The 57,671-nt window shown below is 68.0% G+C and carries 50 protein-coding genes and 6 pseudogenes (2 of these 56 cut by a window edge); 30 read left to right on the top strand and 26 right to left on the bottom strand.

Annotated features, from left to right (window positions below):
* A protein-coding gene (locus tag AB0D34_RS07650; protein WP_362658031.1) for an aminoglycoside phosphotransferase family protein crosses the window boundary here: on the bottom strand, positions 1 to 860 show its 5' portion. Its footprint begins 31 nt before the window's first position; 860 of the gene's 891 nt are visible here — the first part of the coding sequence; its start codon is at positions 858 to 860; the stop codon falls past the left edge of the window.
* Positions 861 to 1,808: 948 nt separating this feature from the next.
* On the opposite strand from AB0D34_RS07650, the gene AB0D34_RS07655 reads away from it, so the two are divergent.
* Positions 1,809 to 2,738 carry an aminoglycoside phosphotransferase family protein gene (locus tag AB0D34_RS07655; RefSeq protein WP_362659035.1) on the top strand — a complete coding sequence of 310 codons (930 nt, stop codon included), beginning with the start codon at positions 1,809 to 1,811 and terminating at the stop codon, positions 2,736 to 2,738.
* A 176-nt stretch (positions 2,739 to 2,914) separates the two neighbouring features.
* Positions 2,915 to 3,886, top strand: coding sequence for an EcsC family protein (locus tag AB0D34_RS07660; protein ID WP_362658033.1), 972 nt, complete (start codon positions 2,915 to 2,917; stop codon positions 3,884 to 3,886).
* 141 nt (positions 3,887 to 4,027) lie between these two features.
* Here the strand turns inward: AB0D34_RS07660 and AB0D34_RS07665 are convergent, their stop codons facing one another.
* Both AB0D34_RS07665 and AB0D34_RS07670 read right to left on the bottom strand, forming a co-directional pair.
* The gene (locus AB0D34_RS07665) at positions 4,028 to 5,143 is read right to left on the bottom strand and encodes a hypothetical protein (RefSeq protein ID WP_362658036.1); all 1,116 of its coding nucleotides are present in this window, start codon (positions 5,141 to 5,143) and stop codon (positions 4,028 to 4,030) included.
* 92 nt (positions 5,144 to 5,235) lie between these two features.
* Positions 5,236 to 5,451, bottom strand: a complete 216-nt coding sequence (locus AB0D34_RS07670) for a TauD/TfdA family dioxygenase (RefSeq protein ID WP_362658038.1) — start codon at positions 5,449 to 5,451, stop codon at positions 5,236 to 5,238.
* On the opposite strand from AB0D34_RS07670, the gene AB0D34_RS07675 reads away from it, so the two are divergent.
* Positions 5,380 to 6,513 carry a peptide deformylase gene (locus tag AB0D34_RS07675; protein WP_362658041.1) on the top strand — a complete coding sequence of 378 codons (1,134 nt, stop codon included), beginning with the start codon at positions 5,380 to 5,382 and terminating at the stop codon, positions 6,511 to 6,513. The genes AB0D34_RS07670 and AB0D34_RS07675 overlap by 72 nt on opposite strands.
* 342 nt (positions 6,514 to 6,855) lie before the next feature.
* On the opposite strand, the gene AB0D34_RS07680 is transcribed toward AB0D34_RS07675, so the two are convergent.
* From AB0D34_RS07680 to AB0D34_RS07695, 4 genes are all read right to left on the bottom strand, one after another.
* On the bottom strand, positions 6,856 to 7,455 hold the full coding sequence (locus AB0D34_RS07680) for an AAA family ATPase (protein ID WP_362658044.1): 600 nt from the start codon (positions 7,453 to 7,455) through the stop codon (positions 6,856 to 6,858).
* A gap of 155 nt (positions 7,456 to 7,610) precedes the next feature.
* Positions 7,611 to 8,321 (bottom strand): hypothetical protein, encoded by a 711-nt coding sequence (locus AB0D34_RS07685; protein WP_362658047.1) that lies wholly within the window; start codon positions 8,319 to 8,321, stop codon positions 7,611 to 7,613.
* Positions 8,318 to 8,833 carry an ATP-binding protein gene (locus tag AB0D34_RS07690; RefSeq protein ID WP_362658050.1) on the bottom strand — a complete coding sequence of 172 codons (516 nt, stop codon included), beginning with the start codon at positions 8,831 to 8,833 and terminating at the stop codon, positions 8,318 to 8,320. The genes AB0D34_RS07685 and AB0D34_RS07690 overlap by 4 nt, the downstream gene beginning before the upstream one ends.
* A complete protein-coding gene (locus tag AB0D34_RS07695) occupies positions 8,833 to 9,414 on the bottom strand; it encodes a hypothetical protein (RefSeq protein WP_362658053.1) in 582 nt (193 codons plus the stop codon). The genes AB0D34_RS07690 and AB0D34_RS07695 overlap by 1 nt, the downstream gene beginning before the upstream one ends.
* A 235-nt stretch (positions 9,415 to 9,649) precedes the next feature.
* Between AB0D34_RS07695 and AB0D34_RS07700 the strand changes: the two genes are divergently transcribed.
* From AB0D34_RS07700 to AB0D34_RS07715, 4 genes and pseudogenes are all read left to right on the top strand, one after another.
* Positions 9,650 to 10,969, top strand: coding sequence for a hypothetical protein (locus AB0D34_RS07700; protein WP_362658056.1), 1,320 nt, complete (start codon positions 9,650 to 9,652; stop codon positions 10,967 to 10,969).
* A 21-nt stretch (positions 10,970 to 10,990) separates the two neighbouring features.
* On the top strand, positions 10,991 to 11,536 hold the full coding sequence (locus AB0D34_RS07705; RefSeq protein ID WP_362658059.1) for a GNAT family N-acetyltransferase: 546 nt from the start codon (positions 10,991 to 10,993) through the stop codon (positions 11,534 to 11,536).
* Positions 11,537 to 11,549: 13 nt separating this feature from the next.
* The gene (locus tag AB0D34_RS07710) at positions 11,550 to 12,035 is read left to right on the top strand and encodes a gamma-glutamylcyclotransferase family protein (RefSeq protein WP_362658063.1); all 486 of its coding nucleotides are present in this window, start codon (positions 11,550 to 11,552) and stop codon (positions 12,033 to 12,035) included.
* 387 nt (positions 12,036 to 12,422) lie between these two features.
* Positions 12,423 to 12,835: pseudogene (locus AB0D34_RS07715) on the top strand (IS630 family transposase); the annotation flags it as partial.
* A 165-nt stretch (positions 12,836 to 13,000) separates the two neighbouring features.
* Here AB0D34_RS07715 and AB0D34_RS07720 read toward each other — a convergent pair.
* A pseudogene (locus AB0D34_RS07720) lies at positions 13,001 to 13,666 on the bottom strand (NUDIX hydrolase); the annotation flags it as partial.
* 114 nt (positions 13,667 to 13,780) lie between these two features.
* Here AB0D34_RS07720 and AB0D34_RS07725 point away from each other — a divergent pair.
* The 18 genes and pseudogenes from AB0D34_RS07725 (at position 13,781) to AB0D34_RS07810 (ending at position 35,774) form a co-directional block, all read left to right on the top strand.
* Positions 13,781 to 15,019 carry a tyrosine-type recombinase/integrase gene (locus AB0D34_RS07725; RefSeq protein ID WP_362658066.1) on the top strand — a complete coding sequence of 413 codons (1,239 nt, stop codon included), beginning with the start codon at positions 13,781 to 13,783 and terminating at the stop codon, positions 15,017 to 15,019.
* Between the two features lie 837 nt (positions 15,020 to 15,856).
* Entirely contained in the window at positions 15,857 to 16,477 is a 621-nt protein-coding gene (locus tag AB0D34_RS07730) for a site-specific integrase (protein ID WP_362658069.1), read from the top strand.
* 68 nt (positions 16,478 to 16,545) lie between these two features.
* The gene (locus tag AB0D34_RS07735; RefSeq protein WP_362658072.1) at positions 16,546 to 16,755 is read left to right on the top strand and encodes a hypothetical protein; all 210 of its coding nucleotides are present in this window, start codon (positions 16,546 to 16,548) and stop codon (positions 16,753 to 16,755) included.
* A gap of 18 nt (positions 16,756 to 16,773) precedes the next feature.
* Complete coding sequence (locus AB0D34_RS07740) at positions 16,774 to 17,646, top strand: tyrosine-type recombinase/integrase (RefSeq protein ID WP_362658075.1); 873 nt, start codon at positions 16,774 to 16,776, stop codon at positions 17,644 to 17,646.
* 17 nt (positions 17,647 to 17,663) lie between these two features.
* The gene (locus tag AB0D34_RS07745) at positions 17,664 to 18,008 is read left to right on the top strand and encodes a helix-turn-helix transcriptional regulator (protein ID WP_362658078.1); all 345 of its coding nucleotides are present in this window, start codon (positions 17,664 to 17,666) and stop codon (positions 18,006 to 18,008) included.
* The gene (locus tag AB0D34_RS07750) at positions 18,005 to 20,422 is read left to right on the top strand and encodes a site-specific integrase (protein WP_362658081.1); all 2,418 of its coding nucleotides are present in this window, start codon (positions 18,005 to 18,007) and stop codon (positions 20,420 to 20,422) included. Before AB0D34_RS07745 ends, AB0D34_RS07750 begins: the two co-directional genes overlap by 4 nt.
* A 38-nt stretch (positions 20,423 to 20,460) precedes the next feature.
* Complete coding sequence (locus AB0D34_RS07755; RefSeq protein WP_362658084.1) at positions 20,461 to 21,102, top strand: hypothetical protein; 642 nt, start codon at positions 20,461 to 20,463, stop codon at positions 21,100 to 21,102.
* Positions 21,099 to 21,677, top strand: coding sequence for a hypothetical protein (locus AB0D34_RS07760; RefSeq protein ID WP_362658087.1), 579 nt, complete (start codon positions 21,099 to 21,101; stop codon positions 21,675 to 21,677). Before AB0D34_RS07755 ends, AB0D34_RS07760 begins: the two co-directional genes overlap by 4 nt.
* A 374-nt stretch (positions 21,678 to 22,051) precedes the next feature.
* Positions 22,052 to 23,230, top strand: coding sequence for a site-specific integrase (locus AB0D34_RS07765; RefSeq protein ID WP_362658090.1), 1,179 nt, complete (start codon positions 22,052 to 22,054; stop codon positions 23,228 to 23,230).
* Complete coding sequence (locus AB0D34_RS07770; protein WP_362658093.1) at positions 23,227 to 25,740, top strand: site-specific integrase; 2,514 nt, start codon at positions 23,227 to 23,229, stop codon at positions 25,738 to 25,740. Before AB0D34_RS07765 ends, AB0D34_RS07770 begins: the two co-directional genes overlap by 4 nt.
* Entirely contained in the window at positions 25,727 to 26,176 is a 450-nt protein-coding gene (locus AB0D34_RS07775; protein WP_362658096.1) for a hypothetical protein, read from the top strand. The genes AB0D34_RS07770 and AB0D34_RS07775 overlap by 14 nt, the downstream gene beginning before the upstream one ends.
* A gap of 442 nt (positions 26,177 to 26,618) precedes the next feature.
* Entirely contained in the window at positions 26,619 to 27,146 is a 528-nt protein-coding gene (locus AB0D34_RS07780) for an NUDIX hydrolase (protein ID WP_362658099.1), read from the top strand.
* Between the two features lie 10 nt (positions 27,147 to 27,156).
* Positions 27,157 to 27,483 carry a hypothetical protein gene (locus AB0D34_RS07785; RefSeq protein WP_362658102.1) on the top strand — a complete coding sequence of 109 codons (327 nt, stop codon included), beginning with the start codon at positions 27,157 to 27,159 and terminating at the stop codon, positions 27,481 to 27,483.
* Positions 27,484 to 27,612: 129 nt separating this feature from the next.
* Positions 27,613 to 28,245: pseudogene (locus tag AB0D34_RS07790) on the top strand (ScbR family autoregulator-binding transcription factor); the annotation flags it as partial.
* 909 nt (positions 28,246 to 29,154) lie between these two features.
* The gene (locus AB0D34_RS07795; protein ID WP_362659038.1) at positions 29,155 to 29,859 is read left to right on the top strand and encodes a CHAT domain-containing protein; all 705 of its coding nucleotides are present in this window, start codon (positions 29,155 to 29,157) and stop codon (positions 29,857 to 29,859) included.
* Between the two features lie 1,474 nt (positions 29,860 to 31,333).
* Positions 31,334 to 32,575, top strand: a pseudogene (locus AB0D34_RS07800) (hypothetical protein); the annotation flags it as partial.
* Positions 32,576 to 33,856: 1,281 nt separating this feature from the next.
* On the top strand, positions 33,857 to 34,465 hold the full coding sequence (locus tag AB0D34_RS07805; protein ID WP_362659041.1) for a CHAT domain-containing protein: 609 nt from the start codon (positions 33,857 to 33,859) through the stop codon (positions 34,463 to 34,465).
* 100 nt (positions 34,466 to 34,565) lie between these two features.
* Positions 34,566 to 35,774, top strand: a complete 1,209-nt coding sequence (locus tag AB0D34_RS07810; protein WP_362658104.1) for a hypothetical protein — start codon at positions 34,566 to 34,568, stop codon at positions 35,772 to 35,774.
* A 35-nt stretch (positions 35,775 to 35,809) separates the two neighbouring features.
* Here the strand turns inward: AB0D34_RS07810 and AB0D34_RS07815 are convergent, their stop codons facing one another.
* The 7 genes from AB0D34_RS07815 to AB0D34_RS07845 form a co-directional block, all read right to left on the bottom strand.
* On the bottom strand, positions 35,810 to 36,061 hold the full coding sequence (locus AB0D34_RS07815) for a hypothetical protein (protein ID WP_362658107.1): 252 nt from the start codon (positions 36,059 to 36,061) through the stop codon (positions 35,810 to 35,812).
* A 338-nt stretch (positions 36,062 to 36,399) separates the two neighbouring features.
* A complete protein-coding gene (locus AB0D34_RS07820) occupies positions 36,400 to 37,278 on the bottom strand; it encodes a glycosyltransferase (protein WP_362658110.1) in 879 nt (292 codons plus the stop codon).
* A 124-nt stretch (positions 37,279 to 37,402) separates the two neighbouring features.
* The gene (locus AB0D34_RS07825) at positions 37,403 to 38,563 is read right to left on the bottom strand and encodes a DegT/DnrJ/EryC1/StrS aminotransferase family protein (RefSeq protein ID WP_362658113.1); all 1,161 of its coding nucleotides are present in this window, start codon (positions 38,561 to 38,563) and stop codon (positions 37,403 to 37,405) included.
* Complete coding sequence (locus AB0D34_RS07830) at positions 38,560 to 39,618, bottom strand: NAD(P)-dependent oxidoreductase (RefSeq protein WP_362658116.1); 1,059 nt, start codon at positions 39,616 to 39,618, stop codon at positions 38,560 to 38,562. Before AB0D34_RS07830 ends, AB0D34_RS07825 begins: the two co-directional genes overlap by 4 nt.
* A gap of 17 nt (positions 39,619 to 39,635) precedes the next feature.
* Positions 39,636 to 40,964: a hypothetical protein gene (locus AB0D34_RS07835; protein ID WP_362658119.1), complete on the bottom strand. Its 1,329-nt coding sequence runs from the start codon at positions 40,962 to 40,964 to the stop codon at positions 39,636 to 39,638.
* Positions 40,965 to 40,974: 10 nt separating this feature from the next.
* Complete coding sequence (locus AB0D34_RS07840; protein ID WP_362658122.1) at positions 40,975 to 41,706, bottom strand: hypothetical protein; 732 nt, start codon at positions 41,704 to 41,706, stop codon at positions 40,975 to 40,977.
* Between the two features lie 12 nt (positions 41,707 to 41,718).
* Positions 41,719 to 42,741, bottom strand: a complete 1,023-nt coding sequence (locus tag AB0D34_RS07845; protein WP_362658125.1) for an NAD-dependent epimerase/dehydratase family protein — start codon at positions 42,739 to 42,741, stop codon at positions 41,719 to 41,721.
* Positions 42,742 to 42,963: 222 nt separating this feature from the next.
* Here AB0D34_RS07845 and AB0D34_RS07850 point away from each other — a divergent pair, with 222 nt between their 5' ends.
* Positions 42,964 to 44,298, top strand: a complete 1,335-nt coding sequence (locus AB0D34_RS07850) for a tetratricopeptide repeat protein (protein WP_362658128.1) — start codon at positions 42,964 to 42,966, stop codon at positions 44,296 to 44,298.
* 196 nt (positions 44,299 to 44,494) lie between these two features.
* On the opposite strand, the gene AB0D34_RS07855 is transcribed toward AB0D34_RS07850, so the two are convergent.
* On the bottom strand, positions 44,495 to 45,238 hold the full coding sequence (locus tag AB0D34_RS07855; protein ID WP_362658131.1) for a hypothetical protein: 744 nt from the start codon (positions 45,236 to 45,238) through the stop codon (positions 44,495 to 44,497).
* A 417-nt stretch (positions 45,239 to 45,655) separates the two neighbouring features.
* Here AB0D34_RS07855 and AB0D34_RS07860 point away from each other — a divergent pair, with 417 nt between their 5' ends.
* Both AB0D34_RS07860 and AB0D34_RS07865 read left to right on the top strand, forming a co-directional pair.
* Positions 45,656 to 46,063, top strand: coding sequence for a hypothetical protein (locus AB0D34_RS07860; RefSeq protein WP_362658134.1), 408 nt, complete (start codon positions 45,656 to 45,658; stop codon positions 46,061 to 46,063).
* Between the two features lie 3 nt (positions 46,064 to 46,066).
* Positions 46,067 to 46,864 carry a hypothetical protein gene (locus AB0D34_RS07865; RefSeq protein WP_362658136.1) on the top strand — a complete coding sequence of 266 codons (798 nt, stop codon included), beginning with the start codon at positions 46,067 to 46,069 and terminating at the stop codon, positions 46,862 to 46,864.
* A 187-nt stretch (positions 46,865 to 47,051) separates the two neighbouring features.
* Here AB0D34_RS07865 and AB0D34_RS07870 read toward each other — a convergent pair.
* Positions 47,052 to 47,788, bottom strand: a pseudogene (locus tag AB0D34_RS07870) (ISAs1 family transposase); the annotation flags it as partial.
* A gap of 156 nt (positions 47,789 to 47,944) precedes the next feature.
* On the opposite strand from AB0D34_RS07870, the gene AB0D34_RS07875 reads away from it, so the two are divergent.
* A complete protein-coding gene (locus AB0D34_RS07875; RefSeq protein ID WP_362658139.1) occupies positions 47,945 to 48,427 on the top strand; it encodes a hypothetical protein in 483 nt (160 codons plus the stop codon).
* Positions 48,428 to 48,546: 119 nt separating this feature from the next.
* Positions 48,547 to 48,870 (top strand): hypothetical protein, encoded by a 324-nt coding sequence (locus tag AB0D34_RS07880; RefSeq protein WP_362658141.1) that lies wholly within the window; start codon positions 48,547 to 48,549, stop codon positions 48,868 to 48,870.
* 8 nt (positions 48,871 to 48,878) lie between these two features.
* On the opposite strand, the gene AB0D34_RS07885 is transcribed toward AB0D34_RS07880, so the two are convergent.
* The 9 genes and pseudogenes from AB0D34_RS07885 to AB0D34_RS07925 form a co-directional block, all read right to left on the bottom strand.
* Entirely contained in the window at positions 48,879 to 49,877 is a 999-nt protein-coding gene (locus AB0D34_RS07885) for a transposase (protein WP_362658144.1), read from the bottom strand.
* A 44-nt stretch (positions 49,878 to 49,921) separates the two neighbouring features.
* Positions 49,922 to 50,476, bottom strand: a pseudogene (locus tag AB0D34_RS07890) (transposase family protein); the annotation flags it as partial.
* A gap of 1,093 nt (positions 50,477 to 51,569) precedes the next feature.
* Positions 51,570 to 51,806 (bottom strand): hypothetical protein, encoded by a 237-nt coding sequence (locus AB0D34_RS07895; RefSeq protein WP_362658147.1) that lies wholly within the window; start codon positions 51,804 to 51,806, stop codon positions 51,570 to 51,572.
* Positions 51,807 to 51,833: 27 nt separating this feature from the next.
* Positions 51,834 to 53,360: a hypothetical protein gene (locus tag AB0D34_RS07900; RefSeq protein ID WP_362658150.1), complete on the bottom strand. Its 1,527-nt coding sequence runs from the start codon at positions 53,358 to 53,360 to the stop codon at positions 51,834 to 51,836.
* A 68-nt stretch (positions 53,361 to 53,428) separates the two neighbouring features.
* Complete coding sequence (locus AB0D34_RS07905; RefSeq protein WP_362658153.1) at positions 53,429 to 54,202, bottom strand: SAM-dependent methyltransferase; 774 nt, start codon at positions 54,200 to 54,202, stop codon at positions 53,429 to 53,431.
* A 374-nt stretch (positions 54,203 to 54,576) separates the two neighbouring features.
* The gene (locus AB0D34_RS07910) at positions 54,577 to 54,834 is read right to left on the bottom strand and encodes a hypothetical protein (RefSeq protein ID WP_362658155.1); all 258 of its coding nucleotides are present in this window, start codon (positions 54,832 to 54,834) and stop codon (positions 54,577 to 54,579) included.
* Positions 54,835 to 54,999: 165 nt separating this feature from the next.
* Positions 55,000 to 55,494: an NUDIX hydrolase gene (locus tag AB0D34_RS07915; RefSeq protein ID WP_362658158.1), complete on the bottom strand. Its 495-nt coding sequence runs from the start codon at positions 55,492 to 55,494 to the stop codon at positions 55,000 to 55,002.
* Between the two features lie 325 nt (positions 55,495 to 55,819).
* Positions 55,820 to 56,557 (bottom strand): hypothetical protein, encoded by a 738-nt coding sequence (locus tag AB0D34_RS07920; protein WP_362658161.1) that lies wholly within the window; start codon positions 56,555 to 56,557, stop codon positions 55,820 to 55,822.
* Between the two features lie 173 nt (positions 56,558 to 56,730).
* Positions 56,731 to 57,671, bottom strand: the 3' portion of a protein-coding gene (locus AB0D34_RS07925) for an acyl-CoA dehydrogenase family protein (RefSeq protein WP_362658164.1). The gene runs 304 nt beyond the window's last position; only the last 941 of its 1,245 coding nucleotides appear in the window; its start codon lies off the right edge, out of view; the stop codon is at positions 56,731 to 56,733.

Below are 57,671 nucleotides of genomic sequence, written 5' to 3' on the forward strand. Positions count from 1 at the left end.
AGGGTGCGCCGGCCGCGCGCGGTGACATGCGGGTCGTCGAGCTTCGGACCCCAGACCAGGCAGCTCACCGCGTCGAGCGCCGCCAGGCACTTCAGCGCGTGCTGCTCCTCGGGCGTGAGATCACGGCCGTAGCCCTGGAGGCACGCGGCCCGCAGGTCGGGCCGATCCACCCAGGTGGCGCAGGCCATCAGGACAAAGTCCTGCACCGCGGCCGCGAACCGGGCCCTCTCGAAGTCGAGCCACCCGGCCTGTCCCCGATGCCTGGACCACATGAGGTTGCGCTCCCATGCGTCACCGTGGATGAACGCGAGCGGCAGCGGCCGAAGATCACGCAGCTGCCCGGCCAGGTCACGCACCAGCTTCTGCTCCGCCGGAGTCACCCGTTCCCCGGCCTGCCGCAGGTGGTTCTCGGCGCCATCCGCCGCAGCCTGCAGCGCCTGCTCGGCCTCGGCACGCCGGGGACCGGACAGGTCGCCGGCCGCGTGGAGCCGGGCCAGCAGGACGCCGCCCTGCCGATGGGCGCGGACTTCCTCGGCGGGCGTCAGCACCAGCTGCTTGAGAGGCCGTCCCGGGATCGCGGTCAGGAGCAGGGCCAAGTGGTCCGCGCTCGAGGCGCGCAGCTGCGGCGCGTGGCCGACGCCAAGGGCCGGGGCCGCGTGGCGCAGTGCGAGGGTCTCGCGCTCGTACATCAACGGCTGCGGCGAGATCTTCAGGTAGAAGTGGACGTCTCCGGGCAGGGAGAGCTGCCAGACCCGGGAGTTCTCCCGCGGGTGGGAGGCGTCCTGGACGGACGGCCGGGCACCGAGGGCCCGGGTGGCCCACGCAAGCAGGGCGGGGGCGAGAGTGCTCGGGTGGGTCATGCCCCCCACCTCGATGACGGTCGTGATGCCGAGGCGAACAGGGCGCGACGCGCATCAACCGGCCGCCGGAACGCGGTGGCCTGGGCGGGGGGATTCTCGAACACAGGGCGAAGGGCGGTAAGCACGCGGACGGGATTCACGGATTCTCCTCGGTCGGGAAACGGGTAGAGCACCCGGACAACGCCCCTGATCACAGAGCTGATACGGGCAGCCTCGGGCGATGGGGCGAGCGAGAGTTCGACGCCGGGCGGAAGGAGCAAGTGCTGTCGGCCTAGGCGCGTGGCGCCCGCCTGTTCGATTCACCCTCCCGGGGACGACGGCGCGCCCGTAGCCCGAGCGGCGGATTGCATGACGGCGTCGAGGGCACCGGTCTCCTTCGGCGGGGCGTGGATGTGCTCTGCGCACGCACCCTCGTCCACACCACTGACAATCGGCGGGGGACGACGCCGTGATCCGGTCATTCCGAACCTGCCGCGCAGCGAAGGCCGAGCACCCTTAAGCGGGCCGATGACCTGGGGCGGATCCGGGAGAAAGGATTCTTGAAGTACCGTGACGCAGCCCGAAATTGAGGGCCTGCCAAAGTGGCTTGATCTGACGTCTGGCCAGGTCGCCGACCGGCGCGGCGACGCTGTGAGCGGCCACGATGACGGCTAGCATCAGCGCCTTCGACGCGGTCGTCGCACGCTCGCGGGGTGTTCGTGCCATCGGTGCCCGCTCGATCAGATCCGCCGCTACGTTCAACGGGCTTCCGCCTGCGAAGCCGCGCGCATCAGGCCTGCGCAGAGGTCACGAGGAGAGACATGACCATTCCCGCCCCGTACCTCCCGGACACCGTGACGGCATGTCCGCGCTGGCAGCGCCCCGGTCCGCGGCAGGCGCCGGCGGACGGCCTTGAATGAGGACACCGGGCGCACGGCGCACTGCGTCCCTCATCCCGTGGGCCCGCCGGTGATACGCACGCCAGACGAGTTCGCGCGGGTCACCATCGCACGCGAAGGCGACGAAGGCGCGGCGTGGCTTGACGAACTTCCCTTGATCGTTAAGGAGTTGGCGGTCCGCTGGGACTGCGCCCCGGACGGCGAGGTGATGTACGGAGGCGTCGGGATCGTTGTCCCCGTGCTGCGCAAGGCGACCGAGCCCGCCGTGCTGAAGATGTCCTTCCCGCACGCCGAGAACCGGTTCGAGCCGGACGCGCTCGCGGCCTGGGGCGGGCGCGGCGCGGTCCTGCTGCACGAGCGAGACGACGGACGGTTCGCGATGCTGCTGGAGCGGGCACACTCATCGACGCTGGCCCAGGCTGCATCCGGTGATGATGTGGCGACGATCGCCGGGCGTGTCAGCCGCCGCCTCGCTGTCCCCGCGCCCCCAGGCCTTCCCCGCCTTCAAGAGCAGGCGGGCGCGTGGGAAGAGCAACTGCAATGGGACGCCCGGGAGTTCCCTCACGCGCTGCCGTCCCACCTGGTACATGCCGCGATCGCGACGGTGCGCGAGCTCGCTCAACTCCAGCCGGACACCCTCATCCACGGCGACCTGAATGCGCGGAACATCCTGGCAGCCGCCCGCGAGCCCTGGCTAGCGGCAGACCCGAAGGGCTGGGTCGGCGACAGGGCCTACGACTGCGGCATGCTGATCAAATCCCGATCAGTGGTCCTTGCTGAGCAGGGAGATCTGACCAGGTCGGTCCTCCGCACCCTCGACGTCTTCACGGACAGTGCCGAGCTCGACCGAGACCGCGCGCGGCGCTGGGCGCAGCTCAGCGCTGTGAAAGCCGCATACGGTGGCCGTCGGCGCGGCTTCCGCCGCGCCCGGCAAGGAACAGAACTGGCACGCCTCATCGCGCTGGTCGACGAGTTGGCGCTCATCCTCACCGAATTCTGACGGCGCCTACAAGCAACCCGCAGGTGACCGGTGCAGTCGGCTTCGGACATCGCCCTCCGCACCGCGGCCTCACTCACGTATCGGCTGGTAGGGCATCGTGGCCCCAGCGATCACACCCGAAATGGAGAACCTCAATGAGTCCCTACACCGGCCCACTCGTCGACGGTGCAACCCCGATGACCGCGTACGAGCGGCAGGTATGGGACACGCTCAACGAGCACTGGCAGCGCCGCAACAACCGCCGTGGTCTGCCGAACTGGGCGAGCGCCGCGCTCGGCCGCACCGGTGAGGCCGCGGGAAACGCTGCGAGACGCCTTGCGGACGCTGTTCCAGAGACGGTCGCGGAACCGATCCGTCGTGCAGGCGAAGCGGTCACCGACACGGCCATGCAGCCGGCGCTCGGAGCCGTGACAGCGCTGCTTGAGCTGGTCAACGACGGAGCAATGAAGCTCAACGACCCGAAGAACGTCGAGAAACTCGCCCGCAAGCAAGGTCTCGAACTCAGCAGTTTCACCGAACTACGGAAGCAGGACCTCAAGGTGTGCGACCGGTTGCTGACCTCCAACACCCTCAGGTGGCGGACCGCTGGCGCGTTCGAAGGCGGGGTCATGGGCCTGCTGGCAACGGTCCCCGTCGCCGGCACCCTCGTCGCGATGACAGCGGACGTCCTCGTCATCCAGGTCCTGAGCACGTCGATCGCAGCGCGCATCGCGTACTCCTACGGCTACGACGCCAAAGACCCCCATGAGCAGATCTTCATCCAGCGCCTGGTACGCCGGTCCTTCATGGCACAGGCGGCCAAAGCCAAGCCGATGACTGAGACCGCACGGGCGTCGGTCGCGATCAAGGGACGGGTGAGGTGGTCGAACAAGCTCCGCCAGGACCACCGCCTCCTGGCCGCCCTTGAGAAGTTGATGCAGCAGATGGGCCCGGCCGGCTCCCGGGTGCCAGTTGAAAGCGTTGCCAAGGCCGTGCCGTTCGTGGGTGTCTTCATCGGTGCCAGCATCAATGCCGCAGTTCTCAGCAGCGTGGCCGCCGACGCCCAGCGGTACTGCCAGACCCGATTCCTGTGCGACAAGTACGGGCTGCCGCTGCCGGCCGCACTGGCGACCGACCGGGACGACGACCCCCAGACCGACGCCACGTAAGCGATGGCTGCTGGGTCCACGATGCAGCCTCGACAGGTCGTGCTTCGCCGCCCCGTCGAGGATCTGCCTGGAGACTCCGAGCGCCTTGCAGACACCGGACGGAAACTGCAGCGGTCGCCAGGCCGCCCCGCGCGGGCGTGATTACCCCTCGGTGACGTGGAAAGCGACGGGCTCGGACCGGCGGCTGTTGACATGGATCTCGAGCGTGTACTCGCCGGGCATGAGCGTCACGGTGGCCGTGGACCGCAGCAGGTGCTGCTTGCCGAGCGTGATCGTCTGCCCGGCCTGGGCCGCGGTGGTCTTCAGGACATACGCCTTCTCCCGGCGCTTGCCGGTCTTGGTGGGCGAGCAGAGAACATAGTTCACCCGCAGGTTCGTCGACGCCGACGCGGTCAGGTCTGCGGCGAACACCAGGGTCTCGCCGAGGCGCAGTTGGGTGCGTTCCAGGCGGATAGGGGAAAGCTCGGCCGGCGGATTGCTCGGGTAGCCGAGGAACTCGTAGGCAGCGGTGTCACCCTTCTTCAGCCGGCTGCGCAACGCCTCCCGCGCGATGAAGGCGAACTCCTTCTGCTCGGCGCGGCCCTCCGACTTCCACCGACCGAGCGTGCCGAGCACCAGGTTGAGATCGTCCTCGGCGATGTCATGAAGGTGGTTGGCCACCGACTGCGTCACGAACCGGTTGGCATCGCCGTAGAGCCGGTCGAGGATCGGCAGCCCGGCGTCGATGCCAACGGGGATGTTGACCGACCAGGGAAGGCGCGGGCGAGTGCACTCACTGGCCAGGCGACGTACACGGTGATCGGGATCCTCGGTCCACGACTCGACGGCCTTGAAGGTCTCCGTCGGGAAGTCGCGGATGAAGTACCGCATGGCGTCCTCGGCCGAGAAGTACGGCGTCAGACGCCGAAGCGCTTCCAGCGCCTGTTCCAGATCCGGGCCGCTACGGCAGTACTGGGCGACGAAGTGCGAGTGCGGGGCGTAGATGTAGAGGCCGAAATCGGTGCTTGCCCCTGCCTCCTCCGGAGACGCGGGCAGCGATCGCAGCAGGACGTCGACGGCCTGGAGACCGTCGACCGGCAGGTAGGTGCTCAGCCCATGGCTGGTTCGGGCGATCCTGGCCTTCAGCGCGAGCCGCGGGAAGCCACCGACGACGTCGCGAGCGAACTGTTCGGCGTCGAACTCTGGGCAGACCGCGTGCACCTCCGTGGCGATCCGGTTGATGCGATTGACACTGAGCGCGTGCTCCTTCTCGGCCATGCCCGCACGATAGCGGTGACAAGCCTGCGACCGGCGGGATCTCGCCGCCCGCCCCCCGACCAGGAGCGAAGTCGGCTCTCTGGCGGCCCGGACTAGCGGATCGAGGTGCGGTAGAGCAGCCGATGGTGGCGGGAACTGTCGCAGGGCGAAGCGGTGTGCAAGGTGGCGCGGTTGTCCCAGACGACGAGGTCGCCCTGCCTCCAGCAGTGGGTATAGACGTACGGGGAGCTGGTTGCGTGGGCCAGGAGCTCGGCGATCAGGCGGGCGCTGTCGGCCGGGTCCATGCCGACGATGCCGCTGATGACCATGCTGCCGAGCAGCGATCCAACGCCCTGTACCGCAGCAACCCGCTGACCTGGGACGAACTCGCTCTCGAAGCACACTGCGGCGACGAGCCCATGGGCTGGATCGTCAAACATGACCGTGACGCGTTCAAGGAGCTGTGGCTCCAGTTCCAGGGCCCCACCAGCCGCTTCCCGCTCTACCCGGGCCAGGAAGCGGAAATCACCTACTCCTATTGCGTCGGTGCTGAGAAGTGGGGCCCCTGGTTCCAGCGAGCGGTCCGCCTGCCGACTCGGCGCCTCACCGTGGAACTCGCCTTTCCCTCGGAGACCGAGCCGGCCGTCTGGGGAACTGAGACGTCCCTGAGCGCCGACGTCGCGCCGCTGAAGACACAGCCCCAACGCACCATGAGGGGCGACCGGATCGTCTTCTCCTGGGCAACGATGGACCCGCCCCTGCATGCCCGGTTCCGTCTCGAATGGCGCCTGAAAGCCGGACCCGACACGAAAGAGAACGCCCCTGTGAGTACCCTCTCTGCCAGCGAGGCCATGGCACACGCCGGCGTCGTCCAGGAGGGCGCTGAGATCCTGACGCGCCCGGCCCGCCCGTTTGACCTTCCGGCAGAGGCCGATGACGCCCAGCGCGTCGTCCGTGAACTGCTCGCCGCCATCGACCGCGTCCGGGACCTGCACACGTTCGGCAAGGGGATGGGGATCGCTGCCCCTCAGATCGACATCGACCGCTCCGCCGCCGTGGTCATTCCTCCAGAACCTGCCGCCGAGCCGGTCGTGCTCCTCAACGCATCCATCGAAGAGTCGTCCGCCGATCAGGACGAGCAGTACGAGGGGTGCTTGAGTTTTTTCGACGTCCGTGGACGGGTTCCCCGGCCCCTGAGCATCGTCGTCGCGCACCGCGCCCTTGACGGCAGCCCGCGGCTGTCCCGCTTCACACAGGGGATGGCCCGCCTCGTCGCCCACGAGGTCGACCATCTCGACGGTGTTCTCTACCGCGATCGCATGCGCCCCGACATCCGACCGATCCCCGTCGAGGAGTACCGGGAGACCGGGAAACGGTGGCAGTACGGCTGAGCAGGATGCCGGGTATGGCACCGGCGCGGTGAGTCGAGTCGGCCCAACAGGCGTCGGGTTCACGCGCCCACCGCCGACGGCTTGAACGAGGGGACGTCGCGACGGAGGGCCCGTCTGCCCGTCGTAAACGCCCCTACGGGAAGCATCACGATGCTGTGAAAGTCGATGACAGCTCCTACCGGGCCGACCAACGAGGGACCGATCACCAGCGACCAGCAGTTCTCGTAGCGGGGGGCATGTGGTCCTGCCACATGTCGGGGCTGGCCGGGCGTATGGCGCCGAGACCGAGGCGGGAGACGGTTCTTGTGGTGATATCGAGGCTGCCGGCGCGCGGCGCGACGGTCATACGAGTGCCTCCTTCAGGCAGTGCTGGACGGCGACGTCTACGGCGTGGGCTTGGCTGTCGGGGTCGCTGGTCACCCGTTGGTGGGGGATCACGTCGTTGGCCAGGAGACGGTGCACGCGGTCGTCGACGAGGCTCCGGAAGGCTGGGTCGTACTCGTGGTTGGTGTCGACGGGCACGTTCTGGTCGAGCACGGTCGCGAACGTCAAGTCGTACTTGGGGAGCTGCGTTGAGGCGAGTGTCAGCAGCCGATCACGTTCGCGCCGGGGAGGTGTCTCGGCCCGGAATGCCATCGCGGCCTCGAAGTAGGCGATGGCGGTGTGGGCGGCATGCTCGATGAGGACGACATCGGCACCTTGAACGGCGGCGTTGGCCTCGTCGAGAATGCCCTGGGCGATGATCCACTCGGTGGACTGGACGGTGTGGTGCTGCATCTTGGGCAGGCCAGCCGCAGCGGCGCGCTTGCCGAGCTGCTCGGTGAGCACCACCGTGACGCCGCGGCCGCGCAGCTCCATCTCTATGCGTTTCAGGAGCGTCGTCTTGCCCGTTGAATGGGTGCCGAGCATGGCGATCCGAAGGGGCTGGGAGGAGGAAGTCACCACAGGGTGGTCCTTTTCTGGATCGGGGGCTCTGGGCGGGCCGAGCGGCATGGCCGCGGCGACCACCTGGTCTCAGATGCCCTGCTGGGAGGGGCGTGGAGGCGACCTGCCCGATTGCCGCAGGGGCAAGGGCGTGTGCCGATCAGGCAGGAGATCTAGGCGGCGGGCGTAGCCAGGTTCTCGATGAGTTCGAGGAGACCGACCACGCGGAACGACTGGAGACGGCGAACGAGCTGCGAGGCCAGGAACGTTCCGATGTTCGGGTGGCCGTACGGCAGAGGTGCGTCTGGCTGCACCACGACCTTCACGCCGCCCTGTCCATCCCGCCCGTACACGGTGCCGTGAACGCCGTAGAGGGGCGCGCTCCTGGCCAGGAACACCATGGGGTTGTCCTCCAGGTGCTTGCAGAGCCTCGCAGCGGCACGCGCGTGCCTGCGGCAGACGGGAGGCTGGTTCGTGAGGATGGTCGGCTGGCTGGGATCTTGGTCTCGGGGGCCAGCGAGGAAGATGAACCCGAGCGGCGTGCGGGCGGGCTGTGCGCAGACCTGACAAAGCATCGTCTGCATGCACGCCATCTGCCGGTGGGGGTGCATCAGCTTCCACTGCGGCTCGCCAGTGATCCGGCCCTGGGCATCAACGGGGTTCCAGCCGCACCGAGCCCACAGGGCGCCGCGAGGGTCGCGGTCCCGCGGGTCCTCGTCCGCGTAGTAGAGCCGCGCGCCGGCCGGATGTCGGGTGATGACGAGGTTGTCCGGGGCTGCGTCCTCCCCCGCCCGCTGTGTGATGTAGGGGACCAGGGAGAGGTTCTTGTATGCCGGCTCGATAGTTCGCGGGTTGTAAACGAGTCTGAGGGATGGGAAGGTCACCGCTCCTCCGCAAGGCACTGTTTGGCCCTCAGCAGTTCGACGGCCTCCTCTGGCACGGCGAGGCGGCACCAAGTCGTCGAGCCGGTGTCCCTTGTTCCCCAGGCCCCGCCGCGCTCCTCGACCACCATCTGCACCAAGGCGAGGCCCCGTCCCGACTCGGCGTCCGAGCCCACCTGCTTGGGCGTCGCGTGACCAGGCATGCCGTCGATGACGTCGATGTGGAGGAAGCCTTCTCGTACGGCCATCACCAGGCCGACCCTGCTGGTTCCGCTGTGCAGTACCGCGTTGGTCACCAACTCGCTGACGAGGAGCATCACCTCGTCGATCAGGTCTTCCAGGCCGCAGAACCGGATTCGGGCGGCGGCGCTGCTACGCAGGACGCGTACGCAGTGGGCATCTGCCTTGCGGAGCGGGCCGGCACCGTGGTGGGGCGCGACGTCGACCCATTGGTTCAGCAGGTCCGTGTCGCCCTGGGGGACCGCGCGGGGTGGTCGTACGGCTGTCGTCGTCATCACGTCCTCTTGGGGGATGGCAGGACCGACCTGACTGCCGACACAGCCCTGCTGAGGGGAGTTCGCTCCGGCGGCGCGAGGAGAGCGCACGCCTCGGAGAGGCAGCGTGCAAGCGGGGCGGGACTGGTGAGCAGCGGCGTTCCACCGACGGACTGCTCACCGTCGGGAGGCACCAGCCAGCGCACGATTCCCGACGTCGGCCGAGGGGCGAGCGCGGGCACGAGGATCGCGTGCCCTTCGCCGAGGCACGCTGGCCGCGGAAGCCGGTCGGGCCACTGCGAGGCCGCCATGAGGCTGTACCAGACCTCCCCGGTGCCACGCGGCACCAGCACGGCCGCGGAGCGCAGGTTGGTGAAGACCACGGCGGGGCCCAGCGGCTGCTCGTACTGGTCGAGGAGCCGGTACGCCGCCTCGATCAAGCACCGATCGGTCAGCACGATGTCGAAGGTCATGCCGCACCCGAGGCGCCGTGGCAGGTGGGGGTTCTCGTGCCACACGCCGGTGGCCGTCTCCGGGTGGCCTGTCGCCACGGAGAACCACGCGGACACGATCTCGTGCTCGGCGATCTCGCGGGTCTGCATGAGCGCTCCTGGCGTCAATTACATACGCGGTGTGTGCGGCGTGACCCAGTGCAGCGAAGACGCAGATCGGTGAACAGGTCTTTTCGCCGGAACTCTGGCTGCCTCCTACCCGCCCTTTACCCGCCCTTTCAACCGCCCTTTACGCCTGACCAGGGCCTTTCGCTGACGAACCCTCACGCCCTCCCACCGAAGTCGCTACCGTGAGGCGAAACGGGACAGCAAGGGGGCGGTGGATGTGCGTGAACTGAAGCGGTTACGCCACAGCGTGAACCGTTCGCAGGAGGCGATGGTCAAGGAACTCACCGACCTCGCCGAGCGCCTCTACGCCGAGGGCCGAATCAGCGGGCTCCCCACCTTCACCGTCCGTCAGCTCTCGAAGTGGGAAAGCAAGAACCCACCACCGTGGCCGCACCCGGACAGCCGCGCGGTCCTAGCCGCGTACTGGCGGCGGCCCGTCGAGGAACTGGGACTGAGGCCACCGGCCAAGGACGACAGCGGCCCGGTGGTTCTCACACCGGTTCCACTGATCACTCAGGAACCCACCTCCGGCCCCCTGATGGTCGCCGTGGGCGCGGGACCGCTTTCCGATGAGGCGCCTCCTCCGTGGCTGGCCGAGACCACAGCCGGCACCAGCCGTTCCAGTGAGTGGCGGATCGTCCCGGAGGAGGTGGCGTTCCTGTCAGCCGCGGCCGACGACAACTACGCGATCGATCAGCAGTTCGGCGCGAACCGGCTGTGGCGGCCGACCCGGGCACACCTGCTCTGGACGCACCACATGATCGACCGGGGTATCTACGACGAGGCCCTAGGCCATCAGCTTCATGCGCTGGCGGGCAAGCTCACCACCTCGCTCGGGTGGTTCTGTTACGACGCTGGCCTGCAAGACAAGGCGCGGCAGTACTTCTCCGAAGCTCTCAACGCGGCCAACTACACCGGCGACGACGTGCTGGCCAGCCGCACCTTGAGCAACATGGCTCGACAAGCCGTCGACGTGAACAAGGGGCGTGAGGCCGTCCGCTTTGCCAAGCTCGGGCAGCGGCACGCGGAGCTGTGGAACTCGCCCCGCAGGGTGATAGCCCTCCTGACGATCAGGGAAGCTCAGGGCTACGCGCGTCTCAGAGACGCCTTCAATGCCGAAGTCGCCATCAAAAGGGCCTGGCAGGAGTGGGAGAGCGGAGAGGACGAACGGGACCCGGACTGGGCCTTGTTCCTGAACCTCGCGGAGCTGACCTGCCTTGAGGGGATGTGTCGTCTCGATCTCGGCCAGACAGGCCATGCGCAGACGCTGTTGGCCCGATCGGAAGCCCTACAGGATGTCGCCCACTCCCGAAACCGGGGGATGTGCCTGGGCAGGCTGTCGGTTGCCGCGGTCGCGAACGGCGACGTCGATCACGGCCTGAACGCCGCGATGGAAGCTCTCCGGCTCGTCGAGCACGGCATGTCTTCCACGCGGACGGCCGCGCAGCTGAAGATCGTTCACAACGGAATGCTTCCGCATCACCGCGCCCGCGGTGTGGGGGACCTACTCGAACAGATCCGCGCTCATGTCGCGTGATCAGCAAAGGAGATGCACACCGTGGACCCGGAGTTCCAGCGGCACAACGCGCAGTCGGCGAAGGCCATAACTTCCGAACTGGTCGACGTCTACGCCAAGGTGTATGACGTACTGCCGTACATCGGTGACCCGTTCTTCTCCGCCGAGTCCTTCCGGGAACGTCTGGAGGCCGCGTACGACACCGAGGGGTTCGAGACCGTCACCGCCCACCAGGACGGTCGGATCGTCGGGTACGTGCACGGCGCGACGCTGCCCTCGGACAAGCCGTGGTGGACTGCCCTGGGTGACCGGCGGCCGGCCGACCTTGTCGAACTGGGTGACCACGGCGGCGTGTTCTGGCTGCGGGAGCTGATGGTGCTCCCTAAGTTGCAGAACAAGGGGCTCGGCCGCCTGATCCACGACACGGTCATTGCCGGTCGCTCAGAGACCGTCACGGCCCTTACCTGCATCGTCGACAATCAGCCTGCCCACGATGCCTACCTGCGGTGGGGGTACACGATTATGGGACAGATCAAGCACGCCCCAGAGTCGCCCGTCTACGACGCGATGTACTTGCCCTCACGCTGAAACTGGAACGCTCATGCTCCAATCGATCACTCACTCTGCCTCGGTCCCGGAGACTACTGGTCGCCGGGACCGACTCACGGCAGGACCTGACATCCTGTTCTGCTACGGCACCCTCCAGTTCGATGCCGTGCTTGAAGGCCTACTGGGGCGCATACCGGCACGTGCTCCAGCGTCCGCACCGGGCTGGAGAGCAGCTGCGCTCGAAGGCCGTGTGTATCCCGGACTCGTCCACAGCCCGCACGGCGTTTCCGCAGACGGAATGATCCTCACCGACCTGAGCGACCGGGAGTGGCGAATCCTCGACACGTTCGAGGATGACGTCTACGAGCTCCGGCCGGTGACGCTCGCCTCCGGCAGGTCGGGATGGGCGTATGTATGGCCGGCCGGAGAAGTCCTGGACCGGGACTGGGACCCGGAGGCTTTCGCCGATGAGCATCTCCAGACCTACGCCGCGCGGTGCGCGCGAATAGGCCTGTCGCTGGCCAAGCGCGTCGGATAGAACTGAGCGAAGCGAACCGCGGTCGATCCTGGACGGGCGCGACGATGTCCTACGGCGGCACGCACGAGCCCTGCTGCACGCTTCGGCCACCGCTCCCGGGACCGGAGGCCCGCCTGTGCTGCAGGAGTTGAGGACGGCGCCGGTCAACCCGGGGGACATCGACGCCGCCCGGGCCACTCGAACACCGCCAGCGACGGGCCTCGGCGGTGCGCAGCCCTGCGGCCGGTCCGCAGCACGACGAATGTGCAAGCCCAGCGGTAACGAGGTTTGCCGAGGCGACGGCAGAGGGCTTGCGGACGGTGCTGGCCAACGCCAGCGGAACTGCCTGAGTGTGGGCCGGACCGGCGCCGGGTGTGCCGGGTGGCGGAGAAACCCGCTGAGGCTGGGAACCGCCGCAGGAAGGGCGCCGGGAACACGCTGGCCGCACTGAAGCCGATCCGCACCGCACGGCCCGACGGCGCCCCGATCTACGTGATCCCTCGACAACCTGTCCGCCCACAAGGCGCCGACATCCGCCGATTGGCGAAGAAGAACAAGGTCGAGCTGTGCTTCACCCCGACCTACGCCTTGTGGACCAATCCGATCGAAGCCCACTTCGCACCGCTGCCGCAGTTCACCATCGCCAACTCCCACCACCTCAACCACGCCGTGCAGACCCGGGTCTGCACACCTACCTGCGCTGGCGCAACGCCAACACCCGTCATTGCGACGTCCTAGCCGCCCAAGGGAAAGAGCCCGCCCGCATTCGTAGTGAGGAGGGCATCCGCTGGGACGGACACCCTCTCAAGACCGCAGCCTGACCAACCTGGCGAACCAATGCGGTCAGAGCATTAGCCAGGCGGCAACCTCAAGCCACGAACCCTCGTTGCCGTGAGCGCCCGCGTACGGATGCTCGTCGGCTCCCGGGACGCATGCGAGGCGGCAAGACTTCGCGAGGAGCTCGATGTTCGCCTTGGACGTGGTGGTCAGTCTTGTCGGGCAAGGGACCAGAAACGCTGGGAGGCTCGTTCCCATGCCTGCTCGCTGTCCGGCCCCTCATACGTCGCTTCCAGCTCGGTCAGGATCACCGCGCCTTCGGCGAAGCCGCCTACGGCGAGGTCCAGCCAGACCAGGCTCAGCCGGTCGTCGGCGATCGGGTCACGCAGCGCGGCCACCGTATAGGCCGCCCAGGCCGCGGCCACCAGGTCGTCGCTGCGAGCCGGGAGCGCCCCTCCGACCGCCCGCAGGGCCACGCTGTTGCGCTGCACAGCGGCGAGCGACGCCGCGTCGCAGAGGGGGAAAGGCGTGACGGCCTGCAACGCGGTGACGTCGGGCTCGGTCAGCTCGTGCCACGAGCGCCAGTGCGCCCGTACAGATTCGCCGGCGTCCTGGGAGGTGGGGCCGGGTGTGCAGCCGTGAGCTAGGTAGAGATGGGCCTTCTCGGTGCTCGTGGCGCGTGCGGTGGCCACGGCGCCGAGCGGAAACAGCCACGTGGCCTGTAGCCCTGTCTCCTCGGCCAGCTCGCGGCGAGCGGCATCTGCAGGCGTTTCGCCCTCGTCGACGAGGCCCCCGGGCAGGTCGGTGATCGTGCCATGCAGGTAATGGTGTTGAGTGACCATCGCCACCTGCCCGCGGCGGACGGAGAGAATCCTGACCGAGTCCTGTTGACTGAACTAGCAGCGAAGTCCTCCCAGCTCAGATGGGTTGTCTGCTAGCTTCCAGTCATGGTTGACGCACTAGGTCAGCCGCGTGATCTGACGTACTTTGTGCTGCCGGAGACCGGCTGTCTTGAAGAGACTGGAAACCCGTACGAGCCGTACCGGCTCTTGGACCCTGCCGGTGCGGTCGTCATTCCCGTGGCGGTGTGGTTCTCCGAACTGCAGGCGCAGGGGAAGCCGTCGTCGACGGTTCGGTCGTACGGGAAGGATCTGCTGAGGTGGTTCCGTTTCCTGTGGGCGTTCGGGGTGCCGTGCGAGCGGGCCAGCCGTGTCGATGCGCGGGACTTCGTGCGGTGGATGCAGATGGCGGACAAGCCGGTGCGGATGCACTGGTGCTACAAGGCCAGAGGTGTCACGGCGCCGTCGAGGCCGCCTGGCTTGACGGGCCTGGAGCCGGGCTCGCCGAATCCGGTGACGGGCAAGCCGACACCGGGACTGAAGTACGCGGCGTCGACCCGGGCGCACGCGGAGACGGTGCTCCGTTCCTTTTATGACTTTCAGTTGGAGGAGGGGATGGGTCCGCTGCTGAACCCGTTTCCGCTTGACCGGGCCCGTCGTGGTGGCCGTGCGCATGCCCACCACGATCCCCGTGAGCCGTTTGCCGCTGTGCGGCAGGGCCGTTATCGGCCGCGGGTCGTGCAGCGGATTCCTCGGCGTATCCCGGATGCGCTATTCGACGCTCTGTTTGCGGCGCTGAAGTACGACCGGGACAGGGCGCTGCTGTCGTCGTGGGTCTCCACGGGTGCGCGGGCGGAGGAGTTACTCAGCAGCCGTCAGCGGGATCCCGACCCAGGACAGCAGCTCATCACCGTGGTGCGCAAGGGAAGCAGGAAGCAACAGGCGTTGCCGGCGGCGCCCGACACGTTCGTATGGCTGCGGCTGTACCAGGAGGGCGCCTGGGGTTCGGGCATTCCGAGGGGTGCGAGTCTGCCGCTGTGGTGGACGCTGCGCAGGCCGTGGCGGCCGTTGAACTACCACGCAGCCCGGGCGATGCTGATCCGCGCCCAGGTGCTGCTGGGGTCCAACTGGACCTTGCACGATCTGCGCCACACGGCGGCGTATCGCATGGCTCGCGATCCCGAACTGCCGCTCACGCACGTGCAGTGGGTCCTCGATCACGCGCATCTGTCCACCACCCAGATCTACGTGACAGCGGGGCTGGAGGAGATCGTGGAGGAACTCTTGGCTTACCACGCCCGCCGTGCCACACAGCCGGCACCGCCGCCTCCACCGGCCGCCGGGTATGACCCGGCCAGCCTCGACGTCCTGTTCGGCAGGCCACGATGACCACTCCGACACACCACCGGGCCGGGGGCGGGACGGACACGGTCTCGCTGTCGGGCAGCGCGCACCGTGCATGGGCGGCGCAGTTCCCGCCGCGGCCGGTGCCGCTTGAGTGGCCGACGACGCTGAAGAGCGCCGACGAGGTGATCTCGGACCTGGAGCCGATGGTGGCGGCCGAGAAGTATCGGACGCGGGACCAACGCCTGCGTGGGGTACGGATGTTGCTGTCGTGGCTCGACCGGTTTCCCGGATCGTCGTGGCAGATGCGCTGGCAGGCGTCCGGCTCGGACGGACTTCGGCAGGACTGGGCCAGCCGGGTCGCAGGTGAAGTCGCCGCCGAGGGGCGGTCCGTGGCAGCGGTCAGGTGCCAGATCATGTCGGGCGTGATGTGCCTGGCGTGCGGCGATGTGGTCCGGCCCGGCCTGGAGTGGCTGGCCACCCGGGACTCGGGCTTCTGGCCGAAGATGGTCGCCGAGCGCCGCGACCCGCCCCGAGCGGTGGGGGCCGTGGGTTGCCCCATGCCCGGTCAGGGACAGCGAGCTCGTCTTCCACAAACACAACAAGCAGGTCAAGGCCCGCTCGGACCAGCGCACCCGCGAGCGGCTGCCCGTCCTTCCCGCGGTCGTCGCAGCAGCCGGGCGACAGCGCACGGAGACCAAGGCGCGGCTGGACGCCTTCCGCGCCGCGCCCCTGGGCGCCGCCTTCGAGGTACTGGGTGAGACCTTCACGACGCCCAGGTGCGCCCGCTCGCCCAACGGGCCCACCTTTGCCACCGATTCCGCCGGACGGCGCCGGTATCTGGTTGCGGAGGAGAACCGGGCGTTTTGGGTCTGGGCGAGTGTGGAGTTCCTGCGGCACACCGGCGCCCGCATCGAGGAGATGCTGGAGATCAGCCATCACGCGATGATCCAGTACCGGCTGCCGACCACCGGCGAGATCGTCCCACTGTTGCAGATCGCTCCGTCCAAGACCGACCAGGAGCGAGTCGTGCTTGTTAGCCCAGAACTGGCCGACGTCTTGGCCACCATCATCCGACGTGTCCGCGATCCGCGGACCGGGGCCATCCCGCTCCTGTCCGCCTACGACTATGAGGAACGCGTCTGGAACCCACCGTCCCCGCTGCTCTTCCAGTGGGACCGCGGCGGCGAGAGATCCCGCATGTCGGGCGAATTCATCCGCAGCGCGCTGGGAGAGGTCCTCGCCTTCATCGGCCTCACCGACTCAACCGGCCAGCCTCTGGTCTTCGCACCGCACGACTTCCGACGCCTGTTCATCACCGATGCCATCCGCTCCGGTCTCCCGCCCCATATCGCACAGGTCATCGCCGGCCACGCCAACATCAACACCACGATGGGCTACAACGACCCTCGGGAATTGCATCAGATGGGCGAGAATCCGCAGGTCGCGAGCTCAGGTCGATGGGCTGGCGAACTCCAACGCTACTACGAACTAACGGCCTGAGCAGGCATGTTGCCAGACAGATCCCGCCTGATGCATGATCTGCCCTCCAGAAGGGATGGTCTGGAGTGGTGCATCAGCAGAAGGTGGCCCTGGCCGGGGCGGCTCACATGGAGCTCGTCTCCGGCGTGGTCCAACTGCGTCCGGAGGACGCAATGTTCGACGCGATGCTGCGGGGCTGGAGGGCTCAGCAGAAGTCGCGAGGGCTGAAGGACGAGACGATCGAGCCGCGGATGCGGCTGGTGCGCCGGTTCCTTGAGTTCGCGAACGAGTACCCGTAGCAGTGGTCGCCGGCCCACATGGACGAGTGGTCGGCCTCTCTGGCGGGCGAGAAGCATCTGGCGCCGTCGACGATCCGCAGCTACCAGGGCGATGTCCGGCTGTTCACCGAGTTCCTCATCGACGCCCGCTACGGGTGGGGAACTGCCTGCGAGGAAGCCTTCGGCACTCACCCGGTGGCGGTCGCCCATGAGTGGAACACGCTCCCTCACCTGCAGGATTACGAGGGGGATCCGGAGGCGAGGCCGTTCACCCGCGAAGAACTGCAGCGCTTCCTCGACTACGCCGACGACCAGGTCGCACGCGCCGTGAAGTCCAAGCGCAAAGGCGCCCTCGCCGCCTACCGCGACGCCACCCTTTTCAAGGTCATCTACGGGTGGGGGCTTCGCCGGACCGAGACGTCCAAGCTGGACGTCGTCGACTTCGGACGCAATCCGAAGGCTCCGCAGTTCGGCCGATACGGCACACTCAACGTCCGTTATGGCAAGGCGAAGAAGGGGCAGCCGCCGCGACGGAGGAACGTGCTCTCGGTGATGGACTGGGCTGTTGAGGCGGTCACCGACTACGTCGAGAACGTCCGGCCGCGCTTCGGATTTCCCGACCATCCGGCCCTATGGATCACCGAACGTGGCGGACGCCTGCAGCCTGGCTCCATCAATGACCGGTTCGAGGCATACCGAGATGCCTTAAAACTCTCAAAAGATCTAGTTCCGCACTCAATCAGGCATGCGTACGTCACGCATCTGACCGAGGACGGGATCGACCGTCGATTTATCCAGCAGCAAGTCGGCCACGACTGTGACAGCTCCACGGCCATCTACACGCACGTCAGCGACGACTTCATGAACACTGCCCTGAGCAAGGCCCTGGCCCCGGCGTTCGCCGGCGTCTGACGAGGAAGGACTCGATGATGGCCGCCAAGCTCGACTACCACTGGCACCTGCGCAAGGTGATGGCGGATCGCGGGATGTTCTCCACCACCGACCTCCTCCCGCCGTTGAAGGAACGCGGCATCACGTTGTCCACGAGCCAGGTCTACCGGCTCGTCGTCGAGCGACCGGAGCGACTCAGCCTGAAGATCCTCATGGCCCTGCTGGACATCCTGGACTGCACCATGGAGGACCTCATCGAGCCCGTCACCGGGGCCGGTGCCGCGGCGAAGCCGAAGAAGGCCGCCGCGGGCGGGACCGCGGTCTCCGAGGGGGTCGGTGATCTGCGGCCTCGGCGGGCCCGGATCACTGGAGTCGACCGGTGACCGAACTGGCCGAGGAAGTCCTGACGGACCCGGTCGGCCTGGTGGTGCGGCTGGTCAGCAACGTCGAAACGCACCTGGATACGGCCGGTATCCGCGACATCGTCTGCACACTCGTACGCACACGAGCCGGCCGCCGCAACCTCGCCCAGGCCCTGCACGACAACCCCGCGCTGTTGCGGACTGGCAGGCCACCGGCGCCGTTCCGCGTCGCCAAGCTGCTGATGGCCCTGCGCGAGGCTGGCGCCCAGGACACCGCCCTGCCCCACTGCGGGGAGTGCGGGCGCCCCCGCCCCTACGTCGGCAGCCGCTCGGGTGGCCGATGGGGATGCTCACCTTGCTTTGATAAGTCCGCAGTCTGCGCGGGCTGCCACCAGCAGCGACGAGTCGTCAGCCGAGACCGGCACAGCCAGCCCCGGTGCGCGAAGTGCCCCGACACCGACGGCGATCCGCTCAAGGAACTCACCCGCCTGATCATCGGCATCGACCCCGCACTCGATGCGGACACGATCCGGACCGCTCTAGAACGATCCACGAAACGGCTGGCCGGACAGCGTCGACTGGCTTGGGCGGTGATCGCCCGCCCCGAACTGCTGACCAGCATCGGCCACGAGGCCCCCACTCCGGCAGTGCTGCGATTCATCGGTGAACTCGTCGCCAGCGGCGCCACCACCGTGGTCAGGCCAGCCTGCGCGCGCTGTCACGGAGTGAAGGCGCTGTCGAAGCTCCTGGACGGGAAGCGGGTCTGCCGGGCCTGCTTCGCTCGACACGCGGCCGTCCCCTGCACCCGTTGCGGTGCGGTCCGTGAACCTGCCACCCGGGATGCTGCCGGTCAGCCGCTGTGTCCCACCTGCCTGATCCGCGACCCGGCCAACCTGGAGGTCTGCGTCGGCTGCGGGCGCCGTCAGCCTGTTGCAGTCCGGCTCGACGACGGCGTCCGCTGCCCGAGTTGCGTGCAGAAGACGGTCAGGGAATGCGGGCTCTGCGGCCGCACCGCTCGTTGCGAGATCTCCCGGGCCACCGGGCAGCCTTGGTGCGACCGCTGCCAGCAGCGCTGGGCGACCTGCTGCAGCTGCGGCATGGTTGCCCAAGTCCGCGGCGGAACGTGGGAGGAACCGTTGTGCGCGAAGTGCACCAACCCCGACCCCAATTTCTGGGGCCGGTGCCCCACCTGCGCGACCAACTGGCAGCTCGGCTCCCACCCCTGCCAGCGATGCGTCCTCGACCAGCAGCTCCGCCGCCTCCTCGGCGCCAGCGCCGAGGAGGCCATCGCCCCCGAGCTCGCGCCGTTCCACGAAGCACTGACGAGCGCCGAGCGGCCGGACACCGCCCTGGCTTGGATTTCCCGATCGCAGGTCCGTGACCTGCTGGAACGCATAGGCCGCGACGAGCATCCCGTCACCCACGACAGCCTCGACGACCTCCCGCCGGGAAAGGTGCTGGCGCACCTTCGCAGCGTCCTCGTCGCGACAGGCGTCCTACCGCCGCGCGACGAACGACTCGTCGCCCTGGAGAAATGGATCACCACAACCGTCCAGGCTCGCACAGACCTCGCCGAACGCCGGATCCTGCACGGTTACGCAGTCTGGCACCACCTGCGCCGGCTCCGCCGCCGCCTCGGCGACCAGCACACCAGCCAACTCCAGGACATGAACGTGCGCTGCCACGTCAGCGCCGCCGACAACTTCCTCACCTGGCTCGCCGGCGAAGGTCTCACCCTGGGCGTCTGCACACAGGCCGACCTGGAACGCTGGATGACCGATGCCGCCTTCCGCTACCGCGACGAGACCGGCCACTTCGTCCGCTGGTCCGTACAGCATCGCCATGCCCACGGCCTCACCTGCAGCGCCGTCCGCTGGACCGGCCCACAGTGCACCATCGACAGCGAGAAACGCTGGGCGGACGCACGACGCCTCCTCAACGAGGACACGCTGCCCACCGCCGACCGAGTCGCTGGGCTGCTGCTGACCCTTTACGCGCAGAAGATCTCCACCATCAGTCAACTCACCGTCGAGGACGTCGACTTCACTGGCGAGACCGTCGCGATCACCTTCGGAGCTTCGCCCGTCATCCTTCCGACGCCGCTTGGTGCCTTGGTCCGCGAGCTCGTCGCGACCCGACGCGGCAAGGCCAAGATCGGCACTCCGGACGACGTCCCTTGGCTCTTCCCCGGCGGACAACCAGGGCGTCCACTCAGCGACAGCCAGGTCGGTCTGCGGCTGCACAAGATCGGCATTCGGCCCCAACAGGACCGCTCAACAGCCCTGTTCACTCTCGCCGCCGAGCTGCCCGCCGCCATCCTCGCCCGGATGCTCGGCATCCACATCCAAGTCGCTGTCCAATGGCAGAAGGCATCCGCTGGGGACTGGGCCGCCTACGCCGCCGATGTCAGCCGTCGTGTCCCGGAGAACCAATGAAGCTACCGATCACCATCCACCAAGCACGGCTCGGGTCCATGGAGTTCAAGGTCATCCGGCCAGCCCGGCCTCTGGTCCACGCAGTGCTCATCGACCATGATCGGCACCTGGACGCCTACCTCGATCAGGATGCCGCGCAGCGAATCGGCGGGCTATGGACGCTTGCCGCCTCTTCACCGCGCTCACTGGTCCACCTGCCGATGCGTGGGAACCGTGGCCCCTCCCGCGAGCTGCCAAAAGAGGGCACGCGACAGCTTGATCTCGTGCTGCTGCACCACTCGTTCCAGTTCGCGCCCTCACGCTGGAAGGAAGTGCGCGGGCGACTCGGCCCTGGGCGTCCACGGACGGTGACGCTGCCCGGCCCAGGACACACCGGCGAAGCCGTGATTGATCACGAGGCACGGCACTACCGGGAGAACCGGGACCTGTTTCACCAGCATCTCCATGCCGAGACCCTGTTCATGACCGGCAGCGCGAAGGTGTTCAGGGACACCGCCTGGCACTTCCTCGACGTCGCCCGGAACGGCCCCGGATACGTCCCCGTCCATCCGAGCTATCCGCACTTCTGCACCGAACTCCACTCCAACGACGGCATTCTCGGCGACGCGCGCGAGATCCACATCGAGTACTGCGACCAGTGGGACTCACGGCCCAAAGCGACAGGACCCCGCCGACCATGACGTTCAACGATCACCTTCAGCACCTCGTTGAAAGGGCCCTCGCATCCATCCCGGCCGCCGATGCCGGCGACATCTACGCCTTCTCCTTCTTCATCGACAACGAGGACGACGACCCTCGTCAGCCGACCCTGACGGTCGGCTACAACACTGAAGCTCAGGCTCGACGCAGCATCCAGGACGCCTCTGACCAAGCAGAAGCCCGCTGGAACTACGCCTTCTGGATCCAGAACGAGCTGACTGTGGTCGGCGACCTGACCAGCGACCCCGGCGGCGCCGTCGCCCGCCAGGAGTGGATCACCGAACTTGGATTTTGGTACGAGGAGCCGACCGACCTCGCCAACTGGGATGCAGTCATCGGGCCACTCGCCGCACAGATCGAGTCCCACTTCAACCAGACCTGCTGCCAGCTCGCCCGAACCCTCCATACGACCGGCGTCATCGAAAGATCTGTCGGCCGAACCGTGCCGGTGATCGTTCACGAGCTGGAGTACTACGAGGCGATCGCCCGGCAGACCGAGGCCGCCAACCCACCAGGCGTCGCCGACGAGTTCACCTCATGGGTCCGCAATGGCTGAGGCATTCGGACAGTTCCAATACCCGACTCCACCATTAGCCATCTACCCGACCGAGGCGATCGAGGCCCACCGCGCGTTCATCGCCCGCCGCCGCGCCCTGCGGCCGAGCGAGGAGTACCGTACTCCGACCAGCGAAGAATGGGACGCGTTCCTCGGCCACTTCGAGAAGCGAAAGGTGTCCATCGGGATCTGTGCCCGCGCTTTTGGAACGCCGTGCGTCCATGAGCACGCCCCGTTGACTGAACGAACCAGGTTGATTGTGCAGTTCAGGGCACAGGTGAGGTTGCGGCTCAGTACGGTCTGCGGTCGTGATGAACGATCGTGTGCCCGAGCGGGATCTATCGAGGTTGGCCGTTTCTCCGTGGGGTCGGCTGGTGGAGACCGGCGACCGGTACGAGCCCTACCGGCTCGTCGACGCCGACGGCGCGGTCGTGGCGCCAGTCGCGGTGTTCTTCCAGGAACTGCTCGCAGCCGGGAAGGCGGCGGCGACCGTCCGCTCCTACGGCATGGACCTGCTGCGCTGGTGGCGGTTCCTGCACGCGGTCGAAGTGCCGTGGGATCGAGCGACACGCGCGGACGCTCGGGATTTCAGCTGCTGGATCCAGCTGACGGTCAAGCCGCGAGCAACCGCGGCCAAGCGGCGGCCGACCCGCACCATCGGCGCCCCGAACCCCGTGACCGGGAAGACGAGCCCTGGGCTCGGCTATGCCCCGTCGACCGTCGCCCACAGCGAGACGGTGTTGCGCAAGTTCTACGACCTGCACCGTGATGCCGGATCCGGGCCGTTGCTCAACCCGTTCCCGCTGGATCTGGCTCGTCGTTCCGGCCGCGCACACGCACACCACAACCCAATGGACGCCTGGGCGCCAGAGCGGACCGGCCGCTACCGGCCCACGGTTCCGCGCCGGATTCCGCGCTCGATCCCGGACGAGTGGTTCAACTCGCTGTTCGCGGCGCTGCGGTCGAACCGGGACCGGGCAATGATCGCGTTTTGGATCTCCAGCGGAGTCCGGGCCTCGGAGCTGATCGGCGTCCGGCAGTGCGACGTCGACCCTGGGCAGCAGCTGATCAGCATTGTGCGGAAGGGCTCCCGAGCACGGCAGCAGGTGCCGGCCTCGGCAGATGCGTTCGTATGGCTGCGGCTCTACCAGCAGGAGCTGCACGGGCTGGTGCCGAGAGGCCGGACGCAGCCCGTGTGGTGGACGCTACGGCGTCCGTTTCAGCCGCTGACCTACCACGGTGCCCACCGCATGTTCGAGCGGGTAAACGCAACCTTCGGCGCGGACTGGACCCTTCACGACCTTCGCCACAGCGCCGCCGCCCGCATGGTGCGCGACCCGGCGCTGACGCTGACCGACGTGCAGTGGGTCCTCGGGCACGCGCATCTGACCACGACCGAGATCTACCTCGCGCCGCGCCAGGACGAGGTCGTGGCCGAGGTGCTGGCCCACCACGCCCGACAGGCAGACCGGCACACCGAGCCGGTGCCGCCGCCTCCCGCACCCGGCTACAACCCGGAAGCCTTGGACGTGCTGTTCGGGCGGTCTTCATGACCACCACCACGAAGCACTCGACGCGCCGACAACTGCAGACCGCGAATGCAACAGTCGAACAGGCCCGAGCACGGAACAACGTACTGCGGGAACGGTTCCCGCCCCGCTCCGCAGAAGACTGGTGGCCGACGACAGCGCAGTCGTCGGACGAGGTGCTGCGGCGGCTGACGGCGCCACCGTTCTTGCCGGCGGCCAACGCCACCCGGGCCGGGCGACGGCGCGGGGTCACCAAACTTCTGCACTGGCTGTCCAGCCTCCCCGGGGATACCTGGCAGCAGCGGTGGAAGGCCAGCCGCGCCGAGGACATTCCCGGCGCTGACTGGACGGATCTCCCGCTGCGATTCCTGCGCCAGAGCGGGCCGTCGCCATCGTATGAGCGCGTTGACCTGACCTCCGGGCTGCTGATGTTGGCCTGCGGCGACGTCATCCGTCCCGACCTGGCCTGGATGCTCACCCGCACCCATAAGCATTTGGCTCCGGTCATGGCCGAGGTCCGCGACCCCGAGGGGTTCGCACGGCTGGCACAGCTGGCCGAGTCCGGGCCGGTCAGCGCCCGAGGAGAAGCCACCATCGCGGCGACTCGGATTGCGATGCTCCTGGCCTGCAAGGGCGGGTCGATCGCTGACATCACCGTCGGCGACTGCGTGGAGCTGGTTGACACCTTGCGTCGGGTCCATGTCCGCGGGGGTCAGCGCAAAGTCGACTTCTATCTTCGGCTGCGGGCTTTGGGCGTCTTCCCTGAGGACGCCCCGGCCACGATCCGGGCGTTCGGGCTTGCCGCTGGCCGGCTGAGCATCGAAGAACTCGTGGATCGCTATCCGATCCAGTGCCGCCCGGTCCGCGACCTGATCGTGGACTACCTGCGCGAACGGCAACCGTCGTTGGACTACACCAGCCTGGACGCGGTGTCGCGGACGCTGGCCGGGCTGTTCTGGATCCGGATCGAAGCGCTCTCCCCGGGCATCGACTCCCTACGTCTGCCACCGGCACTGGCCCGGGCCTGGAAGACGGACATCGCCACCAAGAAGCGCACCACGACCGGTCCGGACGGCACCGCCGTCGAGATCGCCAGCCCCCGGCTGAACGCCAAGGACGAGCTCATCCGCGTCCGCGCTTTCTATCTGGACATCGCCCATTGGGCCGCGGAGGAGCCGGCCCGCTGGGCGCCTTGGGTGGTGCCCTGCCCGATCAGCGACGAGGAGATCAGCAAGGCCAAGGACCGCAAACACCGCAAGGCCCGGATGGATCAGCGCACCCGCGAACGGCTTCCCGTCCTGCCGGTGCTGACCGACACCGCCGACCGCAGGCGCCGCGCCGCGGCCGAACTACTGGCTGCCGCCGAGCGCACCCGGCCCGGGGATCTGATCCCCGACACCGCCGGGGCTTTGCGCAGAGCCGTCGCGCCCAAGGCCGCCGGGCACCTGATCTGGGCCGAGGAGACCTCGACCGGGCGGCGCCGGAACCTCACCCACGAGGAGACCGAAGCCTTCTGGGCCTTCGCCGCGATCGAGGTCCTGCGCTTGACCGGCATCCGCAACGAGGAGCTCCTGGAGCTGACCCACCACAGCATCACCGAATACCGGCTCCCCAGCACCGGCGAAGTCGTGCCCCTGCTGCAGGTCGCCCCCTCCAAGACCGACAGCGAACGGCTCCTGCTGGTCAGCCCGGAGCTGGCGGACATCCTTTCCACCATCATCCGCCGCCTGCGAGGAAGCAGCCGCGCGATCCCGCTGGTGACCTCCTACGACGTCCACGAGCGGGTCTGGAACCCGCCGATGCCCCTGCTGTTCCAACGCGATATCGGCACCGAACACCGCGCCTTCACTCCGACCGCCCTCCGCAAGCTCCTGCTCAACACGCTGGCCACCACGAGCCTGACCGATGCCGGCGGCGAACCGCTCGTCTTCTCCCCGCACGACTTCCGCAGAATTTTCGTGACCGAAGCCATCATGAACGGCCTGCCACCGCACATCGCGCAAGTGCTCTGCGGGCATCGGAGCCTTGACACGACGATGGGCTACAAGGCGATCTACCCGGCCGAGACCATCGAGGCCCACCGCGCCTTCATCGCCCGTCGCAGGGCTGCCCGGCCCAGCGAAGAGTATCGGACCCCCACCGAGGAGGAATGGGACGCTTTCCTCGCGCACTTCGAGAAGCGCAAGGTCTCCATCGGCACCTGCGGTCGCGCTTTTTCAAGCCCTTGTGTTCATGAACACGCTTGCGTTCGTTGCTCGCTTCTCCGGCCGGACCCGGCCCAGCGCGGCCAGTTGGAGGAGATCCGCGACAACCTCGTCGCCCGCATCGCCGAGGCCGAGCGCGAGGGCTGGCTCGGGGAGGTCGAAGGGCTCAGGGTCAGCCTGGCCGGCGCCGAAGACAAGCTCGCTCACATGGACCGACGAGCTTCCGGCGGTACGGCGATCGACCTCGGCATGCCACGCATAGCCCCAGCTCAAATTACCCAGGTGGAGGGAACGGCTTCGCTGACACAATCACTGGATGACCAGCAATGACATCCGGTTCGACTGCCAGCACCGTGGGGACGGCGGCCCGCTCGTGATCGTCCCCCGCATCGACGGAGCACCACTCACCGAGCTGATCGACGGGTTCGAGATCGCCGCCGGGATGCAGCCCGCAGGCGACGCCTACGGCGGTCTGATTCCGGAGTTCTTCCGGTTCGGCCCGATGCAGGATCACTTCCTCGGACGGTCCACCAACGCGATGGGGCCGAAAACACCCGTTCTCGGTTGTGAATGCGGCGAATGGGGATGCTGGCCCCTCATGACCCGCATCACCCCGACGACCGACTCCGTGATCTGGGACTCCTTTGAGCAACCCCATCGCAAGACCCGCGAGTACACGGCATTCGGTCCGTTCCAGTTCGACCGTCGCCAATACGACGACGCCCTGCGCGCGCTGAACGCCGCAATCGGCTCCGACGAGACGTAATCCGCACCCGCTACCGATAGTTCAGAGAAGCCTGCGTCAGATGTTCACTGCTGCGTCCAGACGCGGCCCAACGGGCCCGGCTGGTCGAGATCCGCGACAACCTCCAGGCCCGCATCACGGAGGCTGAACACGAGGGCTGGCTCGGTGAAGTCGAGGGCCTGCACGTCAGCCTCGCCGGGGCGCGGGACAAGCTCGCCCAGCTTGACGCGGAGCAGACTCGCACCCGTCGGGCCATCGACCTGGGCATGCCCGCCTTCCGTAGCATCACGGGCCGTGAGGGCACCTCACCATGGGGCCCGGGCTGACACCTCGTCTCGTCGGCCAGCTCGACCGAGCACGTGGTGCGGCGGCACGACCACAGCGGGAAGCATCTCGTGAGGACTGCCACGACTAGAGTGCGACAGCGATCACAGGACGAGTGCCTCGGAAAGGGGCGGCGATCATGGGCTGGCAGGCGATTTCGAGCGAGGTGGTCCATCAGGGCCCGTTCATCTCCCTGCTGCGCGACTCGGTTCTCCGCCCGGATGGAAGCCCCGGCAGTTACGAGCACGTCGCCGTGGACGACGCGGTCCGTGTGGCCGCCCTCGACGATCAAGGACGAGTGGTTCTCGTGGAGGACGACTTCTACCTCCAGCAACGGCGCGTCCTTCACGTGCCCGGCGGCGGCTGCGACGGGCAACGCCCGCGCGACGCCGCGCTCCGGGAGCTAGAGGAGGAAACCGGTCTGATCGCCGACTGCCTCCATCCGCTCGGCACCATCGACCCGCTGCCGGCCGTCACCACGGCCCGCACCCACTTGTTCCTAGCCACCGACCTGCGTACCGGTTCCCAGCGCCGGGATGACACCGAAGCCGGAATGACCATCCAGTGGCGCAAACTACCGGACGCCGTCGACGCGGTACGCGCGGGCGAAATCACCGAGGCGGGAAGCGTCGCCGCACTTCTCCTGGCAAGGCTAATCCGCGGATAAAGTGGCCTGCATGGACCGGGAGGCACGACAGGCGGCGTGGGAGGTCTACGTCGCGCTGCACAGCCTCGCCGCCGCCCACCTCCTTGGCTCGCTTCCGACCGAGGTTCAGGACGATCGAGTGATGCTGGGCGACCACGACCACACTCTGCAGCAACTCACGAAGCACGAAGCGGCAATGCACCGCACCGATCCGAGGCTGTTCCACGGTATCTGGGAGGCTGTCGCGCGGTGGGACAGCCGTCCCGCCACCCGACTCGTCGAGCTCCTACCCCTGTTGGACCGGTTGGAGGAGATCACTGGGGCGTCCCTCCCGCCGTTGCTTCCACCCACCACGTGACATCCCCGCCCACCGAGACGTCGGACAAGCGGATGAATCAGCTGGCGGCGGGCACGGTCAGATACCGTGTCCGCGGAGCAGGAAACCAACGGCACGACCCGCTCTTTTTGCCCCAGGAGTGTCCAGCTGATGACGAGGCAGATACGCGCCGAACAGACCCGCTCCGCGATCGTGATAGCCGCAGCTGATCTGTTCGACCGTCGCGGCTACGAATCCACCAGTCTCAGTGACATCGTCGAGCACGCCCAGGTAACCAAGGGCGCTTTGTATTTCCATTTCGCGGCGAAGGAGGACCTCGCCCAAGCCGTCATGGAGATGCAGTCCAGGGCGTTCCGTCAGGTCGTAGCCGAATCAGACGCCCGGGGGTACTCCTCGCTGGAGGCGCTGATACGCACGACCTTCACCATCACGCGCCTCGCTGTCGAGAGCCCGATCCTCCGGGCCGGACTGCGCCTCGCCGCCAGCGGCCTGGCCGTACGACCGCCCCTGCGACCCCCCTTCACCGAGCTACGGGACATCTCCACCCGAGCCCTCCTCGGCGCTGTCAAGGAGCACGACCTTCATCCGGATATCAATGCCGACGCCATAGCCCACTCGCTCGTTTCCTTCTTCATCGGCACCGGCGTCGTAGGCCGCTCACTTGAGCCTGTCGCAGTCCAGCCCCGCAGAGTCGCCGAGATGTGGCACGTCATGATCCGCGGTCTGGTTCCGGTACCTCGCCGCGCCCGCTACCTAGCCCTCGCCGCACAGCTGGAACAAGAGGGGGGCGGGGTCACAGTCGACTACGAGCCACCTGCCGGGTACGCGCAGACTGTGACGAGCGGACCCGCCGAACCCCCGCCGCCCTGGTCCCGCCCTGGGGCACCCGCGGCCGGTGACCACCTCGATTTCAGAGGCGGGTCGATCCACGCCCCCGTTATTGGCCAGCACGTTGAATACCCGGAGCAGCGTCGGCTGAGAGCCGAACTCGCGGAGCAGGCATCACCAGGCCGCGAGGTGCCACTGCAGGTCCAAGTCACCTGCGACGGCAGCCAGGGGGGCGTGGTCCTCCGGGCGTTCGAGCTACCGGCCGAAGGGGCACGGCTGTTGATCACCGTGCACGCACCGGGACTCCTGGCTCTGGGCGACTTACAGCAGGAACTGCGGGTTGAGGCGGGGCGGGACTCCGACGTACTGCGCTTCGGCCTGCGTACCGACCGGCCCGGGTTGCACGCGGTCACGGTGCGCGCGTTCAGAGGAGGGTCTTTTCTCGGGGAACTGCGCCTGCAGATCTCAGTACAGACGGACGTGCCCGCCCGAGACGGAGCGCCGCGCACGGCACCGCTGGACTCACTCGCCTTCGACCCAGGCGAGGTGACGCTACAGGTACTCAAAGCCGCCGACGGCTACAGCTTCCAATTGCTCAGTGAGACCAGCTATGCCCCGGCGTTCCAACTGAAGGCGGGCGACCCCATACAAGCCACGGAGAACATCTATCGGGAACTGCGCAGGATCGCTGCTGCAGCTGGCGTCGGAACGGACGCCCAACAGGTACGCAGACGGCTGCAAAATCTGGGGGTAGCCCTTTGGCGGGCCGCTGTGCCAGACGCGGTGCGTGGCCAGTTCTGGCGCGAAACCGACAAGATCCGCACGTTCACGGTGCTCGGTGAACATGACGTGGTGCCATGGGAAATGCTGTACCCGCTCGACGGAACACAGCAGGGCGACGGCTTCCTCGCCGAATGGCTTCCCGTGGTACGTCGTGTCCACGGCCAAGAGCGGGTACGGCAACTCCACCTGCATCAGGCCACCTTCGTCGTACCACCCGGATCGCCGCCCGAAGCGGAACAGGAGGTCACGACTCTGCGCGCCCGATTTCGCCCTGCGATGGGCGATGGAGGGATCCTGACCCGGGGAGCGGAACTCCAGAGCCGCCTTGACGAGGGGATGGCCGGGCTACTGCACTTCGCCTGCCACAACGCCTTCACGGAGACTGGCTCGCAGGTCACCATGGCGGATGGCCGCTTCGACCCGTTGGACCTCGCCACCGCCCAGGGGTCTCGCTCCCTGGGGGACACACAACCGCTGGTGTTCTTCAACGCGTGCCGCAGCGCCGGCCAGATCGACTGGTACTCCACATCCTTAGGCTGGGCCCCGCAATTCCTCGAAGCCGGTGCAGGAGCTTTCGTCGGCACCTTGTGGCCGGTGCGTTCAGACTCGGCCCTGGCCTATGCCGACGCGTTCTACGCGCACCTGCTCACCGGCAGGCTCCCTCTGGGAGAAGCATCGATGAAGGCCCGCCAGGCCATCCGAGACCTGGACGGCGACCCGACCTGGCTGGCGTACGCGGTCTACGGAAGCCCAGCCGCCACAGCAACGACCCGAGTAGCGCCTTGACCGACGAAGGACAGTCCGATGTCGGCGCGGTCACTTTGTGAAGATTCACGGTCGCATACGGGTGAGTTGCGTGTCCCGGCTGGGTCTGCTCCACGAGATGGGCACGACACAAGAAGGTCGGCCCGGGTGGGTGGCGGTACTACGTCTGCTCCGCGAGATGGGCACGACACACTCGACGGTCCTGTTTGCGCGCGACCGCATCCTCGATGCCCTGTCAGCCTCGGCTCGCTCGCCATGGGTGGCTCGGGCTTCCGGTGACCGACGGGGCAAACTGCTGGGCAACGGAGTGGGATTGGCCGGAGAGCCGCGTGGAACGGAGCTTCCCGATCTAGCATCTTGGCTAGGCAGGTTCAGTGGCCAGAGTTCGCCCACCGGGCGCAGCGAGGACGGGATGTCGGGGTGTGTCCTAGCCCGAACTGATGGACACGAAGGCAAATTGGGCCGGAGTGACACGTGACCGGGGAGCAGGCGGATGTCGGCAGCAGGTCGACGGTGGTGGCGAGTCGGGACGACCCCCGCCCGAGAAGATGCGCGTGACCTCGGCGCGGCTATCCGCATACCGGTTCCGGCCGGGGGCACCCATCTCGTCGCAGTCGTCAGCCCACACGGCAACACCGGGAAGACCACGACGGTCGCCAGCCTTGGAGCCGTCCTCGCCTCCGAGCGGGACGACAAGATCATCGCGGTGGACGCCAATGACGGCATGCTGACGCGCTATGCACCGGCAGTCAGTACTCCTGCGTCCTTGCGGGTCTTAGCCGCTCGTCTTGACCAGCAATACAGCTCCGACGTCCGCGCGTTCACCTCTCGCGCGCCTTCCGGCCTGGAAATTCTTGCCGATCCTGCTGCCGCCGCTGCGCCAGGTGATCCGGTCGATGCAGTTTCCTACACCACCCTTCTCGGTGCCCTCAGCTCGTACAGCGTCGTCCTCAGTGACTGCCCCGCCGGCATCGACAGCCTCACTACCTTCGTTGCGTTGACGGGGGCTGACCAGCAAATATTCGTCAGCAGCCTGTCCGAATCCAGCGTTGCTGCCACTGCCGACGCTCTGGCCACCTACCGTTACCTGGCCGAGCGCAGCCACGTGGTACTGACCGGTGTCGGCGACACCGACACCATGCTTGATGCGCTCGAAGCCGCCGAGCGTCTGAGCGGAGCCTGCCGCAGCATTGTCGTCGTTCCGTTCGATGAACGGCTCGCGGACGGTGGGCCCGTGGGCCTGGAGGGTATGCAGGAAGCAACCCGGGAGGCGTACCGCGAACTGGCTGCGGTCGTTGCGGAAGGTTTCTTGCAGACGAAGAGCCGGGGCGCCAGTGAGCCGGGCCCGGACCTGCAGACCGCGCCCGAGGAACCGAAGCATGGGGGCGGCTCAGACCCAGCGGAAGGGCCGCCCTGGCGGCCAGACGGTCCTATTGGCCGAGGCACTGGTGCCGCGATTGGTGGTCTGGCGGGAGCCCGGCGTGACAGCCACCAGCCGAGGGGGCGTGCTGGAGCCGGTCAGGGTCCGCGTGCGGCACTGCCCGGCCGGGACGCGGGCGGTCGGCCGAGTTCCCGGGGCGGAGTGATCGGGCCACCGGGCCCGTCTACGGCCCAGCAGGGCCAGCCAGCTCCGACGGCTACGGGCGCCGGTTCCCAGGAACCGGGTGCTCCGCAGGGCCTGCAGGCCAGTGGAACCGGTGGGCCGCCGGACGCCTTCGGCGGCGACCGGAATTCTGAAGGCCAGCAGTCGCCGTTCGACGACAGCGGCGCCGGGCAGCGGCAGGGACGCAGCGGTCCGCTGTCCGAGTTGCCTAGCGGTAACCCACAGCAGCCCCGCACACCCAGTTGGAGCGACGAGGACCCGGCCGCCACGTCCCGCATGCCGCGGACCGACGACCTCCCGGGTCCCGCGACCACCTCGGAGTTCCCGCGCCCGGACTTCGACGCCCCGCAGAACACCGGCCAGTTCCCGCGCCCGGGTACGAGCGGGCCGCAGAACACAGGCCAGTTCGTCCGCCCGGACGTCTTCGGCACACCGCCGCCCGGGCAGAACGGCGGCTCCCGGGAGACCGGGCAGTTCGCGACCCCGCAGGCGTACGACAGCGGCTCCACGGGGCAGTTCTCGACGCCGGGCTACGACGGCAGCTCCACCGGGCAGCACTCCCTGCCGGGCCGCCAGGACCCCTCGTCCACGGGCCAGTTCGAGCGTCCCCAGACCAACGGTGCCGACTTCGGCGCCCCCCGGCCGCCCGTGCCGCCGCGTCCGCAGCAGCGGCCGGCGCGCCAGGAGCCGGAGGCGCTGCCGCCGGCCTCGGGTCCCGGAGACGGCCGTACGCCGCTGTACGACACGCTGGAGACCAACTGGTTCCACGGCGGCCCGCAGGGTCAGGGGCAGCCGTCCAACGGCAACGACTCCTCGGCCCCGCGGCAGCCCCAGCAGGCTCCCGCGGCTCCCCAGAACCCGGCCGCTGCTTCACAACGGCCCGCGGCCTCCGCGGGCTGGCGCAGCTCGCCGAACGACGACCTCGTCCGACAGGCGGAGCGTGTGCGCCAGCCGGCCGCGGGCGGTGTCACCACCTCAGGGCTGCCGCGCCGGGTGCCCAGGGCGAACCTCGTCCCGGGTACCGCTCAGCAGCAACAGCACCAAACCGGTCCGCAGGTCTCGCGTTCGCCTGACGACGTACGCGGCCGGCTGACCAATCTCCGTCGGGGCATCGCACAAGGGCGTCGCGCAGGAAGTCCCACGAACGCCCAGGGCGCCCCCTCACTTGGTCAAGCGGGCGCGAGCGCCCCAACGTACGGCGGAAGCACGGGCGGCACGGGCGGTGCCCCGGCGCCAGCCGCTCCGTCCTACGGCGGCCAGCAGCAGATGTCACCGGCGATGACTCAGCCGATGGCTCCGGTCCGTCCCCACAGCCAGGGGATGGCAGCTCCACCGATGCGTGGGTTCCTGATCGATGAAGATGACCAAGACATGGTCGACAACGAGGGGTCGAGTCCGAGACCGTCGTCGGGCCCTGACGGGTCCGACGGCAACACCGAGCCGATACGAGGAAACCAGACCGTACCGGGGCCGGGCGCGATACAGGCCCGCCCCCGTGACGAAGCGCCTGCCGTCCCCGCAGAGGGTGCCAACGGTCTGTCCGAACCTCGCCACCTAGTTGCCAGGCTGGCGGAGCAGGCCGACCAAAACTGCGAGATTCCACTATTTGTGCGGATCCTCCGTCTGCCCGGCCATGGCGGAGGAAGTGTCCCTCTGCGACAGCTTCACGTTCCCAAAGAGGGCGCGTTACTGCAGATCGCCATAGAAGTGCGTGGCCTGCACGTGCTGGGTCACCTTCACCAAGAGTTGACCGTGTATCCGGGCGAAGACCCCGATCCGGTGTGTTTCGCCCTGCGGACAGTGGCGCCGGGAAAGCATGAAGTCACTGTGAGTGCCTTCCATAAAGGCACGTACCTAGGAGCGGTGCACTGCGAGATTTCAGTGACTCCTAGTAGTGAGACCAGGTATGGGCCGCCACGGGGTGCGGTGCTGCCGGGCCTCGCCTTCGAACCGGGAGAGGCCACCCTTCAGGTGCGCCGAGACCCCAAGGACGGCTCGTTCAGCTTTCAATTGTGGAGTGAAACCTGCTATCCGCCCGAGCAGTTCAGCTTCCGCGGTGGTGACCCTCGCCGGACGACTGATCAGATCTACACCCAACTACGGGAAGCCGCCAGCCGGGCCGGGCGCGGTTTGCCTGGTGAATCGGACAAGCTCACAGACCGCCTGAGGAATCTGGGCGTGCAACTGTGGGCGTCGGCCGTGCCGAAGGCAATACAGGAGCAATTCTGGCAAGAAGCTGGCCGCATCACCTCCTTCACCGTGCTCGGTGAGCAAGACTTCGTGCCATGGGAGCTTCTCTACCCACTCGCGCCGGGCCACGACAAGGGCTTCTTGGCCGAGTGGCTGCCCGTCGTACGCCGCCTCTACCTCCATGACCGGGTCCATCAGCTCTCTCTCCCCGGTGCCGCCTTCGTCATGCCGGAAGATTCACCAGACGACGCAGCGACGGAAATAGCCGTCGTGCGCAAGCTGCTTGGCCCCGGAGTGGCAGACGCGGGTGTACTGACTCAGCGTTCCGAGCTCACGGACTTGATCGAACGCGGCCATGCCGGCTTGTTGCACTTCGCCTGCCACAACGTATTCTCGGGCTCCGGGTCCCGAGTGAAAATGGGTAATGACGATTCTTTCGAACCCATCGACCTTGCGGCCGCTGTCCAAAAGAAGAGTCTCAGTGCCCAGAAGCCATTGGTGTTCTTCAACGCCTGCCGCAGTGCGGGCCAGATCGACTGGTTCAATTGCGCCCTCGGCTGGGCCGAGCAGTTCATGCAGGCCGGGGCCGGCGCGTTCGTAGGAACGCTGTGGCCGGTGCGTTCCCACTCGGCCATGGAGTTCGCAGGAAAGTTCTACGACGAACTTCTCAGTTCTGGCCAGTCCCTTGGGCAGGCTTCGCTCGCTGCCCGAGGGGCCATACAAGACCGGGGCGGCGACCCCACATGGCTCGCTTACACGGTCTATGGAAGCCCGGCAGCCACGGCATCGACCAAAGCGTCTACTCAATCAACAAGCCCCTACCACTCAGGGTAAGTAGTCGTATTCCATCTGGCCGACGCTCCCATTTCAGACGCTCCGTACCAGTTTCCCAAGCGCCGAAGCTAACCACTCGCCCATCAAGGAGGCACCACCCATGCCAGCCCCTGTCTTTGTCCTCCACGGCGTCGCCAACCGCGACCCCGAGGGCTTCACTGCTGCTGTTGCCGCTCTTCAGGCGGCTACAGGGATATCCATGGTGCCGGTTTACTGGGGCGACCTCGGCGCCGAGGACCGCTTCATTACCGCAACTCTGCCCGCCCGGGACGCGGGACGCATGCCCGTGATCGGGCCTGGCAGCATGCTGCGCGACGCCTCACCACACGCTGTTCCGTCCTACTTCTTCGCCGACCGGCGGCCACACACGGAAGATCAGTTGGAAGTCGTAGGTGCCGCGCTGCGTGAAGAACTGGACACAGACCCCGGCATCCTGCGTGACACCCCGCGGTCAGGCGGCGCTAGCCCCGACGACATCATGTCCTACCTGGCCGCGGATTGGCCCGACACCCGCTGGCTAAGCCAGACCAACGACCCGGCCTTGCTGATCGAGACCGGTCGAGCCCTAGCCCAAGCCCTCCTGGACGCGCACACGGATGAGTACGCCGAATACGGATACGAGGGTCTACGCGGAGAACCTGCCGACGAGCCGGGTCGGCTGCGCGAGTTGGTGAAGCGGCGGCTCCGCGACCTTGATCGGGTTGTGGGTGCGGCGGTCGGTGCTGTAGCCGGACGCATCAACGACGCGGTACGCACGCGCTTCGGGCCTGGCACCACTCGATTCCTTGGCGATGTGCTTGTCTACCAGCGACACCGCGACGCTATCCATGCCCGTGTCCGAGCGCGGATCGACGAGGTCGACCCGAGGCTGGGATGCGATCCGGAACACCCTGTGAAGGTCGTCGCCCACAGCCTTGGCGGTGTCATCGCGGTGGACATGGCCACCGCACGGGAACCTCTCTGGACCGAGCAGTTGGTCACTTTCGGTTCCCAGTCTGCCTTCTTCCACGTTTGCGACCCGCGCGGTGGACAACTTCAGCCCTATTCCGGACATACACCGGTTCAACTGCCCACCTCTCTCGGCCGATGGACCAATCTCTGGGAGCCGCTGGACATGCTGGCCTTCGCTGCCTCCCAAGTCTTCAAGCTCAGCGACGGCAGCACCCCGATCGACCGCCCTGTGCCCCACTCCGCTACGACCGGTTTGTGGACTCACTCCGCCTACTGGGACCTACCCGATGTTGCGGCAGCCATTGCCGAAGCGATGAGTGGGCTCTCAGCAGGGGCTAACCAATGCGATGGCTACTGAGGCGATAGTCAGACCATGAAAGGCCCGAGCCTCTATCAGATCCGGAGCGGTTCCCATCGAGGTAGTTCAGAGAAGTCCGGGGCGTCTACGTGAGGGTAGGCGACGGTGACGCCGTCGGGTCGGACTGCGTGGTCCACGGTGAGGTGGATGCGATCGTCGGGCCCGCCGGTGAAGAGGACCTGACTGTCCTGCTTGGTCCATCGGCCGTCGCTGTTCATGCTGAGGAACCCTACTGCCGCCGCGTTCGTGGAGTTGGCGCCGGCCATGCGGGTGCCAGGAGTTGTCACGGCACCATGTTGGCGGCGTCTTGAACATGTTGCCCCCGAGACCGGCCGACCGATGGACGACATCGACGTCCTCCTCACCGTCACTCGACACCTTCCCCACAAATCGTGGGACCCAGAGCAGGCGGACGGCTCAGCCCTCACCGGCCCGTGCCGAACTGGGGCTCCACCTCGAACGTGTAGCCCCGATCCCGGAGGTAGCGGCTTCGCTGATCCTGGGCGATGCCATCCGGGCAGTATGACCGAGCGAGCGGGCAGGACGCGTCAGTCCGCCACGGTGACCGACGACGTGATCAACGGGGCGCGGCCCGGCCGTACCAGCGATCGGGAAGTGCGACGCCTCAGAAGGCAGGAGGCCGTCCAGCCCGGGTCAGGCGGGCGACGGTGTTCCAGCTCATGGGTTCCCGTGTCCCGCACGCGCCGCGTACGCCCTCCATGAACCCAGCGAGGGATGCTCGCAGTGCGGGCATCCCTCGCGTTCGCCAGAGGGTGACGACGGCCCAGACGGCGAGGTTGACGGGGATCAGGAGGCGGGGCAGGCGCCGGCGGGCGAGCCAGACGCGGTTTCGGGCGTTGAGCCGGTAGAAGGCAGCGTGCCGGGACGGGTGGGTGGCGGGGTGGTGCACGATCACGTCAGGCATGTAGTAGCCGCGGTATCCGCGATCCCACAGTCGCCACGCCAGGTCTACGCCTTCGTGATAGAGGAAAAAGGAGCCGGGCCACCCACCGACCTGGTCAAACGCGGAGCGGCGGACCATCACGACGCCTTCGGCCATGACGGTCACGATGCCGGGCCGGGCCGGGTTGCCTGCCCGCAGGCGCGGAACCCAGCGGCGGAGGGTGACACCGCTGTCGGGGTCGGCAATACGGGGCTGGGCGTAGGCGAGGCCGGGATCGGCTTCTAGGCGGGCGACGAGCTGGGCCAGGACGTGGGGGGTCGGCAGCAGGGCGTCGTTGTCGAAGAAGAACAGGTAGTCGCCCTTGACCTCGGCGGCCCCGATGTTGCGGCCCTCGGGGATACCGACATTGTCTGACAGGGTGACCGTGTGCACACCTCCGGGGACCTGCTGGGGGGTGCAGCCGTTGCCCACGACGACGACGTCCAGATCGACGCCTTCCTGAGCCAGGAGGGACGACATGGCCTTGGGGAACTCGTTCGGCCGGTCGTTCATGGTCAGGACCACGGCCCCCACAGTGGGCGACGTTACGCCGGTGTTCACGCGGTTGTTCCCCTTCGTTGTGCTGCGGGCGGTCAGCCTACGGCATGGCCGCCCGCGCACGGTGAGCAACCAGCCACAAGGGGAGTGCAGGGCGTAGCGCACGTTGGGCTCCCCTTGTGGCTGGTTAGGAGGACCAGAGGGTGCGCATGGCGGTGATCACGCGGTCCACGTCGGTGTCGGTCATGACCGGGTAGCAGGGAAGGGACAGCTGCCGGGCGGCGGCCGTCTCGGTGACGGGTAGGGGGCTGGTGACCAGGTTCTGGTAGGGGGCAAGGGTGTGCACCGGCTTGAAGTGCGCGCTGGTGCCGATCTGGTGCCCCTCGCGCAGCGCCTGTGCTGCCTGGTTGCGGTCCAGGCGCGCGGTGTCGGGGTCGATGAGGACGGAGTACAGGAACCAGCCGTGCTCGACGCCGGGCAGGACGGTGGGAAGGGTCAGGCCCGGCAGGTCGGCAAGAGCGTCGGTGTAGGCGGCGGCGATCTCGGCGCGGCGGGCGGTGAAAGTCGGGAGTTTGGTGAACTGCGGCAGGCCGATGGACGCGGTGACGTCGGGCATCACGTACTTCAGGCCCGGCACCGTCACCTCGTAGTCGGCGGTGTTGCGCTGTCCGTGCCGGCGCCAGGCGGAGGAGTCGATGCCGTGGCGGCCGAGCGGGCGGGCCCGCTCGATGAGATCGGAGCGGCCGACGAGCATGCCGCCTTCACCAGTGGTCATGACCTTGTTCGGGTAGAAGCTGAAGACGGAGAGGTCGCCCACGGCGCCGGCGCGGTAGCCATCCCGGGCGGCGTGCAGGGCGTGGGCGGCGTCCTCGACCAGGACGAGCCCGTTGTCGTCGGCCAGCTTGCGGAAGGCGGTGAGGTCGCAGGGGTGGCCGCCGTAGTGCATGACGACGATGGCCTTCGTCCGGTCGGTGACCGCCGCCTTGGCCGCCTCGGGGTCGATGTTGAGGGTTGCGGGCTCGATGTCCGCGAAGACGGGGCGGGCGCCGACCTGGAGGAGCGCGTTCGGGGCGGCACAGAAGGTGAGGCTGGGGGTGATCACCTCATCTCCGGGGCCGAGCCCGAGAGCGAGGAAGGCGAGGTGCAGGGCCGCGGTGCAGGAGGACACCGCGAACGCGTCCTGGACGCCGAGGGCGTCGCGTACGGCGTCTTCGAAGCGGGCCGCCTTCGGGCCGTAGGTCAGCCAGCCGGAGCGGAGCGTGTCGGTGACCTCGGTGATCTCCTCCTCGCCGATGGACGGCTGGTTCCACGGCAGGAACGGCACGTTCGCCGCTGGGGCGGTGGTCATCGCGTCCTCCAGTCGCTGGCGGCGTACTCGGCGTACAGGCCGTCGCACTCGGCCGTGCGCAGGGCGGCGATGTGCCCGGCGTCGCGGGCGAGGATGAGGCCCTTGAGGTTGTCGTACTCGGGACGGTCCGGGTCGCTCAGTTCCTTGTCCTCCATGGCGTCGGCGATCTCGCGGACGCCGTCGTGGAGCCGGGTCGGGCACGCTCCGGGGAAGGCTTCGGCGAGACGGGCGAAGGACGTGCGGTAGTCGCGGGCGTCCGTCTCGTCGCGCTCCGGCCCGCGGTCGACCTTCGTGCCGGGGACCGTCTTCTGCACGGTTTCGGCGATGTCGGCGATGGTGAAGTTTGCCTGGTCCGCTCCGACGTTGAACACCCGGTGGCCGTCGGGGGTGTTCAGGGCGCCGGCGAGGGTTTCGGCGACGTCGGCGACGTGGACCAGGGGGCGGCGCTGGGAGCCCCCGTTGAGGGGGATGCGGCCGGTCACGACGGCCTGGGCGGTCATGCGGTTGGCGACGGAGTCGAGCCGCTGGCGCGGGGAGTGTCCGTGCACGGTGGCCAGCCGCAGCACGGTCAGCGCGGTGTGGTCGAGCATGGCGGCCAGGCGGCGTTCGGCCATTACCTTGGTGGTGGCGTAGATGCCTAGCGGGTTGGGGGCGGTGGACTCGTCCACGGTGCCCGCGTGCTGGCCGTAGACGCTGCACGAGGAGAAGAACACGTAGTGCCCGACTCCGGCGTCCTGGGCGACTTCGGCGGCAAGGACAGGCGAGGCGTAGTTGAATTCGACGGCCAGGCGCTCGTCGACGGCGCAGGCGGGTTCCCCGACGAGGCCCCCGAGGTGCACGACCGCATCCGCGCCGCGCACGGCACGCCGGAGCACGTCGGGGTCGCGCAGGTCGGCGTGGAGGAAGTCGGCGGCGGTCGGCACGAGCCGTGCCGGGGCGTCGCCGCGGTGGTAGATCATCCCGTCCATGACGGTCACGTGGTGGCCAAGGGCGGTCAGGTGACGGGTGGCGACGGTGCCGATGTAGCCGGCGCCGCCGAGCAAGAGGATGCGCACGCTGGGGGTCCTTTCGGTCAGTGTGCTGCGGTCTCGGTCGTGGTGCGGAAAGCGGCCTTGCCCAGGGCGGTGGCTCGCAGGTCGGTGAGGCGAGGGATGAACGTGACGTCCAGCTGCTCGACGGGGTGGAGGAGGCCGCCGTCGCAGGTCTCCGCGGTCCACACCGCGTAAGAGCCGCGGTGGTAGGCGAGGTTGACGCCGATCTCTCCCTTGGGGAGGAAGCCGTTGAACGGGGCGGGGATGCCCTCGCGGTTCCAGTAGCCGTACGCGCCCAGCGCCTTGGCCTGCTCGAACACGGGGAAGAGCTGCGGGTAGCGGGGCTCGGTGCGCATCTCGCGGAACACCATCTGCCCCAGCAGCGAGGGTGCGACCTGGGCGAGGGTGAGGAAGTCCGTGCCCTTGAAGGAGACGGCCGCCGCGTCCTGCGAGGCGTCCAGGGCCGTGCAGGCGAACAGGTGTGACAGGCGCCGCTGCACGTAGGAGGCCGCCCCGGGCGCGAGGGCGGGTTCGATCACCTCGATGAGCGCGGTGAGCCGGTCGTTGCCGGGCGCGAACAGGGCGAGGTCGAACAGGCGGTTCATGCTCTCGATCGCGGCGAACGCGAGCCGCTTGTAGAGCCGGTTGTTCAGCTCTCCTGCTTCGGCGTACGTCTTGGTCTGTGCAGAGGTGGAGTGGAGCATCAGGTACTCGGACAGCACCTCGAAGTACAGGTAGCCCAGGAACGGCACCAGCGGCACCGTGGCGGCGAGCTGGTCGACGAACACCGGCTGCTGGCTGCTGGGTTGGCCGCAGGCGGTTGCCAGCAGTGCGTCCAGGAACTCGGAGGCCGCCCGTACGCGCTCCACGGCGGCCTTTCGCAGCCGGGCGTCCTCGGCGCCGGTCAGGAAGTCGCGGTGCTTCTCGTAGGCGGCCAAGTGGATGCGGCCGAGGCGGAGGTAGTCGATGCCCTTGACCGGCACCGGTGCGTCGGGGCGGATCTCGATGACCAGGACGTCGCGGTTCTGCTTCGTCTCCAGCAGATAGGTGCCCATGTTGTGCGGCCGCAGCCCGGTCGGCTCGGGGGTGAGCGGAGCGCAGTACAGGCTGCCGACCAGGCAGCCCGCTGCGGCGTAGATCTGCCCGCTCGCCCGGATCGCCTCCAGGGCCGGGGTGGTGTGCATCAGGTGGATTGAGCGGCCGCTGGCCAGGGTCTTCAGCATGGTGTTGCCGCGCAGCAGCCACCCGTTCGCGGTGTCTTGCTCAAGCCGCTCGGCCCACTCGGTGGGGGTCTCGCTGAGGGAGGCTGGGCCGGGCGGCCGGGCGGGGGTGGCGTAGTCGGTGTGGGCGTCGTTCCATTCGGCGCGCACGCTGTGTCTCCTACCGGTAGAGGGTCAAACGGGCGAGGGTGAGGGCGTCGGCCGGGCTGGCCCCGTCCAGGCGGTGCTGTTCGCTGGCGGTGACGAGGGCGAAGGCCACGGGGGGAAGCCACGCGGGCACACGGATGCGCAGGCGGGTGGTGTCGGGCCACCAGCGGTCCAGCGGCAGCCGGTACCGGTCGAGGCAGTCCGCGGCCTTCAGGAGGTCCGTGAAGTGCTGGGCCTGCGCGTAGGCGCGTACCTGCTCCGGTGAGAACGCGTCGTAGGGGACGTCGTGCAGGGCCACCGCGGTGGCCGCCGGGGCGATCAGGCCCACTAGTAGCCGGTGCCCGAAGGCATGGCTGACGATCTGGTGGTGCTGGGCGAACCAGCGGGCCGCCCGCTGGCCGTGGGCCACGTCGTCGCGGTCGTGACGGCGGCGGCAGTCGTGCACCGCCGCGGCGACAGACAGCGCGGCTGTCTCCTCCCGGCTCAGGCCGTGCTCGCCCGCGAGGAGGGAGGCGAGCACGCTGACGCGTGCGCCGTGCAGGACGCCGTGGATGGAGTCCGTGAGCCGGGCGTCGGCGAAACAGTCCGTGGGCGGGATCAGCAGCAGCGGCGCGTGCGGCAGCCGGGCCGGCCGGTCGGGGAAGGAGGTCGGCCGGTTGGAGGTGATCCAGTCCAGCGTGGCCTGATCCATGGCCTGGTGATCGCCGAGCCGACGTCCTTCGGCGAGCTCTCTGAGCGAAGGCATCGACCGCACCGCCTACGCCGCAGCGGGCTCACGCAGCCACTGCGGGATGACGTCCGGACGCTCGTGCAGCCACTGTACATATCGGGCCACCCCGTCCTCCACGCTGATGCCCGGCCTCCAGCCCAGGAGGTCTTCCATCCGGCGGGTGCAGGCATAGCCGCCCTCCGGGTCGCCGGGCGGCATCTCCGTTTCCAGTAGCGGGACGCCTGGGTAGTGCCCGCAGACCAGGTCGGCCAGGCGGCGGATCGACGTGCCCGTGCCGGTGCCGATGTTCACCGTCGCCTGGTGCGCCCGCTTGGCGGTCAGGGCGTGCAGGGTGCCGGTGGTGATGTCGTCCACGTGCACGAAGTCGCGGACTTGGCGGCCGCCACCGTTGAGGTGCAGTGGGAGCCCCAGCGAGGCGCGCATCGCGAACCAGGCGACCACCCACGAGTGGCTGTGCTCCTTAATGACCTGCGGTTCGCCGTACACGGAGAAGTAGCGGACGATCGCGTATGAGGTGCCGGCGCCCCCGAGCACCGCGGCGGTCTCGTGCTCGCCCCACACCTTGCTGGCGCCGTACACCGAAACCGGCCGCACGGGCGCGTCCTCGCGGAACCGTGCCCCGGGTTGCCCGTGGTCGCCGTTGCCGTAGACGCTGGCGGAGGAGACGAACACCATCCGCCGTACGGTCGGGGAGGCTGCCACGGCGTCGAGGACCCGCTGAGCGCCGACCACGTTGCTGTCGATTGCGTCGAGGGGCTGGCGGGTGCAGGCGGCCACATCGGCCAGCGCTGCGGCGTGGACGACGTAGTCGCAGCCGGGGATGAGCCTCTTGATCAGGCGGGGTTCGGCGATGTCTCCGACGATGAAGTCCGTGTCGTCGGAGCGGATGCCGAAGTAGTCGCGGTAGGTGCTCTCCGGGTAGGCGTCCATCTTGCACACCGACACCGTTCGCGCGCCGAGCTGGCGGAGCTGGGCGGTGAGGCGGCTGCCGATCAAACCGCCCGCGCCGGTGACGAGCACCGTGCTTCCAGCGAGTTCACTCAAGGACACGACCATGTTCCCTTCACAGAACGGAAGTTGGGTTCCTGTGCAGGCCGAAGGGCTGCGCGCTGGAACCGGCGACCGGGAGGACCGTCACGTACTCCCGGCCGCCGGAGCTGTGGGCGAGCCCCGAAGGTGTCGAGTTCAGTGAAGTCACTGGCAGGCAGGGCCAACAGGACCCACGATGTAACCCCGCGTAGTCCTCTGTAACCCTGGGGAGGGGGCCCACAGATGGCGCAGGACCCAGATCAGTTGACACAGTTGATCCGTCAGGCGTGCGAAGAGCGAGGCTGGGGCCCGTCCAAGCTCGCCCGGGAACTCGGGCTTGCCGCCGGGCGCGGGCCGCAGGGCATGTCCCGCCAGTACGCACGGAAGCTGCTGGTAGGCGAGCGCGGGCTGGGGGACTTGTGGTTCCCGGCTGTCACCCGGGTCTTAGGGGTCGAACTCCAGGACGCTGGTTCCACCGAGTACGCGGGGCCGACCATCGATACCGTGGCCTCAGTCCTGGAACTTGGGAGGAATGACGTGGACCGTCGGAGCTTCCTGTCCGCCTCAACTGGCACAGCCCTGTCGTTCCTCGGTGTGCCCGACCCGGAGGCCATCACACGCCGCGTCCGCGCCGCCCCCGCGACGGCTGTACGCGTGGGCAAGGGCGAGGTCGAGGCGATCAAGACCATGGTCAGGACGCTCGGTGACAGCGCTGCCGAGTACGGTGGCGGCCACGTCAGAAGTCTCGCCGTGCGCTATCTGACCGAAAACGCCGGACCCTGGCTGAACGGTCGTTACACCGAAGCCATCGGCCGCGACTTGTACGCCGCCACCAGCCAGTTGACCCACCTCATCGGGTGGATGGCCCAGGACGAGGGTGACGACAAGCGGCACCAGATCCTTGGGCGCTTCTACTACGCCCATGCCTGGCGCCTTGCCGACGAGGCCGCAGAAGCCGAACTCGCCGCCACCGCACTGCGCGGCCTCACCGTTCAGGCCATCAACCAGGGCCCCCGTCACCGTGCCGAGGCCGTCGCACTCGCCGAGATGACCATGAACTATGCCGGGCGCCTCGACGACCCGCGCGCGGTGGCCTACTACCAGTCGACCCACGCCGACGCCGCGGCGCTCGACGGTGACCACCGCACCGCCACCAAGGCCCTGAACGCCTCCCAGACACAGATCGAACGCACCGCCGGCGCACCCCCTGGCGAGTCCTGGGCATCGCACTTCTCCATCGGCCGCTGGGCTTACGCCTCCGGCATGATCCTGGCCAGGATGGGTGACCTGACCGCCGCTGTGGCACACCTCGATCAGGCCCTCGAAGAGTACGGCCTGGACCGCCGGCGCACCCGGGCCAGCGTGCTCGGACACCTCGGTGAAATCCGCTTTCGGCAGGGCGACCTCGATGGTGCGCTGAGCGCCTGGTCAGAGTTCGTTGACTGTGCGGAGGGCGTGAAGTCCGTGCGTGTTCGAGATGCTGCCGAGGACATGCAGGTCCGCCTTGGCCAATTCCCCGGTGACGCGACAGCGCGCGAGCTTTCCGCCCGCGCGAGCCGTCTCCTGGCAGTGAACTGAATGTGCCCGCGCCCCCCACATGAGTGCCTTGGGCACGGAACCCTCTGTGCGGCGATCTCGGGTCTACCCACCGCACAGAGCCCTTGCCGTTTCTGCCATGCAGGGTGCTGCGGGGCACCATTACCCGCAGCTCGCGGGGCGAGTGACAGGGGGGCGGCCGCGCTGACCAGTCCACTGGGGCCGCCCCGCCGCACCGTCATCGCTGCGGAATCTCACCGTCCATGAAGCCCCGAAGGTGGTTCTGGCAGTTTGGGCACCCCTCCAGCGGCGGCAGTCCGGCGGCCTCGCCCGCATGCCACATCACCTCGACCATGATTCCTGCTGCCTCGTACCACTCTTCGTCTCCCTTGACCGGGACGGCGGCCGCGCGGGCCATCGCGCGGGCCGCCTTCCTGGCGGATACGGCCGTCGGTGTTCCGGGGCCGGTGAGGTCGGAGGCAGTGTCGTACGTGAAGGGGGACCGCCCCCGGGTGCGGATGACGTCCGAGCACCACGTTGCGTCATCGGCGAAGACGTCGAGGGCTGCCCGGGCCAGCATTCGCCCGTCGAGCAGCGTCCCGGCCTTTGACAGGGCGAGGAAGGCCGCGTGGTACGCCTCAGCCGAGGTGTCGAACGAGTAGGTGTCAAAGCCGGCCCTTTTCAGAGCTGCTTCGGCAGCAGCAGAGCAGGCGGTATACGTCCGGCGAACCCTCTCGTGGTCGGTGTAGTAGAAGATCCCTTCAACCTCGCCCCCGGCGGAGTACCACGTGCCCGCCTCGGCGGCCACGGCACCGACGGCAAGGAGCTGATTGGCACCCCTGAGCAGGCCCGCCGTCCGCAGTTCGCGGGCCAGACGGACCCAGCTGTCTTCAGTGGGCTCGCAGATCTTGAGGCACCGGGTGTACGGCAGGCCGGTCACGGCTTGGACCTGGCGGGCGAGCTGCGCGGCGCGGGACTGCATGTTCGGCATCGTCGTCTCGGATTCTGGCGGACTCTGCCCACGCCGTGCCCACCCCGGTTGCTCGATGCGCTTCATGATTTACGGGAGACGCTGGCCTAGTGAGACCTTCACCCGGGATCGCCTGCTGCGTGGGAGTCGACGGCGGGGGGCTGTTGCGCCTAGCCGTTCGGCAGCATAGCGGATTGCTCCGGCGGGGATGAACCCAAGTTCAGCAAGTGTCCGAACGGCAACTTCGCGTGCACACGCTAAGCCGCCCCGAAAAACGGCTGCGCGAGGGCGATGCCTGCGACCTCCATGATTCAATCGTGCGCCGCATGGCGCCTCTCGCGCATTCACGGCGCACGCCATCCCCACTATTTCGAGTCAACATTTACTGACGGGCCTTAGCCTGGCGGCATTCGTTGACATAATGATCCCATGTCAACGAATCCGACTGTGACTCCAGTCCCGCCGCTGCCACTGCGCATCCTTGCCACCTGGGACGAGTTCAACACCGCCTTATACGCCGCGCGCCGTGAGACCCACAGGTTCCGGCCCACGCCCGACGTTGACCACGGTGCGGCCGAGGAAATGGTGCGTGCCGCTCTGGCCGCGGTCGGGGTGGTCACCACCGCTGCCCCGGCTGTTGAGAGCCTCGACGCGGAATGCTGCACGGCGCAGTGCCTGATGTGGGAAGCGGGGGCCGTCGAGGCCGAGGCGCTTCGGGAGTGCCAGCAGTGCGGCGACGCGCCGGGCCACGACGGCACTGACCACGGCAACCGAGAGTTCGGCTGGTCCGACGGTCAGTCTGGCACCGTCCCCGCTCGCCCCACTGCGGAGGCCTGAGCCATGGCGTGGCTGCACCCCGACGACATCCGCAGCTCCCCGCGCCACGAGGGATTCCTGTACGCCCGTCTCGCCGACGGCACGATCCCCACCTACCGGGCCGGACAAGCGCTGTATGAATGGGAGTTCAACGACCACTGGAACGCCGATGGCGGGTGGTGGCATGGCGGCCCCGACCAGCAACGACCCACTCCTCAGCCCGCGGCCCTGGTCCCCAGCTGCCAGTGTGGATGGCGCGGACCCGATCTGCCGTACTACCCCAACGGCGGGCAGAAGACCACAGAGCTGTACTGCTGCATGCAGGGCGATCACGCCCTGAGGGCCTGGCAGGACCACGCCACCGCCGCCCTGACCGCGACCGTCCCCGACGAGCACCGTGAGCAACTCGCAAGGCTCGCCGGCCCCCTGGGGAAACTCGCCGACGCACGCCCCCGCGCCGCCTTGGTCCTGGCCCGTCAGCTGCGCGAACTCGCCGACCACCTCGAACCCCTCGCCGTCGCCCAAGCCCTGGCCCACGGCGTGCCTTGGGAGGCCATCGGCACCGACCTCGGCCAGACCAAGCAGGCCGCCCACGGCCGCTACCAGCGCCACCCTTCAACCGACCTCGAACAGCGCGTTCAGGCCCTCACCGGCGGAAGCGTCGCCGCCCTGCTCGACGGAGCCCGCAACCACCGCCCAGGCACCCCGCCCTCGGGTCACAGCGAATGGGCCGCAGCCGCAGCCCGCATCCTCGGAGACCCAGGCGGGGAGACACCACCCGCAGTTGTTTTCGAGCCCGCTGCCAGCCACGAGGGGGAATGACCGATGGTGAACCGCCGCGTCTGGCACGCCCTTACTGGCCGCATCGCGCCGTCTGCCGTCAACACTGACGAGGCGGGTCGCTGTACTTCGAGAAGACCGCCTTCGGCCGGCGGGCAGAGTACAGAGAAGGGCGCCGGGATGAGTACGGCCCCGTACGACGAGATGAGGGAGCACCTGCGCGTAGCCAGGGGATCTCCTTCCAGGGCAGCGCGTGGAGCTGGCGGGCCTGGCCGCGTTGGTTGTTCTTGATTGTCAACAGGTAGTGGGCGCCGCCTTTGTGCAGGTGGATGGCGTGGTCACGTTGGGCGTGGAGGGCGTCGGCGGGGACGACGGCCCCGGCGAGGTCGGCGTCGTCGATCTGGTCGAGCAGGGGTTGGAGCTCCGGTATTGCGTTTCGCGCCGATCTCGCGGGAGGCGAGGCGGCGCCGTCGCCGTGGCGGACGGCGGAGAGGACGAAGACCCGGCTGCAGTCTGGGCGGCGTGTGCCGCGCCGGCACTTGCCGTCCACCGCGATGGCCCGGAGTGGGAGCGCATCGGTTCGGCGAGGGCGGCGGCTCGGTGCGCGCGAGTCTGTTCGCGTTCGATGCCGCCGTTGGGCATCAGTGGCTGCGGCGGGCCGGGCTGCGCGGATGGCACAGGTCGGAGGTGGTCGTAGCTGGCCGCGCGGTGATTTCGCCGGGATCCAGACGTCGCAGGGGTGCGCGGGATCTTCTCGCTTGGGATCCGGTAGCAGCCCAGGATCGGGTGATAGGGCAGGCCGAAGGGGGCCAGTTCCTCGAGGGCGGCGCGCCGGCACCACTCCGCTGCCGCGGAGATGCAGTCGTGGCCCGCCGGTGTCATCGCGCGGACCACCAGGGCCAGCACGGAGGAGAGTCGGCAGCGCACCCAGCGCGCTCCTCGCGGGTCGGTGACCGACTCGAACTTTTAGGATGCGCTCCGGCCCGCACATCGCCATCGACTACACCCGCCCCGGCGGCGGTCAGCTGAGGGCACCGGCGAAATCTCCCGCACCGCAACGACGTCGCTCCATGCACGTGGCTCACCGATGGCCGAGGACATCAGGCAGCACTCGCCATCGATGTGACGTACATCACCGCAGCCTTCCCAAGATTTATTGTCGTTTTCGGTCCCTGCCGCCGCCGAGAAGTGAAGGGCTTACTCGACTTGGTGTTGGAGGACTTGATGATCCCGCCGAAGACGTCTCTGCCGACCATTATTCCGGAGGGAAGATTCGGTCAGCTCGTGGAGCTGATTACGGCTTCCACAGGCCTGAATGGGCAGGCGGCGGAAAGGCTCGTCGACGGCCTGCTGGACCGCTTGGGGCTGTACGGCCCAACCCCTGAACGCGTACACGACGCGTGTTCGGCAATGTTCTTCAACGCAGAGGCGGATGAGTATGTCGATGAAGGGCGGCTCTGGTCCAACTTCTGTGGAGCCCTCACGCTCTGTAACCAGCCGGGACTGGATGGCCCTTCGTCACTCGCTGACAGACCCGTTTGGGATCCTGCCCGCATGGACTTCGACCTTGCCCAAACGGCGTTGGCCCGTTGCGGATTGGTATGACTCGACGCGCAGCCAACATCGCTTTGGACTCGCTCCGCGATCCATCTGCGATCTCGGAGTCCGACCGGCCGGGACAGCACGTGTTCCGTCCCAGCGGGCTGATGATCAGCATCCACTGCATGCGCGACATGCTCGTAGCTATCGAGCTGGGAAGACCCTCGTCACAAGCGGATCGAGTGTTGTTCCAAGGCGTGGACCTGTTCGCACTTCCGGCCCGCGAGGTTGTCCGGCGCGTCGGTGAGCTCACCTCGATCGAGGAAGATCCTGACGACGATGCTTCATTCATCGCCCCGGACTTGCTGCTGAGCTTTTGGCGTCCGTTCGCAGCCGACGATGAGCCGGAAGAAGAACAGGGCTACTACTTCAGCTCGGCCTTGCTGGCACGGCCTGGCTACTACGACACCCCCGCTCAGGCTGCGGAGCGACTCCAGCAGAACTCGTGACTGTCCCGTCAGGAGGCCAGCAGGACTCGTTTGCGCAGGAGACCGAAGCCAGCCCGGCCGTACATCTGGCGCTTGAGCATCTTGATCCGGTTGACATGGCCTTCCACGACGCCGGAGTTCCAGGGCAGCGTGAGGCCGGCGATGACGGCGTCGAGGTCGCGTTCGAGGTGCTGAGCGAACCGGCTGAGGCTGGGCAGGTCGGTGGCAGCGCGGACGGATGTGATCCACTCCGACAGTTGTTCGCCCTCCAACTCGGTGACCATGTGGGCGAAGGAGCGGACGTGCTCGGTGAGTGCTGTCAGCTCGGGGCAGTTGGCCAGGGCCGCCTTGAGCTGGAGCCCGTCGCGTTCGGTGAGCGCATCGGGGCGGGTGAGGATCCAGCGGGTGACGGCGCGGGCTGACGGTGGCCGGGGCCCGATGGGCTGGGGCTTGCCCCGCAGCGTCTTCCTGACGTAGTCGCGGACGCTGCTGTAACCGTCCGGGTAGCCCTGTTCCTTGATCTCCTCCCAGAGTTTCCAGGCGTTGGTGCAGCCGTCTTGCCAGCGTTGGTCGAGGTAGGGCTTGAAGGCTTCGAGCCTGGTCGGGCGGTTTTGCCACTGGCCGGTGAACAGGTCTTCCGGGGTGGTGGCGCGGGAGAAGCGCAGGATGGTGTTGAGGCCCATGCCGAGCTGTCGGGCTACGGATCGCTTGCTGTGTCCGGCGGCCAGGAGCGCGTGAACGGTCGCGTGCTTGGCGCGGGTTCGCTCGGCGAACCGGTGGCCCGTCGGCCAGGGTGACGACGCCGCTGGCTCCGGCTTCTCCTGTGGTTCGTCCGGCGGTGTCGGCATGGGGCGCAGGCAGCCGCGGTGCCGGTAGACGCACTTCTCGGCGGCTTCGCCCAGGTTGCGCCAGAGGTGCCACCGGTCGGCCACCTGGACGGCTTGCGGGGCACCGCGGGTCGCGCCGTCGGCGAAGAAGGGGGCACGGTCGCGGCGATGATCTCGATGCCGGGCCTCTCGGCGAGCCAAGCCGCGAGTGTGTCCGCCTCCCGGTCCGGCAGGAGGTCGATAGGGCGACGGGTTTCGACGTCGACGAGCACCGTTCCGTAGACGCGGCCCTTGCGTTGGGCGTACTCGTCCACGCCGATCACGCGGGGCGCAGCGATGGGCGGTTCCGGGAGCGAAGTGACCAGCCTCAGCAGGGTGTTCCGGCTGACCGGCGCTCCAAAGGCATCCGTCATCCGTGCCCCGGCCCGGCCCGCGAGCGCGAGACCGACCGAGACGAGTACCGCTCGCAGTCGCTCCGTTCGCCGGCCGAACCGGCGGGTGAGACCCGGCACCTGCTCCACGAAGGTCCTGCGCGGACAGAACTCCTCCGCGCAGACGAACCGCCGCACTCTCAACGCCACCACGACGAACCTGCCCGCCGCTGGCAGATCACGAGGAACCCGCAGGTAGGAACCGTGTATTCGCGCTGACCGGCACCCGCACCCCGGACAGGCCGCCTGCCGGACCGCGCTCCGGGCCTCGACCCGGACGAACGTGTCGGTCACCTCGACCGACTCCACCAGCACATGCTCCACCGAGGAGAACAGCAACTCGTCGAGTTGCGGCCGTACTTCGTTCACAACGCAGCACTGTCGGCCACGCCGTCCACCGGCCGGGCGATTTTCAGGCGATCTCAGCCACCAGCACGAGGAGATCAACAGTCACTCAGCGTACGCGGCCACAACAAGTGGACCAGAGCCAGAACTCGCCTACATACTCAGGCGGAGGAGTACGGCTGGGTGCAGTGCAGCAAGATGCCGGGGCACGTCCAGCACGGTGCGGAGCTGCACATGGATCGGTGGAGCAGGACGTGCTGGACCGACGACCACCCGCAGGCCGTGCTGGAGGGAGCTGAATAGCCGCGCCCCCATAGCATCCGGCACTTGCTGCTCGAACGTCGTCGGACGGGACTCATCCCGTCCGACGACGACGGCCACCGACACGCTGGCCGTCGAGCAGGAGCGCACCGGTGACGCGACCGAGCGCATCATGCTGATGCTAGACGAGGCCGCCCAAGACGGTGCCGGGTGTCACGAGCGGTCCGGTCCTCTTGAACCACATCCGATGACTTACCCCCTGAACGTCAAGGCCTACCTGTCGGGAGAGCCTTCGTCGCGGGAGCGCGTCTTCGGTGTTGGCAGAGTTTGCCCAACCGGATCGTAGTCAGGGAAGGAGTGCGCACCTCTCCGCAGGTTCGGCAGATCGACGGCCAGGGCTTTCTTGCACTCCCCGGGTACGGGGCTGACGGTTCGTAGCCGGCGGCGCGCAACTCGGTGACGTACGTGGCGCAGGGACACCCGGTCTCCGCCCTCAAGAGTGCGGTCAGGGTGAGTGCGGTAGGCGTGTGACACGTGGAGCACTCAAGTGCCCACAGCATGCTCCGCCTGCCCGGGTACGGCTGCCGGGGGGTCCACCCTGCCTCGGTAGCCCACTTCACGGCGACATCGGGGGTAACGGCCCGGTGCTTGCAGGCGTATCCCGTCCGCAGCCTGTTGAGGTTCAGTGTGCGCTGAGAGCCACACACCAGACACTCAGCCGGTATTGGCATCCGCACCGGCACATGTGCGGGCAGCCCGGTCCCGGTGTAGCGGTGCTGCACGGCCTGTAACTCGGCGAGGGCCTGTTGGGCGGTTGTGGTGATCGGGCGCCTAGTGCCCGAGGAGGTGGGGGCGGTCATTGCTGCCTCTTATTGGGCCGTGCACTGTGGCGGCCGTCGTCCTGGGGCTTGGAGACGAAGGGCGGCGGGTCGGTGGTTTTCGCCTGCGCCGCGTCGTGGAGGGAGCAGGCGAGATCGGTGAGCGTTGCAGCGAAGATGCGGGTCACGGCACGTGACACCCACAGCGCGGTGAGGGAGCTCACGAGGGCGGGAACGAGAATCGTGGCCATGAGGATGGCCAAGGCGCTGTTCATACTGCTCCTGGTAGTGAGGGCACGGGATCAGCCCATCAGCGCCCAGGGCGCGAGCGGCTGGAACTTTCGCCGCAGTCCCTGGATGAGCCTGCGGCGGGAGAAGTCCACGATCAGGAGGTCGTGATCGCTGGCGTCACCCATGGGGATGACCTGGACATCGGTGACGGCCTGGATGCTCCAGCCGTCAATGGCGCCACGGTCGATGCGGCACGGGCCGCCCTGGCCGGCGGCGCTGGGGGCGAGCCCGGCGGTCGGCGTGGCCAGGGCCGCGGGTTTGCCCAGGCGCCGGGCGGCGTAGCGGGCCGGGTCGTGCAGGCCGCAGTCGATCATGATTTCGTCGACGTCGGTGCGGCTGCGCCAGGTACCGTCGGGCTGTTTGCGGGCTCGGTAGCGGCGGTGTACCACGTCGGTGACCTTTGGTGAGTTCCAGTCGATGTCCGGGACGTCACCGGGCGTTGACACCGGAAGCTCGTTGAAGTCGCCGAACAGCCAGCACGCCGCCGTCTTCAGCCCTTCTGCGGGGTGATGAGTCTTCACCTCGTCGACCAGGGCAGTGAGTTCGTAGCCCTCGGCCTCGCGCACGAGCGGGTTGCAGTAGCTGGCGTGGAGAGACGCGGTCAGGATCCGCGCCTTGGGAACCTCACGTAGACCGAGTTCGACCACGGTGGGGGGCGTGGTCTGGTGTTGCTGGGCACGCGGGCCGACGGTGAAGGTGCTCTCTCGCACGAGCAACCCGGTGGGATTGCGGCCCTGTCCCATCGCACCGCGAAAGCCGATCATCCCCATTTTCTCCTGGGCAGCCTGCCAGCGGAAATCCGCAGCCTTCCTTTCCTGCTCGGTCGCGTCCGGGCGGGTCTGGGAATACGTCAGCTCGCCCAGGCCGAGCCAGTCGAAGCCAAGGACGGCCAACAGGTCGTACGCTTCGTGCCAGGTGGTGGGCAGGACTTCCGGCGCCGGTGCGGCGCCGCCGTCGTTCCGCAGGTTCAGGAAACCGGTTCGGATCCGGTCGGCCGGTGGTGCGGTGAGCTGCCTTGGTCCGGTCCGGGCCGCGGTGCCTGTTCCGCTGTCTCGGCTGCTGTCGGTCTGCTCGTCCGTCCCGAGCAGCTTCCAGGCATGGGCCATGCCGACCAGGTGGGTCTCGTTCTTCGCCGCGGCCTTCGTCACCACAGCCTTGATCCCGGGGCGCACGCTGTCCCTTGCGATGCCGGCCATGCTCGCGATCCGAGACAGGTTCGACTCCTCGGCCAGTGCGCGGATCAACCGCAGCTCGGTAGCGTCGAATGACGGCACGGGAAACGGGGCGGGCGGTGGCGGGACTTGGCTGCTGGCCAGAACCGCATGCGCGCGGGTGGGCCGGGAGACGGCGCCGAACTTCAGGCCGATGCGACCGAGATGGCCAGCGAACGAGCCGGAGGTGATGCCGAGGGCATCCCCGCCTTCCGCGTTCGACGCCCCACACACCAGCTGTTCGGCGACGCGAAGCTCCGTGGGCGTCAGATTGCGGGGTGCACGGGCAGACAAGAGGTGGGCTGGGGGCATCGTGGGCTGGTCCATATTCCGGAAGTTGGGCGGGCAAAGGGGGAGGAGCTGTTTGGCTCTGGCAGCAAAGTCGCGCGGAGCGGTCACTCCTTTCGGGCGACACCGCCGTAGATGTCGGTCGGGGCGGGGGAGGTGCCTGGATCGGGGCGCCATAGCGGGCAGGAGACGATCCCCGGGGCAAGCAGCGTGAGTCCGTCGTAGAACGCGGCGATCTTTTGGGGCGTTCGCAGGACATAGGGGACAGCACCGGTGGCGTCGTAGTTGCGCTGGGCGGTAAGGAGGCCCTCGGTCGTGAAGGTGCCGTCGTAGTGTGCGAAGTAGCTGCCGTGGGGCAGGGCGGTCAGAAGGCGGCGCACGATCGTTGTGGCCTCTTGGTAGTCCTCGATGTGCCCGAGGATGCCCATCAGCAGCAGAGCCACCGGCTGGGTGAGGTCGAGGACCTTGCCCGCTGCGGCGAGGATGTCCTCCGGCTCGCGCAGGTCCGCGTTTACGTAAGCGGTGACGCCCTCCTTGGTGCCGCGCAGCAGGGTGCGTGCATGTACGAGCACGATGGGGTCGTTGTCCACGTAAACGATCTTGGATGTGGGGTCGATCCCCTGCGCGACCTCATGAGTGTTTTCATACGTCGGCAGACCGGTGCCGACGTCGAGGAACTGGCGGACACCGCACTCCTGGGCGAGGTGGGTTACTACTCGGATCAGGAACCGGCGTGACTCCCAGGCCATGTCCTCGATCTGCGGGGCAAGCGCCACGTAGGCGTCGCCGGCCGCCTGATCAACGGGGTAGTGGTCCTTGCCGCCCATCCAGTAGTTCCAGATGCGTGCTGAGTTGGGGACGGAGGCATCGATCCCGCGCATGGGTTCTCTCCAAAATGGTCGGGGCGCCGGGTATTTCCCGGTGCCAGGGCGGCGTCAGAGCCAAGGCCTAGTCAGGGCGCAGCGGCCGTCTGCCTGCGAGGAGCCAGGCGACGAGAGCCGTTGAGTAGAAGCGCCGTACCGCCGGTTCACAAGCAGTTGGGGGGTGTGGGGGCCCTCCCTCTCAGGCGGGGCAGGTCAGGAGTTTTCAGCCGGTCGGTGAGCTCGTGACGTCCGTTGGGCTCAGCGGACCTGGTCACGCCCTGTCCTGGCAGGAGGCGTCTGCTGCGACTCTGGGACCTGGGCAGCAGTTTTCTGAACGTCTGGACGACCCAGCACCTTCATGCGGAGTGCCTTCCAGGCCAGGGCGCGCAGTCTCACATCTCCTCTCCTCCAGCGGAGGTGAAGGCCGCGAAGGCCTCGGTGTCGTACGCGGCAAGCTGGCTCCATGGGTCGGGAACGACACCGAAGCGCGCGACCAGCTGGGCCAGGTCGAACAGCAGGGACAGCACGGTGGCCGAGGAGAGCGGTTCGTGCCGCACCGTCGGCACTCTCCGCGGGAGCGGCGTGGAAGACCGCCCGGCCACGCCGGGACGGTGGATGTCGTCGAGGACGACCGGATGGGGCTGTGGCACTGAACGTCCTTGTCCAGAAGGCTGGGCGGTGGAAGGGGGCCGAGATGGACCTGCCGCCGGGCCGGAGCCAAGGGGCTCGGAAGCAGGGCGGGCCGTGCGCGGCTGATGCACGGGAGGAGCCGCGCACGGAGGTCTTCCGGATACTGGGGCGACGGCTGGCCGGTGCTACACGGGATGCCCGGCGAGCACCTCTACATCACCGCCGGACAGCACCCGCAGCGCCGCGTACGTACGTGCCGCTGTGAATGGGGGCAGGTGCTCCTCCAGCTCGTCCGGGAGCATCCACCGCGCGCCCTTGATGCTGCCGCCGAACACGAACTCCGTGGTCTCGTCGATGACTCCGCAGTCGAAGAGGAAGTTGACCCCTTCCTTGGACAGGTGCTCCGGGTGCTGCTGGTCGTACATGTGGTGCACGGCCAGTAAGCGGCCCGGCGTGGGCGTGATGCCGAGTTTCGCGCTGACGTTGCGTACCAGGCCGTCGAGGAGCGGTTCGTTCTCCTCCACGCAGCCGCCCGGGTGGAACCAGGGCTTGCGCTCCTCGCTCCGGAGGGCGTCCTGCGCCTTCTCGGTCATCAGCACGGCACCGGAGGGGTTGCGGATGATGCCGAGCGCCCCCAGGCGGCGCGGGGGCGGGTTGGTGAAGTGGTTGCGTTCGGGCATGGTTGTCCTCCGTTGTCGAGGTGGATCTTCAAAACCCGGCTGGAGCGTGTTCTCTGGGCCGGGGTCTGAGGTGGGCCGGAAGTGGCGGGAACTAGCGGGGCTGGTGTGCTGCTCGGTGCGCCGGGCGCTCGCATGCGGCCATGGCGAGGACCAGGACCCTGCCGCGCAGGACTTTGTCGGTCTGGCGTGAGCGGAGCGGCTTCCTCCGGGCGTTGAGGGAGGGCGCTGGCTGTGTGAGGACCGCGTGCCCCAGCGGTCACGCCGCTGGGGAGACTGGCTGCCGTCTTCCGGATCACCGACTGTCCGGTGGACGGCAGCCAGCGGTTCAGGCAGGCTCCGGTGATCCGGCCCGGGCTGTCCACGCGGCGAGGTCGCCCTTCGTCTCCTCGCGGAGAGGAACACGATCCGGGTCTGTCCAGACCTGGTTGAACACGTCGAGACCATAGGCGTCGACGGTCTCGGCGACGCAGGCGGCGGCCCGGCGGTGCCCTTCGACTGCCACGAGGCGGTGCGGCATCGTGAAGAGCCTCCGGTAGCGGTCGGAGGCGAGCGGGCTGGGCTCGTCGATCGACACGGGCTTACCGAAGACCTTGGCGGTGATCTGCCGATCCGCCCAGTAGGCGTGCCCTTCCAGCAGGAACTTGTAGTCCCTGCCCGCCGTGCCCCGCCGGGCAGGGAAGAAGGTCTCCTGCGCCACCCACACCGCGCCCCCGCTGGCCATGTACTGCGCCTGATGCGTCATCTCGTGCCCCAGGGCCTTGTACAGACGGGGGATGTCATGAAGGCGGCCAGCATCCTGAAGTGCCTCGGGCAAGAGGACTACCTCGGGTTGCCCAGCTTCGAAGAGCACCGATTCAGCGGCCATCGTCGGCCAGAACGTGCTCAAGAACGTGTGCATTGCACGGCACTTGGCCTGGGCTGCCAGTCTTTCCCGCTGGGAGGGGTCGAGCTCCTCGGTCTCGACGGTCAGGCGCCGCTGGGCACTCTTTTCATGCTCCTTCAGCCAGTTGTCAACCGTCATGGTGCGGATGACGACGGGGTCGGGCAGCGGCAGTCCCGTCACGGCCTGGACCAGCGGCAGGCACTCCAGGGCTATGGAGAGGAGACGATCCACGAGCGGATCTGACGGGGGACCGGCTTCGTTGCGTACGACAATGGAAGACATCGTGTGCGGCTTTCGGGAGATTCAGAGCGGATTCGAGGCGGGGCTCTGCCGACGGACCAGGGATGATCGGCTTATGCGGGAGTCGGGTCCGGGCGGGCCCAGGCGGCTTCGGCGGCCAAGTGTTCGGACCACTCGACCTCAGCCTCGCCGAGCGCGGCCTTGGCCAGGTGGATACGCTGGAACTCCCCGGTCCCGGCGGGGGAGTAGGTGCACTGGATGTCGCGGAAGAAACGTTGGAGTTCGTAGTCGCCGTCCAGGGCGTGGGCGCCATGCAGTTCCATCGCGTCCCGTGCGGAGTCGGCGGCCAGTTCGTGGCTACTGTGCTTGGCCCCGATCAGTTGCGCGTCGCAGCGCTTGCCCTGGTCTAGGAGATTGACGGCCCCGTACGTGGAGGTCTCGGCGATCTGGAGGCGGCCCTGCATTCTTCCGAGCCGGTCGCGCAGAACCGGAAGGTCGGAGAGGTATCCGCCGTAGCGGGGGCGGTTGGACAGCCATTGGGCGGTGGTCGCGACGAGGGCTTCGTGGATTCCCAGGCTGACGGCGGTCAAGTTGGGGCGGCCGTAGAGGATGCTGATGCTCTGCGCGACGTCCAGGCCCTTGCCGATGGCTCCGAGTACGTTGGCCGCGGGTATGCGAACGCCGTCGAGTCGCAGACGGCCGAAGGTAAAGCCGTGCAGCCCCAGTCCCGGCCGGTGTCGCTCTTTGGTCAGGCCCTTGCGGTCGTCCTCGACCAGGAATGCCGTCAGAGCCTGGGAGGCGCCGACGCCGGGCGGTGCCGTGCGGGCGACCACCACATGGAGGCCGGCAAGGTGAGAGTTGCCGATGTGCGCTTTCTCGCCGTTGAGTACCCACCCGTCGCCTTGCCGTTCGGCGATCGTCTCCATCCCGCCGATGTGCCCGCCCATCTGTGGTTCGGTGACCGCGATCGAGAAGAGCGTCTGCCCGTTCGCTGCCTGCGGGAGCCACTGGGCCTTCTGCTCGACCGTGCCCCAGTGCCGCACCGCTCCGACTG

This window comes from Streptomyces sp. NPDC048420 (genome assembly GCF_040651535.1).
Classification (GTDB): domain Bacteria; phylum Actinomycetota; class Actinomycetes; order Streptomycetales; family Streptomycetaceae; genus Streptomyces.

Excerpts from the sequence above, each read along its gene's own strand:
- AB0D34_RS07660 (WP_362658033.1), top strand. The coding sequence starts at position 2,915 with ATGACCGCGTACGAGCGGCAGGTATGGGACACGCTCAACGAGCACTGG.
- AB0D34_RS07665 (WP_362658036.1), bottom strand. The coding sequence starts at position 5,143 with ATGGCCGAGAAGGAGCACGCGCTCAGTGTCAATCGCATCAACCGGATC.
- AB0D34_RS07670 (WP_362658038.1), bottom strand. The coding sequence starts at position 5,451 with ATGGTCATCAGCGGCATCGTCGGCATGGACCCGGCCGACAGCGCCCGC.
- AB0D34_RS07690 (WP_362658050.1), bottom strand. The coding sequence starts at position 8,833 with ATGACGACGACAGCCGTACGACCACCCCGCGCGGTCCCCCAGGGCGAC.
- AB0D34_RS07695 (WP_362658053.1), bottom strand. The coding sequence starts at position 9,414 with ATGCAGACCCGCGAGATCGCCGAGCACGAGATCGTGTCCGCGTGGTTC.
- AB0D34_RS07710 (WP_362658063.1), top strand. The coding sequence starts at position 11,550 with ATGCTCCAATCGATCACTCACTCTGCCTCGGTCCCGGAGACTACTGGT.
- AB0D34_RS07740 (WP_362658075.1), top strand. The coding sequence starts at position 16,774 with ATGGACGAGTGGTCGGCCTCTCTGGCGGGCGAGAAGCATCTGGCGCCG.
- AB0D34_RS07745 (WP_362658078.1), top strand. The coding sequence starts at position 17,664 with ATGGCCGCCAAGCTCGACTACCACTGGCACCTGCGCAAGGTGATGGCG.
- AB0D34_RS07755 (WP_362658084.1), top strand. The coding sequence starts at position 20,461 with ATGGAGTTCAAGGTCATCCGGCCAGCCCGGCCTCTGGTCCACGCAGTG.
- AB0D34_RS07760 (WP_362658087.1), top strand. The coding sequence starts at position 21,099 with ATGACGTTCAACGATCACCTTCAGCACCTCGTTGAAAGGGCCCTCGCA.
- AB0D34_RS07770 (WP_362658093.1), top strand. The coding sequence starts at position 23,227 with ATGACCACCACCACGAAGCACTCGACGCGCCGACAACTGCAGACCGCG.
- AB0D34_RS07775 (WP_362658096.1), top strand. The coding sequence starts at position 25,727 with ATGACCAGCAATGACATCCGGTTCGACTGCCAGCACCGTGGGGACGGC.
- AB0D34_RS07780 (WP_362658099.1), top strand. The coding sequence starts at position 26,619 with ATGGGCTGGCAGGCGATTTCGAGCGAGGTGGTCCATCAGGGCCCGTTC.
- AB0D34_RS07785 (WP_362658102.1), top strand. The coding sequence starts at position 27,157 with ATGGACCGGGAGGCACGACAGGCGGCGTGGGAGGTCTACGTCGCGCTG.
- AB0D34_RS07795 (WP_362659038.1), top strand. The coding sequence starts at position 29,155 with ATGCTGTACCCGCTCGACGGAACACAGCAGGGCGACGGCTTCCTCGCC.
- AB0D34_RS07805 (WP_362659041.1), top strand. The coding sequence starts at position 33,857 with ATGCCGGAAGATTCACCAGACGACGCAGCGACGGAAATAGCCGTCGTG.
- AB0D34_RS07810 (WP_362658104.1), top strand. The coding sequence starts at position 34,566 with ATGCCAGCCCCTGTCTTTGTCCTCCACGGCGTCGCCAACCGCGACCCC.
- AB0D34_RS07825 (WP_362658113.1), bottom strand. The coding sequence starts at position 38,563 with ATGACCACCGCCCCAGCGGCGAACGTGCCGTTCCTGCCGTGGAACCAG.
- AB0D34_RS07840 (WP_362658122.1), bottom strand. The coding sequence starts at position 41,706 with ATGCCTTCGCTCAGAGAGCTCGCCGAAGGACGTCGGCTCGGCGATCAC.
- AB0D34_RS07850 (WP_362658128.1), top strand. The coding sequence starts at position 42,964 with ATGGCGCAGGACCCAGATCAGTTGACACAGTTGATCCGTCAGGCGTGC.
- AB0D34_RS07855 (WP_362658131.1), bottom strand. The coding sequence starts at position 45,238 with ATGCAGTCCCGCGCCGCGCAGCTCGCCCGCCAGGTCCAAGCCGTGACC.
- AB0D34_RS07860 (WP_362658134.1), top strand. The coding sequence starts at position 45,656 with ATGTCAACGAATCCGACTGTGACTCCAGTCCCGCCGCTGCCACTGCGC.
- AB0D34_RS07865 (WP_362658136.1), top strand. The coding sequence starts at position 46,067 with ATGGCGTGGCTGCACCCCGACGACATCCGCAGCTCCCCGCGCCACGAG.
- AB0D34_RS07880 (WP_362658141.1), top strand. The coding sequence starts at position 48,547 with ATGCGCGACATGCTCGTAGCTATCGAGCTGGGAAGACCCTCGTCACAA.
- AB0D34_RS07895 (WP_362658147.1), bottom strand. The coding sequence starts at position 51,806 with ATGAACAGCGCCTTGGCCATCCTCATGGCCACGATTCTCGTTCCCGCC.
- AB0D34_RS07900 (WP_362658150.1), bottom strand. The coding sequence starts at position 53,360 with ATGGACCAGCCCACGATGCCCCCAGCCCACCTCTTGTCTGCCCGTGCA.
- AB0D34_RS07905 (WP_362658153.1), bottom strand. The coding sequence starts at position 54,202 with ATGCGCGGGATCGATGCCTCCGTCCCCAACTCAGCACGCATCTGGAAC.
- AB0D34_RS07915 (WP_362658158.1), bottom strand. The coding sequence starts at position 55,494 with ATGCCCGAACGCAACCACTTCACCAACCCGCCCCCGCGCCGCCTGGGG.